The 56,778-nt window shown below is 70.4% G+C and carries 50 protein-coding genes; 27 read left to right on the top strand and 23 right to left on the bottom strand.

Annotation, left to right across the window (positions count from 1 at the left end; translation table 11 throughout):
• From DN771_RS12440 to DN771_RS12400, 9 genes are all read left to right on the top strand, one after another.
• Positions 1-1,463: cell division protein FtsQ/DivIB (locus DN771_RS12440; RefSeq protein WP_116997705.1), on the top strand; the 1,463-nt coding region annotated here is incomplete at its 5' end.
• A gap of 243 nt (positions 1,464-1,706) precedes the next feature.
• The gene (ftsZ, locus tag DN771_RS12435) at positions 1,707-2,786 is read left to right on the top strand and encodes a cell division protein FtsZ (RefSeq protein WP_116997742.1); all 1,080 of its coding nucleotides are present in this window, start codon (positions 1,707-1,709) and stop codon (positions 2,784-2,786) included.
• Positions 2,787-2,805: 19 nt separating this feature from the next.
• Positions 2,806-3,657, top strand: coding sequence for an alanine racemase (locus DN771_RS12430; RefSeq protein ID WP_162941861.1), 852 nt, complete (start codon positions 2,806-2,808; stop codon positions 3,655-3,657).
• Between the two features lie 75 nt (positions 3,658-3,732).
• Positions 3,733-4,314, top strand: a complete 582-nt coding sequence (locus DN771_RS12425; protein WP_162941860.1) for a cell division protein SepF — start codon at positions 3,733-3,735, stop codon at positions 4,312-4,314.
• A gap of 8 nt (positions 4,315-4,322) precedes the next feature.
• Positions 4,323-5,282, top strand: coding sequence for a DivIVA domain-containing protein (locus tag DN771_RS12420; RefSeq protein ID WP_116997701.1), 960 nt, complete (start codon positions 4,323-4,325; stop codon positions 5,280-5,282).
• A gap of 124 nt (positions 5,283-5,406) precedes the next feature.
• On the top strand, positions 5,407-8,562 hold the full coding sequence (gene ileS, locus DN771_RS12415; RefSeq protein ID WP_116997699.1) for an isoleucine--tRNA ligase: 3,156 nt from the start codon (positions 5,407-5,409) through the stop codon (positions 8,560-8,562).
• A gap of 275 nt (positions 8,563-8,837) precedes the next feature.
• The gene (locus tag DN771_RS12410; protein ID WP_116997697.1) at positions 8,838-9,338 is read left to right on the top strand and encodes a TraR/DksA family transcriptional regulator; all 501 of its coding nucleotides are present in this window, start codon (positions 8,838-8,840) and stop codon (positions 9,336-9,338) included.
• Positions 9,339-9,362: 24 nt separating this feature from the next.
• A complete protein-coding gene (gene lspA, locus DN771_RS12405) occupies positions 9,363-9,890 on the top strand; it encodes a signal peptidase II (RefSeq protein ID WP_116997696.1) in 528 nt (175 codons plus the stop codon).
• Positions 9,891-10,005: 115 nt separating this feature from the next.
• A complete protein-coding gene (locus DN771_RS12400; RefSeq protein ID WP_116997693.1) occupies positions 10,006-10,941 on the top strand; it encodes an RluA family pseudouridine synthase in 936 nt (311 codons plus the stop codon).
• A gap of 79 nt (positions 10,942-11,020) precedes the next feature.
• Here DN771_RS12400 and DN771_RS12395 read toward each other — a convergent pair whose 3' ends face one another.
• Positions 11,021-11,491 (bottom strand): RrF2 family transcriptional regulator, encoded by a 471-nt coding sequence (locus DN771_RS12395; RefSeq protein ID WP_116997692.1) that lies wholly within the window; start codon positions 11,489-11,491, stop codon positions 11,021-11,023.
• Positions 11,492-11,713: 222 nt separating this feature from the next.
• Between DN771_RS12395 and DN771_RS12390 the strand changes: the two genes are divergently transcribed.
• From DN771_RS12390 to DN771_RS12345, 10 genes are all read left to right on the top strand, one after another.
• On the top strand, positions 11,714-12,820 hold the full coding sequence (locus tag DN771_RS12390; RefSeq protein ID WP_227462324.1) for an alkaline phosphatase family protein: 1,107 nt from the start codon (positions 11,714-11,716) through the stop codon (positions 12,818-12,820).
• Between the two features lie 85 nt (positions 12,821-12,905).
• Complete coding sequence (locus DN771_RS12385; RefSeq protein ID WP_116997688.1) at positions 12,906-13,457, top strand: bacterial proteasome activator family protein; 552 nt, start codon at positions 12,906-12,908, stop codon at positions 13,455-13,457.
• A 155-nt stretch (positions 13,458-13,612) separates the two neighbouring features.
• The gene (gene dnaE, locus DN771_RS30400) at positions 13,613-17,734 is read left to right on the top strand and encodes a DNA polymerase III subunit alpha (RefSeq protein WP_227462323.1); all 4,122 of its coding nucleotides are present in this window, start codon (positions 13,613-13,615) and stop codon (positions 17,732-17,734) included.
• Positions 17,735-18,146: 412 nt separating this feature from the next.
• Positions 18,147-18,809, top strand: coding sequence for a hypothetical protein (locus DN771_RS12375; RefSeq protein ID WP_116997686.1), 663 nt, complete (start codon positions 18,147-18,149; stop codon positions 18,807-18,809).
• 62 nt (positions 18,810-18,871) lie between these two features.
• Complete coding sequence (locus DN771_RS12370; RefSeq protein WP_116997685.1) at positions 18,872-19,453, top strand: nitroreductase family protein; 582 nt, start codon at positions 18,872-18,874, stop codon at positions 19,451-19,453.
• Positions 19,454-19,643: 190 nt separating this feature from the next.
• Positions 19,644-20,936, top strand: a complete 1,293-nt coding sequence (locus DN771_RS12365) for an ABC transporter substrate-binding protein (protein WP_116997684.1) — start codon at positions 19,644-19,646, stop codon at positions 20,934-20,936.
• Between the two features lie 18 nt (positions 20,937-20,954).
• Positions 20,955-21,833 (top strand): branched-chain amino acid ABC transporter permease, encoded by an 879-nt coding sequence (locus tag DN771_RS12360; protein WP_116997683.1) that lies wholly within the window; start codon positions 20,955-20,957, stop codon positions 21,831-21,833.
• Between the two features lies 1 nt (position 21,834).
• Positions 21,835-22,680, top strand: a complete 846-nt coding sequence (locus DN771_RS12355) for a branched-chain amino acid ABC transporter permease (RefSeq protein ID WP_116997682.1) — start codon at positions 21,835-21,837, stop codon at positions 22,678-22,680.
• Positions 22,673-23,434: an ABC transporter ATP-binding protein gene (locus DN771_RS12350; protein WP_162941859.1), complete on the top strand. Its 762-nt coding sequence runs from the start codon at positions 22,673-22,675 to the stop codon at positions 23,432-23,434. Before DN771_RS12355 ends, DN771_RS12350 begins: the two co-directional genes overlap by 8 nt.
• A gap of 49 nt (positions 23,435-23,483) precedes the next feature.
• The gene (locus DN771_RS12345) at positions 23,484-24,182 is read left to right on the top strand and encodes an ABC transporter ATP-binding protein (protein ID WP_420810925.1); all 699 of its coding nucleotides are present in this window, start codon (positions 23,484-23,486) and stop codon (positions 24,180-24,182) included.
• A gap of 77 nt (positions 24,183-24,259) precedes the next feature.
• Here DN771_RS12345 and DN771_RS12340 read toward each other — a convergent pair whose 3' ends face one another.
• Positions 24,260-24,676 carry a DUF3237 domain-containing protein gene (locus DN771_RS12340; protein WP_116997679.1) on the bottom strand — a complete coding sequence of 139 codons (417 nt, stop codon included), beginning with the start codon at positions 24,674-24,676 and terminating at the stop codon, positions 24,260-24,262.
• Positions 24,677-24,732: 56 nt separating this feature from the next.
• On the opposite strand from DN771_RS12340, the gene DN771_RS12335 reads away from it, so the two are divergent.
• Complete coding sequence (locus DN771_RS12335; protein WP_116997678.1) at positions 24,733-25,260, top strand: VOC family protein; 528 nt, start codon at positions 24,733-24,735, stop codon at positions 25,258-25,260.
• Between the two features lie 44 nt (positions 25,261-25,304).
• Positions 25,305-26,381: an alpha/beta hydrolase gene (locus DN771_RS12330; RefSeq protein WP_205528555.1), complete on the top strand. Its 1,077-nt coding sequence runs from the start codon at positions 25,305-25,307 to the stop codon at positions 26,379-26,381.
• 667 nt (positions 26,382-27,048) lie between these two features.
• Here the strand turns inward: DN771_RS12330 and DN771_RS12325 are convergent.
• From DN771_RS12325 to DN771_RS12295, 7 genes are all read right to left on the bottom strand, one after another.
• A complete protein-coding gene (locus DN771_RS12325; protein ID WP_116997676.1) occupies positions 27,049-28,044 on the bottom strand; it encodes a hypothetical protein in 996 nt (331 codons plus the stop codon).
• Positions 28,045-28,265: 221 nt separating this feature from the next.
• Positions 28,266-29,033: an HpcH/HpaI aldolase family protein gene (locus DN771_RS12320; protein WP_116997675.1), complete on the bottom strand. Its 768-nt coding sequence runs from the start codon at positions 29,031-29,033 to the stop codon at positions 28,266-28,268.
• Positions 29,034-29,076: 43 nt separating this feature from the next.
• Positions 29,077-29,448 (bottom strand): nuclear transport factor 2 family protein, encoded by a 372-nt coding sequence (locus DN771_RS12315; protein WP_116997674.1) that lies wholly within the window; start codon positions 29,446-29,448, stop codon positions 29,077-29,079.
• Between the two features lie 30 nt (positions 29,449-29,478).
• Positions 29,479-30,054: an NADPH-dependent FMN reductase gene (locus DN771_RS12310; RefSeq protein WP_116997673.1), complete on the bottom strand. Its 576-nt coding sequence runs from the start codon at positions 30,052-30,054 to the stop codon at positions 29,479-29,481.
• On the bottom strand, positions 30,051-31,343 hold the full coding sequence (eno, locus tag DN771_RS12305; protein ID WP_116997672.1) for a phosphopyruvate hydratase: 1,293 nt from the start codon (positions 31,341-31,343) through the stop codon (positions 30,051-30,053). Before eno ends, DN771_RS12310 begins: the two co-directional genes overlap by 4 nt.
• Positions 31,340-32,443 carry a phosphotransferase gene (locus tag DN771_RS12300; protein WP_116997671.1) on the bottom strand — a complete coding sequence of 368 codons (1,104 nt, stop codon included), beginning with the start codon at positions 32,441-32,443 and terminating at the stop codon, positions 31,340-31,342. Before DN771_RS12300 ends, eno begins: the two co-directional genes overlap by 4 nt.
• Before the next feature lie 5 nt (positions 32,444-32,448).
• Positions 32,449-33,096 (bottom strand): TetR/AcrR family transcriptional regulator, encoded by a 648-nt coding sequence (locus DN771_RS12295; protein WP_116997670.1) that lies wholly within the window; start codon positions 33,094-33,096, stop codon positions 32,449-32,451.
• Positions 33,097-33,150: 54 nt separating this feature from the next.
• Here DN771_RS12295 and DN771_RS12290 point away from each other — a divergent pair, with 54 nt between their 5' ends.
• From DN771_RS12290 to DN771_RS12280, 3 genes are all read left to right on the top strand, one after another.
• Positions 33,151-34,719, top strand: a complete 1,569-nt coding sequence (locus DN771_RS12290) for a class I adenylate-forming enzyme family protein (protein WP_116997669.1) — start codon at positions 33,151-33,153, stop codon at positions 34,717-34,719.
• A gap of 76 nt (positions 34,720-34,795) precedes the next feature.
• Positions 34,796-35,836: a hypothetical protein gene (locus tag DN771_RS12285; RefSeq protein WP_205528554.1), complete on the top strand. Its 1,041-nt coding sequence runs from the start codon at positions 34,796-34,798 to the stop codon at positions 35,834-35,836.
• A 45-nt stretch (positions 35,837-35,881) separates the two neighbouring features.
• The gene (locus DN771_RS12280) at positions 35,882-36,334 is read left to right on the top strand and encodes a DUF3237 domain-containing protein (protein WP_116997667.1); all 453 of its coding nucleotides are present in this window, start codon (positions 35,882-35,884) and stop codon (positions 36,332-36,334) included.
• Between the two features lie 69 nt (positions 36,335-36,403).
• Here the strand turns inward: DN771_RS12280 and DN771_RS12275 are convergent, their stop codons facing one another.
• The 5 genes from DN771_RS12275 to DN771_RS12255 all read right to left on the bottom strand — a co-directional run bounded on the left by DN771_RS12275 (position 36,404) and on the right by DN771_RS12255 (position 39,876).
• On the bottom strand, positions 36,404-36,937 hold the full coding sequence (locus DN771_RS12275; protein WP_116997666.1) for a carboxymuconolactone decarboxylase family protein: 534 nt from the start codon (positions 36,935-36,937) through the stop codon (positions 36,404-36,406).
• A gap of 12 nt (positions 36,938-36,949) precedes the next feature.
• Positions 36,950-37,714: a hypothetical protein gene (locus DN771_RS12270; protein ID WP_116997665.1), complete on the bottom strand. Its 765-nt coding sequence runs from the start codon at positions 37,712-37,714 to the stop codon at positions 36,950-36,952.
• The gene (locus tag DN771_RS12265; RefSeq protein ID WP_116997664.1) at positions 37,711-38,475 is read right to left on the bottom strand and encodes an SDR family NAD(P)-dependent oxidoreductase; all 765 of its coding nucleotides are present in this window, start codon (positions 38,473-38,475) and stop codon (positions 37,711-37,713) included. Before DN771_RS12265 ends, DN771_RS12270 begins: the two co-directional genes overlap by 4 nt.
• Positions 38,472-39,203: an SDR family NAD(P)-dependent oxidoreductase gene (locus DN771_RS12260; RefSeq protein WP_162941857.1), complete on the bottom strand. Its 732-nt coding sequence runs from the start codon at positions 39,201-39,203 to the stop codon at positions 38,472-38,474. The genes DN771_RS12265 and DN771_RS12260 overlap by 4 nt, the downstream gene beginning before the upstream one ends.
• A gap of 91 nt (positions 39,204-39,294) precedes the next feature.
• On the bottom strand, positions 39,295-39,876 hold the full coding sequence (locus DN771_RS12255) for a DUF2231 domain-containing protein (RefSeq protein ID WP_162941856.1): 582 nt from the start codon (positions 39,874-39,876) through the stop codon (positions 39,295-39,297).
• A 115-nt stretch (positions 39,877-39,991) separates the two neighbouring features.
• Between DN771_RS12255 and DN771_RS12250 the strand changes: the two genes are divergently transcribed.
• Positions 39,992-40,615, top strand: a complete 624-nt coding sequence (locus DN771_RS12250) for a hypothetical protein (RefSeq protein ID WP_116997662.1) — start codon at positions 39,992-39,994, stop codon at positions 40,613-40,615.
• A 78-nt stretch (positions 40,616-40,693) separates the two neighbouring features.
• Positions 40,694-40,954 (top strand): hypothetical protein, encoded by a 261-nt coding sequence (locus DN771_RS12245; protein ID WP_162941855.1) that lies wholly within the window; start codon positions 40,694-40,696, stop codon positions 40,952-40,954.
• 97 nt (positions 40,955-41,051) lie between these two features.
• Here DN771_RS12245 and DN771_RS12240 read toward each other — a convergent pair whose 3' ends face one another.
• The 7 genes from DN771_RS12240 to DN771_RS12210 all read right to left on the bottom strand — a co-directional run bounded on the left by DN771_RS12240 (position 41,052) and on the right by DN771_RS12210 (position 54,547).
• Complete coding sequence (locus DN771_RS12240; RefSeq protein ID WP_116997660.1) at positions 41,052-46,667, bottom strand: VWA domain-containing protein; 5,616 nt, start codon at positions 46,665-46,667, stop codon at positions 41,052-41,054.
• Positions 46,655-48,823, bottom strand: a complete 2,169-nt coding sequence (locus tag DN771_RS12235; protein WP_116997659.1) for a transglutaminase domain-containing protein — start codon at positions 48,821-48,823, stop codon at positions 46,655-46,657. The genes DN771_RS12240 and DN771_RS12235 overlap by 13 nt, the downstream gene beginning before the upstream one ends.
• 129 nt (positions 48,824-48,952) lie before the next feature.
• Positions 48,953-50,983, bottom strand: a complete 2,031-nt coding sequence (locus DN771_RS12230; RefSeq protein WP_116997658.1) for an ATP-binding protein — start codon at positions 50,981-50,983, stop codon at positions 48,953-48,955.
• Positions 50,980-52,467: a glycosyltransferase family 2 protein gene (locus DN771_RS12225; protein ID WP_205528553.1), complete on the bottom strand. Its 1,488-nt coding sequence runs from the start codon at positions 52,465-52,467 to the stop codon at positions 50,980-50,982. Before DN771_RS12225 ends, DN771_RS12230 begins: the two co-directional genes overlap by 4 nt.
• Positions 52,464-53,558, bottom strand: coding sequence for a HEAT repeat domain-containing protein (locus DN771_RS12220; protein ID WP_116997657.1), 1,095 nt, complete (start codon positions 53,556-53,558; stop codon positions 52,464-52,466). The genes DN771_RS12225 and DN771_RS12220 overlap by 4 nt, the downstream gene beginning before the upstream one ends.
• Positions 53,555-53,941: a response regulator transcription factor gene (locus DN771_RS12215; RefSeq protein ID WP_116997656.1), complete on the bottom strand. Its 387-nt coding sequence runs from the start codon at positions 53,939-53,941 to the stop codon at positions 53,555-53,557. The genes DN771_RS12220 and DN771_RS12215 overlap by 4 nt, the downstream gene beginning before the upstream one ends.
• A gap of 174 nt (positions 53,942-54,115) precedes the next feature.
• A complete protein-coding gene (locus tag DN771_RS12210) occupies positions 54,116-54,547 on the bottom strand; it encodes an ATP-binding protein (RefSeq protein ID WP_116997655.1) in 432 nt (143 codons plus the stop codon).
• 38 nt (positions 54,548-54,585) lie between these two features.
• Here DN771_RS12210 and DN771_RS12205 point away from each other — a divergent pair, with 38 nt between their 5' ends.
• A complete protein-coding gene (locus DN771_RS12205) occupies positions 54,586-54,900 on the top strand; it encodes an STAS domain-containing protein (protein WP_116997654.1) in 315 nt (104 codons plus the stop codon).
• Positions 54,901-54,986: 86 nt separating this feature from the next.
• Here DN771_RS12205 and DN771_RS12200 read toward each other — a convergent pair whose 3' ends face one another.
• Together DN771_RS12200 and DN771_RS12195 are read right to left on the bottom strand one after the other, a co-directional pair.
• Positions 54,987-56,102: an alpha/beta hydrolase gene (locus tag DN771_RS12200; RefSeq protein WP_116997653.1), complete on the bottom strand. Its 1,116-nt coding sequence runs from the start codon at positions 56,100-56,102 to the stop codon at positions 54,987-54,989.
• A complete protein-coding gene (locus DN771_RS12195; protein ID WP_116997652.1) occupies positions 56,099-56,626 on the bottom strand; it encodes a VOC family protein in 528 nt (175 codons plus the stop codon). The genes DN771_RS12200 and DN771_RS12195 overlap by 4 nt, the downstream gene beginning before the upstream one ends.
• Positions 56,627-56,778 lie beyond the last annotated feature (152 nt).

Raw genomic sequence — 56,778 nt, 5'->3', positions numbered from 1 at the left:
CCGGCGAGGCACCGCCCACACCCGACGCCGCGGCCGGGCCCGAACCGCCGACCGCCCATCCCGCCCTCCCGGTCGCCGTGCCGGCCGAGCCGGCCGTGCCGGCCGAGCCGGTCGAGCCGGCCGAGCCGGTCGAGCCGCCGGCACCGGGCGTGGCCGCGTCGCCCACCGAGTTCGGCCTCGTCCGCGCGCCCACCAAACGGCAGACGCGGCGGTCGGCGCGCGAGGCCAAGCGCGAGCAGAAGGCGCAGGAGAAGCGTCTCGCAGAGTTGGCCAAGCAGCGCAAGAAAGCGGCCAGGAAGGCCGGCAAGAAGGCGGGGAAGAAGGCCGGGAAGAAGGCCGGAACGGGCGACACTCCCGCCGTCGATGGCCTCGCCGGCGTCGACGCCGGCGAGGGTGTCCGCATCATCTCTGGCCCCGCCTCGGCGTCGCCGGCACCCGTCGACGCCGGATCCGCCGACGTCCCGCCGACGTCGCTCACCCCGGGTGAGCCCGCCACCGACGGCGCCGGGCCGCCCCTCGTCGGGGCGAGCGCCGAGCGCGCCACCGTCAGCCTCGGTGGCGACGACGACCTTCCCGACGCGGTGTACCTCGAGGGCAGCCTCGACGGCGACGCGGCGGTTGACCGCGGCACCATCTTCATCGACGACAAGGACCCGGCCACCGGCGCGATGGTGTCGATGGAGGTGGCCACCTCGGTCAACCGCATCGAGCCCAGGCTTCGTGACCGGCGGATCGCCGTCAAACGAGCGGTCGGCCGCAAGCGGCTGAAGTGGATCGCCCTCGCCACGGCGGTGGTCGGTGTCCTCGTCGCCGGGCTCGCCGTGCTCGGCTCGGGTCTGTTCGCCATCGACACCGTCCGCGTCGAGGGCGCCGTCTACAGCGTCGGCCCCGAGCTCGATGCGATCGTGGCCGACCTCGACGGCCAGAACGTGCTGCGCGTCGACACCGACGCCATCGAGGCCGAACTCCGCCGGATCCCCTGGGTCGAGGACGCGCGCGTGTCCACCGACTTCCCCCACGGCGCCACGATCGAGCTACGCGAGCGAGTGCCCGTGGTCGCCTACCTCGGCCCCGACCAGAAGTACCGGGTGCTCGACGACTCCGGCCGAGTCATCACCGTCCTCGACGGTCGCCCGACCGACTACCTGGAGCTGATGGTCGACACCTCCCAGGCCCCCAACCTGGCCGCCGGCGCCCTCGCCCCGGAGGGCTATCGCGCGGCCGCCACCCTGGTGACGGCGCTCGTCGATCCGCTGCGTCCCCTGGTGGAGTCGCTCACCGTCGACGTCGACGGAACCGACCTGCGGATGCACCTCTCGAACGGGATCGAAGTCCGCTTTGGGGCTGCCGAGGCGCTGCAGGATAAACTCGTGCGCCTCGCTGTGGCACTCATCGAAACCGACCCTGAAATGGCACCCACGACCATGATCGACGTCTCCACTCCGGACATCGTCACCGAATGATCGGTCGCGGTTGCCCACCGATGGTCGCCGGCAGCACGACCACCGGGCCAGAGCCCTCGCTCGAGCGAGCAAGGGATACGCCATTCGTACGCCGCGACGTGCGAGGATGTTGACCACCACCGGGGTCTCGTGGCCCGGCCCCACCCGACTGGGTAACCAGATGACTGAACACGCACGAACGAACGGCCTCGACCGTCGCCCCCAACTCGCCGAACGCGGCTCGAACGCATGGAGGTCATGCTGATGGTTGGCGCGCCCCAGAACTACCTGGCCGTCATCAAGGTGATCGGCGTCGGCGGTGGTGGCGTCAACGCCGTCAACCGCATGATCGATGCCGGTCTCAAGGGCGTCGAGTTCATCGCCGTCAACACCGATGCGCAGGCGCTGCTGATGAGCGACGCCGACCTCAAGCTCGACATCGGTCGTGACCTCACCCGCGGCCTCGGCGCCGGCAGCGACCCCGAGGTCGGGCGCAGCGCGGCCGAGGCGCACCACGAAGAGATCGAAGAGATGGTGAAGGGCGCCGACATGGTGTTCATCACCGCCGGCGAGGGCGGCGGCACCGGTACCGGCGCGGCCCCGGTCATCGCCGAGATCGCCCGCGGCATCGGCGCGCTCACCATCGGTGTCGTCACGCGGCCGTTCGCGTTCGAGGGGCGCCGCCGGGCGGTGCAAGCCGACAGCGGTGTGCAGCGCCTGAAGGAGAAGGTCGACACGCTCATCGTCATCCCCAACGACCGGCTGCTCACGGTCGCCAACGAGAAGACCAGCGTGCTGAACGCCTTCAAGATGGCCGACGAGGTGCTGCTCCAGGGTGTGTCGGGCATCACCAACCTCATCACGACGCCCGGCCTCATCAACACCGACTTCGCCGACGTCAAGATGGTCCTGTCCAACGCCGGCTCGGCGTTGATGGGCATCGGTCAGGCGTCTGGCGACGAGCGCGCCGTCTCGGCGGCCAAGGCGGCGATCTCCAGCCCGCTGCTCGAGGCCGCCATCGACGGCGCCCGCGGCGTGCTGCTCAACATCACCGGCCCGTCCAGCATGGGCCTGTTCGAGATGAACGCCGCCGCCGAGATCATCCACGGTGTCGCCCACCAGGACGCCAACATCATCTTCGGCACGGTCGTCGACGACGAGATCGGCGACGAGATCCGCGTGACGGTCATCGCCGCCGGATTCGATCGGCTCGACGGCCCCGTCACGGGCAGCCAGCCGAAGACCGCCCCGTCGATCACCGATCTGTTCGCCGAAGGAGCCGACAGGGTCGGCGACGACGACGAACCCGACGACGACTTCGACGTCCCGTCGTTCCTCCGGTGACGTCCGGGCGGCGCTCGCGGTGAGCGTCGATCCCGCCCTCGTGAAGGAGCGGGTCGAAGCGATCAGGCGCCGTCTGGCGGCGTCGGGTCGCGACATCGAGCTGGTGGCCGTCACCAAGGGGTTCCCGGTCGACGCCATCCGTGCCGCGGTCGCCGCCGGCTGCCCGATGGTGGGCGAGAACTACGCCCAGGAGGTCGTGGCCAAGTTCTCCGAGCTGCGGCGAGCAGCCGAAGCCGGCGATGGTTCATCGGAGCCCCCCGTGTGTCATGGGGCGGAGCCCCCCCTCTTGTCTTCGGGGGGTCCACGGGCGGCGGAGCCCCCCCTCTTGTCTTCGGGGGGTCCACGGGGGGCGGAGCCCCCCCTCTTGTCTTCGGGGGGTCCACGGGGGGCGGAGCCCCCCCTCTTGTCTTCGGGGGGTCCACGGGGGGCGGAGCCCCCCGTGTGTCATTTCATCGGGCGCTTGCAGTCGAACAAGGTGCGGCAGCTCGCCCCGTACGTCGCCGTGTGGGAGTCGGTCGACCGCTCCTCGCTGCTCGCCGAGATCGCCAAGCGGGCGCCTGGTGCCACGGTGCTGATCCAGGTCAACGCGACGGGGGAGGACGGCAAGGGTGGCTGCACGCCCGACGAGGCGCCCAGGCTCGCCGACGAGGCGCGACGTCTCGACCTCGACCTCGACGGGATGATGACGGTCGGGCCCACGAGCGGCGACCCGGCCGAGACGGCCGCCGCCTTCACGGTGGTCCGCCGACTCGTCGACTCGATGCATCTGAGGACATGCTCCATGGGCATGAGTGGTGACATCGACCAGGCGTTCGAACTCGGAACGACCCGGGTTCGCATCGGCTCGGCAATCTTTGGATCGAGGACGTGAATGGCCTGGTGAGCTGGGGTGTCCCCTGGGTACGGCTCGGATTGCGATAGCCTCGCCGCGCAGGAGGAAGTGACGATGTCATTCTGGAAAAAGTCCATGGAGTACCTTGGTCTTGGTCCTGACGACGCCTACGACGACTACGACGACGGGGCCGAGCCAGAGCCACAGGGACGCCATTCGCGTGCCGCGCGCGACGACGGTCGGGGCCGTTCCAGCTCGAATCGCGCCTGGCCCGCCGAGCCCGACTCGGGTTCGGTGCGCGCCGTCCCCGCCCGTCCGAGCTTCCCCTCCCGTGACTTCGACGCCAGCCGGCGGACGGCGCCGCCGGGCGCCGACGAGTCCGGCATGGTGTCGCGCCCCCGCTCGTCCTCCTCCCAGCGCCAGGCGCCCCCGCCCCCTCCTCCCAACGCCGAGCCGGCCACCGTGCGCCCGCGCCGGTTCGACCAGGCCCAGGAGCTCGCCGACCGCTTCAAGGAAGGCAACTCGGTGATCCTCAACCTCGAGTCGGCCGACCGCGATGTCGCCCGGCGACTGATCGACTTTGCCAGCGGGGTGTGCTACTCGCTCGACGGCACGATGGAGAAGGTGGCCACAGGGGTGTATCTCCTGAAGCCGGCCCCGGCTCGCGTCCACCGTTTCGACGACTACGAAAGCTGATCGTTCCCATGGCCCTCAGCCCGCAAGACATCCGCGACGCGACCTTCAAGTCGGTCAAACGAGGCGGGCTCGACCCCGACGAGGTGTCCGAGTTCAAGCTTGCGGCCGCCGACGCCCTGCAACAGGCCATCCAGGACGCCACGGCGATGGAGGCCCGGGCCCGTGCCGCCGTGGCCCGCCTGCAGGAGCTCTCGCAGCAGCAGGCCGCCGCCGAGGAGACCAGCCAGGAGACGGCGAGCGCCGTCGCCGAGACGCCGGCGGGGGCCCCACCGGAGCCGGTGCGGCGTGAGCCCACCGTCGACGAGGCCGAGACCATCAGCCGCACCCTCTTGCTGGCCCAGCGCACGGCCGACACCACCGTGGCCGAGGCCAAGGCGGAGGCCGAGGCCACCATCGGCTCGGCCCAGGCCGAGGCGGCCCGCCTGCTCGAGTCGGCCCGTGAGGAAGCCGCCGCCGTCATCGAGGCCGCCCGGGCCGAATCCCGCAAAGCCGGTGAGGCCGAGCGGGTGCGGGTCGAGGGCGAGGTGCAGGCACTCCTCGCCCGGCGCGACTTCCTCGAGTCCGACGTCGACCAGCTCGAGCAGCACCTCGGCGCTCAGCGTGAGCGCATCACCGAGGTGGTCGCCGAGCTCGAGTCGCTCACCGACCGCACGGCCAACGGCCTCGCCCCGATGCGGCGCCCGCAGCTGTCGGCGTCCGACCAGGCGTCGTCGCCGGCGGCCGCCGTCCCAGGAGTCGACGAGGGAGTCGACGAGGGAGTCGACGACCTGAGCGACGATGTCGTCGACGACGGATCTGACATCGACGACGAGGACGAGCCCGACGTCGCCGAGCTGATCGACGAGGTCGTCGAGACGGCCGATTCCGGCGGCGAGGAGCTCGGCGAGATCGCCCGGGTCGCCGGCGTCGATCCCGACCGCAACACACCGGCCGACGGGCGCCACTCCCTCTTCGACCACGAGGCCTGACCCGGGCGCTCCGGACGACGGGGCGCAGGGCCCCGTTACGGATGGTGCCTGGCACCATCCGTAACGCGAGCGAGGGCAACGCACGGGGCTGCGTCGAGGGCGCGCCGGTACGATCAATGTCTCCATGGCGTACCCAGATGTCGACTCGCAGCCGAACTTCCCCGCCCTCGAGACCGGTGTGCTCGAGCGGTGGGAACGTGACAAGACGTTCCTCGAGTCGATCATTCGCCGCGAGGACGAGGGGGCGGAGGAGTTCGTCGTCTACGACGGCCCGCCGTTCGCCAACGGCCTGCCGCACTACGGCCACCTGCTGACTGGCTTCGTCAAAGACGCGGTCCCGCGCTACCAGACGATGCGCGGCAAGCTCGTCCACCGCCGCTTCGGCTGGGACTGCCACGGCCTGCCGGCCGAGGTCGAGGCCGAGAAGGAACTGGGCATCGCCGGGCATCCCGAGATCACCAAGTTCGGCATCGCCGAGTTCAACGACGCCTGCCGCACCAGCGTGCTGCGCTACACGGCCGAGTGGGAGCGCTACGTCACCCGCCAGGCCCGGTGGGTCGACTTCGAGAACGACTACAAGACGCTCGACGACACCTACATGGAGAGCGTCATGTGGGCGTTCAAGACGCTGTGGGACAAGGGCCTCGTGTACGAGGGCTTCAAGGTGCTGGCGTACTGCTGGCGCTGCGAGACGCCGCTCAGCAACACCGAGACCCGCATGGACGACGTGTACTTCGACCGTCAGGACCCGGCGCTCACCGTCGGGTTCGACCTGCTCGACGACGCCGGCGCACCAACGGGTGAGGCGCTGCTCGCCTGGACGACCACGCCGTGGACGCTGCCCGCCAACCTCGGGCTCGCCGTCGCTCCCGACGTCGACTACGTGGCCGTCGAGCACCCGGCATCGGGCAAGCGCGTGATCCTCGCCGAGGATCGTCTCGCCCACTACGCCGCCGAGCTGGGACCCGACGAGACCCGGCCGGCGCCGGAGATCGTCGCCCGGTACACCGGCGCCGAGCTCGCCGGCCGGCGCTACCGGCCGTTGTTTCCCTACTTCGCCGACACCGAGCGCTCTGGCACCGGCCAGGCGTTCCAGGTGCTCGCCGCCGACTTCGTCACCACCGACGACGGCACCGGCATCGTGCACCTCGCCCCGGGCTTCGGCGAGGACGACCAGAACGTCTGCAACGCCGCCGGCATCCCCACCGTCGTCCCGATGGACGAGCACGGCCAGTACACGGCCGAGGTGCCCGACTGGACCGGTGTCCAGGTCTTCGAGGCCAACCCGCACGTCATCCGCCATCTCAAGGAGCACGCCCTCGTGCTCCGCCACGAGACGTACAACCACTCGTACCCGCACTGCTGGCGGTGCTCCAAGCCGCTCGTGTACCGGGCGATCTCGTCGTGGTTCGTCGCCGTCACCAAGTTCCGCGACCGCATGGTCGAGCTCAACGACCAGATCAACTGGGTGCCCTCTCACGTCAAGCACGGCAGCTTCGGCAAGTGGCTGCAGAACGCCCGCGACTGGTCGATCAGCCGCAACCGCTTCTGGGGCTCGCCGATCCCCGTCTGGCGCTCCGACAATCCCGAGTACCCACGCACCGACGTGTACGGCAGCTTCGAGCAGCTCGAGGCCGACTTCGGGGTGAAGGTCGCCGACCTCCACCGGCCGATGATCGACGAGCTCGTGCGCCCCAACCCCGACGACCCGACGGGTCAGTCGATGATGCGGCGCGTCCCCGAGGTGCTCGACTGCTGGTTCGAGTCGGGGTCGATGCCGTTCGCCCAGGTGCACTACCCGTTCGAGAACACCGAGTGGTTCGAGTCGCACTACCCGGGCGATTTCATCGTCGAGTACATCGGCCAGACCCGTGGTTGGTTCTACACGTTGCACGTGCTGGCCACGGCGCTGTTCGACCGGCCGGCGTTCCGCACGTGCATCAGCCACGGCATCATCCAGGGCGACGACGGCCTCAAGATGTCGAAGAGCCTGCGCAACTACGCCGATCCGATGGAGGTGTTCGACACCACCGGGGCCGACGCGATGCGCTGGTACCTGCTCTCGTCGCCGATCCTGCGCGGCGGCGATTTCGCCGTCACCCAGGCCGGCCTGCGCGAGACCACCCGCCAGGTCCTCCTGCCGTTGTGGAACGCGTGGTACTTCCTCACCCTCTACGCCAACGCCGCCGGGGTGCAGGGCGTGGTCCGCGACGGGGTCGAGCGGCCGTTCTCGATGAACGTCCTCGACCGCTACATCATCGCCAAGACCCGCGATCTCGTCGACGACGTGACCCGCGAGCTCGACGGCTACGACCTGTTCGAGGCCTGCGCGTTCGTCCGCTCGTTCGTCGATTCGCTCACCAACTGGTACATCCGCCGCAGCCGTCAGCGTTTCTGGGACGGCGACCGCGACGCCATCGACACCTTGCACACGGTGATGGACGTCCTCTCGCGCGTGGTGGCGCCGTTGCTGCCGTTCGTCGCCGACGAGATCTACGGCGGCCTGCACGGCGGTGACACCACCGACAGCGTGCACCTGCAGGGCTGGCCCAAGGTCGAGGACCTGCCGGGCGACGAGAACCTCGTCCGCACGATGGACGAGGTGCGCGACGTCTGCTCGGTCACCCTGTCGGTCCGCAAGGCCAACGCGCGGCGCGTGCGCCAGCCGCTGTCGTCGCTCACCGTCGCCGCCCCCGATGCCGAGGCCCTGCGCCCGTTCCTCGACGTGATCGCCGACGAGGTGAACGTCCGGGAGATCCACCTCGTCGACGACGTGTCCGCGGTGGCCAAGGAGGTGCTCCAGGTGGTCCCGGCCGCCCTCGGACCCCGTCTCGGTCCCGCCACCCAGCAGGTCATCCGCGCCGTACGCGAGGGTCAGTGGACCCGCGAGGGCGACGCGGTTGTCGCCGGCGGGCACCGCCTCGAGCCCGGCGAATTCGTGCTCACCATGCAGGCCGACGACGGCGGTGACGGCTCCACTGGCAGCGCCGCCCTCGGCAGCGGCTCGGGCGTCGTCGTGCTCAACGTCGAGGTCACACCGGAGCTCGAGATCGAGGGCCAGGCCCGCGATCTCGTGCGCATGATCCAGCAGGAGCGGCGCGATCGTGATCTCGCCGTCACCGACCGCATCGACCTGCGCATCGTCGCCGACGCCCCGTGGGCCAACGTCGTGCGCACCCATCAGGAGCTGATCGCCACCGAGACGCTCGCCGTGTCGATCGACGTCGACGACTCCGGCACCGACACGCCTGCCATCGACCTGACGGTCGCCTCCACCTGACACCTGACGGGATGGGCGAGGCACATCCCGTCCGACTCGCCCGCCGGTCGGGGTACCGGTGACGGCCGTGACACGCCTTGGGGTTCGCGCCCGTTATAGTGCGCCGTCGATCACGGCCCAACTTGGAGGTTCCAGTCATGGCTGCGACGAAGAAGACGACCTCGGCGACACCTGCCAAACGGCAAGCGGCGTCGAAACCCGCGGTCAAGAAGGCCGCCCCCAAGCGGGCCAGTGCATCCCGCTCTTCCAGTTCGCCCCCTGCACGAAAGGCTGCCGTGTCCAAGACTCCCTCTCCCGCCAAGAAGAGCGCCGCCAAAGCCGCCCCCGCCGCCAACGGTGAGACCCACCCCGACGTCCCGGCGTCGCGTGGGGTGAACAAGGACGGCATCGCCTACACCAAGGACTTCGACGTCAAGTTCCTCAAGAGCCAGAAGGACCTCCTGCTCCGAGAGCGGGCCGAACTGGTCGGCCAGGCCGATCGGCTCGAGGACGAGGCCAACTCGCTGATCGAGGACGGCGAGATGGGCGACGTGCAGTTCGACGACGAGAGCGGCGAGGGCGACACGATGGTCGTCGAGCGTGAGCGTGACCTGGCGATCTCCGCCCAGGCTCGTCAGACGGTCGCCGACATCGACGCCGCCCTCGAGCGCCTCGCCAACGGCACGTACGGCTACTCCGTCGTGTCGGGCGCGCCGATTCCCCGCGAGCGCCTCGAGGCCATTCCGTGGGCCACCGAGCTCGTCGAGGAGAAGGTCGGCGGGATCGGCCGTAGGTAGGGGCCCGGCGTCGGCGCGTCCCGCGTGGGCCGATTCGTCGTCACGATGCGATCGTGGCGGGTACCGCTGCTCGTCGCGGCGATCGTCATCGCCGTCGATCAACTGACGAAGCACTGGGCGCTGAACGCGCTCGCCGACGACCGCACCATCGACCTGTTCTGGACGTTGAGGTTCAACCTTGCGTTCAATACGGGCATGGCGTTCTCGTCGGGCGACGGCTTCGGGCCGTTCGTGCCGATCCTGGCGATCGCCGTGGTCGTCGTGCTGCTGATCTCCGTCGGGCGATCGTCCAGCCCGTGGTACTCGCTGGCGGTGGGTCTCGTGATCGGCGGCGCCCTCGGCAACGTCAGCGACCGGTTGTTCCGGGGCGAGGGGGGCCTGCACGGCGCCGTCGTCGACTTCATCGATCCGCAGTGGTTCCCGATCTTCAACGTCGCCGACATCGGCGTCACCGTCGGTGGGGCGCTGCTGCTGATCACCTCGTTGCGCGAGCCGGCCCCCGCCGACTCGAGCCAGCCAGGAGACCAGCCAGCAGAAGGGACTCCCGAGTGACCACGCCAGGATCTGGGGCCCGATCGTGCCACCCGCCGCTCTGGGGCCCGATCGTGACGATTTCCGTCACGATCCCGCCCCCGAACCAGGCGACCGCAACGTCCGGAGGCACGGCGTGATCCGCGAGGAGCTCCCTGCCGCGCTCGACGGCGAGCGGCTCGACCGGGTCGTCGCCTTCCTCGCCGACGTCAGCCGGTCGGTGGCCGCCGGGCTCGTCGCCAAGGGTGCCGTCACCGTCGACGACGTGGTGGCCGAGTCGGGCAAGGTGCGCCTCGCCGCCGGCGCCATCGTCGGCGTGGACACGGACGCGATCGAGGTCACGCCGCCGCCGACGGGCGACCCGAACGTCGAGTTCGGCGTCGTGTACGCCGACGACGACGTCATCGTGGTGGACAAGCCGGCCGGGCTCGTGGTGCATCCCGGTGCCGGCAACCCCGACGGCACGCTCGTGAACGGACTGCTCCACCGGTTCCCCGAGCTGGCCGAGCTCGGCCAGGGCGTGACCGAGAAGCGCCCGGGCATCGTGCACCGTCTCGACGCCGGCAGCTCGGGGTTGCTGGTGGTGGCCCGCAACGAGGACGCCGTCGCGGCGCTCATCGCCCAGTTCGCCGACCACTCGGCCGGCCGGCGCTACGACGCCTTGGTCTGGGGGCACCCCGAGGCCGTGCGCGGCATCATCGACGCGCCGATCGGCCGCGACCCCGGAGACCCGCTGAAGATGGCGCTGGTAGCCGACGGGCGCCACGCCCGCACCGAGTACGAGCTGGTCCGCAAGCTGCTCGCGCCGGCGCCCGTGTCGCTGCTGTCGTGCCGGCTCGAGACGGGCCGGACCCACCAGATCCGCGTGCACCTCGCGGGCGTCGGTCACCCCCTCGTCGGCGACACCACCTACGGCGACCGGCGCCCCGTGCTCGGCCTCACCCGGCCGTTCCTGCACGCTGCCGAGCTGTCGTTCGATCACCCGGCGACGGGGGAGCGACTGACGTTCACCAGCGAGCTGCCCGCCGACCTCGCCGCCCTGCTCGACACCCTCGAGCCCGTCGCCGACTAGCGCCGCCGGGCGCGCCGGACGCGATCGGTGAGCGGAGAACGCGGAACCCTGCGTCGTGGGCTCACACCTCGCTGCGTGATCAGGCGGGGGTGACGATGGCGTCGAAATCGAGCGCCTCGGGCCACTGGGCCTTGCCCCGGGCCATGTCGGCGATGCTGGCCAGCGTGTAGCTGGCGAGGTGCGCCCGCATGTAGTCGCCGGCGAGGTTCCACAGGTGCGTCAGCACGCACTGGCCCTCGTGGTCGCACGCCCCGTTCTGGTGCGGCTCGCCGAAGTCGCCGAGTGAGATGGGACCGTCGACGGCCGACACGATCTCGGAGAGACGGATGTCCTCGGGGGAGCGGGCGAGCACGTAGCCACCACCGACGCCGCGCTTGGAGCGCACCAGACCGGCGCCCTTGAGGGCCAGCAGGATCTGCTCGAGGTAGGGCTGGGGCAGACCCGTCCGCTCGGCGATGTCGCGCACCGACGTCGGCCCGATCTCGTCGGCATGGAGTGCCAACGACAGCAGGGCACGGCAGGCATAGTCACCACGGGTCGAGACGCGCATTACCGAAAGTCTACTGGCCCGGTCGACATGCCCGGGCCGTGGCGCCGTCGCCGACCCCTCGAGGCGACGGGCCGGATGTCACACGCCGTCGCGAGTGGGTCGGGGGCCGGTGTGGTCGAGCACCCGGGCGACGACCACCCGGGGCTACGTTGGCACCTGTGACGACGAAGAGGTTCGGGGGCGCCCTTTACACCCCCGATGGCGGAGTGGTGGACTGAGCCCGTGACCGAGGCGCCCATCCTCCCCGACTACGCGGGGCCCAACGTCCGAGGGATCATCCCGGCCCTGCTCGGGCGCGCCGACTGGTCACGATCCCTGCCCCCGTGGTTTCCCGAACCGGTGCGCCACGCCCGCCAGGTGGTCGTCCTCGTCCTCGACGGCCTCGGCTGGGATCAGCTGAGCGAGCACAGCGCCGACATGCCGCTCCTGTCGGGATTCACCGGCGGACCGATCACCACGGTCGCGCCCACCACCACGGCGACGGCGCTGAGCTCGATCGCCACCGGCCTCACGCCGGCCGAGCACGGGCTCGTCGGCTACCGCATGCTGATGAAGGGTGAGGTGATCAACGTCCTGCGCTGGCTGGCGCCGGGCGGCGACCGTCGTCGCTCGCTGCCGCCGATCGACGTCCAGCCCTTCACGCCGTTCATGGGGATCACCGTGCCGGTCGTGTCCCCGGCGGAGCTGGAGAGCTCAGCGTTCACCGAGGCCCACCTGCGCGGCTCGCGGCCGGTCGGCTACCGCGCCTCGTCGGCGATCGCCGTCGAGGTCCGCCACCAGCTGGCCGCCGGCGAACGGTTCGTCTACGCCTACTACGGCAGCGTCGACAAGACCGCCCACGAACGCGGCTTCGGCGACTTCTACGACGCCGAACTCCGGGCGGCCGACCGGCTCGTCGGCGACATCGTCGACGCCCTGCCGACCGGGGCGGCCCTGCTCGTCACCGCCGACCACGGTCAGGTGCAGGTCGGCGACCGCATCATCACGCCCGACCCGGCGCTGCTCAGCTCGGTCGCGCTGCAGTCCGGCGAGGGACGATTCCGCTGGTGGCACACGCCGGGTTCGCCCGACACGCTCGCCAAGGAGGCCGACGACGCCTACGGCGATCTCGCGTGGGTGGTCACCAAGGAGCAGATGATCGACGAGGGTTGGTTCGGCCCAGTGATGTCCCCGCCGGTCGCCGCTCGCCTCGGCGACGTCGCCCTCGTGGCGCACGAACCGGTCAGCTTCTACGAGCCCGCCGACTCCGGCCCGTTCGAACTCATCTGCCGCCACGGCTCGCTCACCAGCGCCGAGGTGATGGTGCCCCTGCTCGCCCACCTCGCCTGACCACCGCTCGCGTCGTCGCCCCGAGCAGCGGTCGCCCGGCTCGGTCACCTTGACGACCGGGGTAGGCGGCGGCTAGACGGAGGTGATGAGCGACCCCGGCGCCCCTTCCTCCCAGCCCGATCCCGAGACGCCCGCTGAGGCGACCACGGGCGGGGCGGTGGAACACGGCGAGATCGTGCAGCGCGGCGACGAGGGTGGTGAGCACGGCGAGGCCGTCACGTCGCCGGCCAAGGTGATGCGCATCGGCTCGATGGTCAAGGCACTCCTCGAAGAGGTCCGGGCCGCGCCGCTCGACGCCGCCAGCCGAGAGCGTCTGGCGGAGATCTACGAGCGCTCGATCGTCGAGCTGGCCGAAGCTCTGTCCCCCGACCTGCAAGAAGAGCTGCGTTCGTTGGCCCTGCCGTTCAACCACGACGGGGAGGCACCGAGCGAGGGCGAGATCCGCATCGCCAAGGCGCAGCTCGTCGGCTGGCTCGAGGGCCTGTTCCACGGCATCCAAGCCACGTTGTTCGCCCAGCAGCTCGCCGCCCGCCAGCAGCTCGAGCAGATGCGCCAGCTGCCGCCCGGCGCCCCGGTGCCCGGCCTGCAGCAGATGCCCCAACCGCCGACCGACGAGCGCAGCGGCACCTACCTCTGAGCCGCTCGGGACGACGCGCCGGTGCCGTCGCCCGCCCTGGCCGGCACGGCCGTCGATCGGTCCCGATCGGGTCGCGACTGGGGTAGGGTCGGGGTCCCCGAATCACACCGCTGTAAGCCGACCGACCGACCGCAACCAGAGGAGCAGGAGCGCCCGTGGGAGACAGCTTCACCCACCTCCATGTCCACACCGAGTTCTCGATGCTGGACGGCGCCGCCCGCCTCGACGACCTGGTCGCCAAGGCGGTGGCCGACGGGCAACCGGCGCTCGGCATCACCGACCACGGCAACATGTACGGCACCTTGGAGTTCTACAAGGAGTGCCAGAAGCAGGGCGTGAAGCCGGTCATCGGCACCGAGGCCTACATGGCCCACGATCACCGCAGCGAGCGGCCCACCCGGCGGGGCCGCCAGGACGACTCCGGCGGCGACACCGAGGGCGGCAACAAGCTCTACTACCACCTCACCCTGCTCGCCGAGAACAACACCGGCTACTCCAACCTCATCCAGCTGTCGTCGCGGGCGTTCCTCGAGGGCTACTACTACAAGCCGCGCCTCGACTGGGAGCTGCTCGAGCGCTACTCCGAGGGCGTCATCGCCACCACGGGGTGTCTCGGCGGCCACGTGCTCCAGTCGCTGCTGCGCGGCGACACCGAGGGCGCCGTGCAGAAGGCGGCCCGCCTGCAGGACATCTTCGGCAAGGACAACCTCTTCGTCGAGCTGCAGGATCACGGCATCCCGGCCCAGCGCCAGACGAACCCGCAGCTCATCGACGTCGCCCGCCGCATCGGCGCGCCGCTCATCGCCACCAACGACAGCCACTACACGCATCGTGAGGACCACGAGTCCCACGACGCCCTGCTCTGCGTGCAGACCGGCTCGCTCATCTCCGACCCCAAGCGCTTCAAGTTCGAGGGCCACGAGCACTACCTGAAGACCGCCGACGAGATGCGGTACCTGTTCCGGGACTATCCCGAGGCATGCGACAGCACGCTGTGGATCGCCGAGCGGGCCGACGTCACCATCGAGTTCGGCCGCGTCGAGCTGCCCACGTTCGAACTGCCCGAGGGCTTCGCCACCACCGACGAGTACCTGGCCCACATCACGTGGGAGGGCGCCCGCAAGCGCTGGGGCACGCTCACCCCCGAGATCGAACAACGCATCCAGTTCGAGCTCAACACGATCTCGTCGATGGGGTTCTCGGCGTACTTCCTCATCGTGTGGGACCTCATCGCCCACGCCCGCAACTCGGGCATCCGGGTGGGTCCGGGCCGCGGCTCGGCGGCGGGCTGCGCCGTCGCCTACTGCTTGTGGATCACCGACCTCGACCCCATCAAGTACGACTTGATCTTCGAGCGCTTCCTCAATCCCAGCCGCATCTCGATGCCCGACATCGACATGGACTTCGACTCTCGCTACCGGGACGAGATGATCCGCTACGCCGCCGAGAAGTACGGCCGCGAGCACGTCGCCCAGATCATCACGTTCGGCACCATCAAGGCCCGCAACGCGGTGCGTGACGCCGCCCGCGTGCTCGGCTACCCGTACTCGGTCGGCGACAAGGTCGCCAAGGCGATGCCGCCGCTCGTGATGGGCCGCGACACGCCGCTCAAGTACTGCTTCGAGCAGAGCCCGAAGTACGCCGACGGCTACAAGGCGGCCGCCGACCTGCGGGCGATGTACGACGCCGACCCCGACGTGAAGAAGGTCGTCGACGTCGCCAAGGGTCTCGAGGGCCTGAAGCGCTCCGACGGCATCCATGCCGCCGCCGTCGTCATCACCAAGGACCCGCTCACCAATTACTTGCCCATCCAGCGCAAGCCGGAGTCCGGCCAGGACCCCGAGCAGGCGCCCGTCGTCACGCAGTTCGAGATGCACGGCGTCGAGGAACTCGGTCTGTTGAAGATGGACTTCCTCGGCCTGCGCAACCTCGACGTGATCACCGACGCCGTCGAGATGATCCGGGCCCGGACCAACCCGGGCTTCGACATCGACACGATCCCGCTCGACGACGCCCGGACGCTCCAACTGCTGCAGCGGGGGAGCGGCATCGGCGTGTTCCAGATGGAGGGTGGGCCGCTGCGGGCGCTGATGCGTTCGCTGGCTCCCACCACCTTCGAGGACGTCTCGGCGCTCATCGCCCTCTATCGGCCGGGGCCGATGGCGGCGAACATGCACAACGACTTCGCCGACCGCAAGAACGGCCGCAAGCCGGTCGAGTACCTGCACGTGGACCTCGAGGAGGTGCTCGGCGACACGTACGGCCTGATGATCTATCAGGAGTCGATGATGCGCGTCGCCCAGAAGGTCGCCGGCTACTCGCTCGCCGACGCCGACAACCTCCGGAAGGCCTGCCTGCCGGCGGGCAGCCGGATGCGGACGGCCGATGGGGACGAGGTGGCGATCGAGGCGCTGCTCGGTCGGACCGATCGACGCGTGCTCACGGTCGACATCGAGACCGGGCAGTCGCTGTTCGAGGCGGTCGACGATGTGTGGTCGGTGGGTGTGAAGCCCGTCCTGCGTCTCGTCACCGCCAACGGCATGGCCGTCGAGGCGACCGCCGAGCACCCGTTCTGGATCGACAACACGTGGAAGCGTCTGGGCGCGGTCGAGCCGGGCGATCGCGTGGCCGTGCTCGGCTCCGACCCGAGAAGTGTGAGCGTAGATCGCGGACATCCGCACCGTCAGCTCACAGATCCCGGCGGCCGTGGCGATCTCCTCGGAAGTGTGAGCGCAGGACGCGGAGAACTGCCGTCGGGGCTCACAGTTCTCGATCGCGAGCGGACCGGGGACCTCCTCTGGGACACCGTCGTGTCGGTCGAGTACGTCCGAGACGCCGAGTGTTTCGACTTCCGCATGGAGAACGACGAGCGTCCATACGCCGTCGTCGAGGACTTCCTGGTCCACAACTGCGGCAAGAAGAATCGCGAGATCATCGCCAAGGAACGGGTGAAGTTCGTCGAGGGTTGCGAGAAGACGGGCTACGGCCGCGACCTCGGCACCGCCCTGTTCGACATCATCGAGCCGTTCGCCGACTACGCGTTCAACAAGAGCCACGCCTTCGGGTACGGGCTCGTCGCCTTCCAGACGGCGTACCTCAAGGCCCACCATCCCGTCGAGTACCTCGCCTGCCTGCTCACGTCGGTGAAGAACTCGCTGGAGAAGGCGGCCGTGTACATCTCCGAGTGCCGGGCCCTCGGCATCAAGGTGCTGCCGCCCGACATCAACCGGTCGGTCACCAACTTCGCCGCCCTGTCGCCGGCCGAGGTGCCGTCGGGCGTCTCGCTGCCGCCGGGCTCGCCGGGTGCGATCACGTTCGGTCTGTCGGCGGTGCGCAACGTGGGTGAGGGCATCGTCGCCCAGCTGCTCGCCGAGCGCGACGCCAACGGTCCCTACGGCAGCTTTCACGAGTTCGCCGACCGGGTGCCCGAGGCGGTGCTCAACAAGCGAGCGGTCGAGTCGTTGATCAAGGGCGGGGCGTTCGACACGCTCGGTCATCCCCGCCAGGGCCTGCTCGGCGTGTTCGAGCAGATCACGGCCACCACGCTCAGCCGGCGCCGCGAGCGGGAGGCCGGTGTGATGAGCCTGTTCGGCGAGATGGAGGAGTCCGGCGACGACGGCGGCTTCGACGAGCGTCTGCCGATCCCGGCCGTCGAGTTCGACAAGTCCGACCTGCTGCGCAACGAGAAGGAGATGCTCGGGCTGTACGTGTCCGACCATCCGCTGTTCGGCAAGGAGGCGGCGCTGCGCCGCAAGACCGACCAGACGATCAACGACCTCGAGGAGCTGCCCGACGGCGCCTCGGTGCACATCGGCGGTGTCGTCCAGGGCCTCAGCCGGCGCTTCACCAAACGCGGCGACCAGATGGCCACGTTCCGGCTCGAGGACCTCGAGGCCGAGATCGAGGTCACGCTGTTCCCGCGGACCCTGGCCGAGCAGGGCTACAAGCTCGCCGACGACATCATCGTCGCCGTCAAGGGACGGCTGGACAAGCGCGACGAGTCGCGAGTCGGCGTGATCTGCCAGGACCTCGAGGTGCTCACCGAGCTCGAGGAGGGCACCTCGCCCACGCTGTACATCAAGATCCCCGCCGTCCGCCTCGGCCCGGCCGAGATCCAGCAGCTCAAGCGCATCCTGCCCAGCCATCCCGGGCCGTCGCCCGTCGTGCTCGACCTCGGCGCCGAACGGATCCGGCTCACCGACGAGTTCCGGGTCGACATGGATCGCGTGGTGCCCGAGATCCGCATGGCGTTCGGCCACGAAGCCGTGGTGTTCTGAACTGCTGCGTTCCCCGGCCACGCAGGCCGCTCGAACGGCTCAGTCGGAGCAAGCTCCTCCATCGCCTTGGCCGCTCGGACTCCGGGACGCTCGCTGCGCTCGCTGAACCCCTCCATGTCGGCGTTCCCCGGCCACGCCTTGATCTGCCTGCGCAGCGCGAACGGCTCAGTCGGAGCAAGCTCCTCCATCGCCTTGGCCGCTCGGATTTCGGGACGCTCGCTGCGCTCGTTGAACGCGCCGCTGACTCGGTTGCGTCTCGGGAAGGCGCAGGGAGGACGATCGAAACGTTCCGTTAGACTGGGTGCTCGAAACGCAACTCGCCGGGGGCTGCGCCCGGGGTGGGGCAGCGATTCGCTTCGATACGTGGCGCACTCCGCGCCGCCACCGAATCCAGTGTGACCGGGAGAGGGACATGCCAGTCCAGGTGCAAACGAACGACGCTTCAGCGCTCACCGACAGCGATCTCGACGATCTGGCCTCGATGGGTGGCTCGTTCGGTATCGGAGAGTTGTCGAAGGCGAAGGAGGACTGGGTTCTCGTCACCACCGCCCGGATCGACGGCAAGCTGAACGGTTTCAGCTTCTCCACGCTCGAGCGCATCGGCGGGACGCCGTGCGTGCTGCTGGGCCTGCTCAGCGTCAAGCGCTCCACCAAGCGTGATCAGGTGCTCCGCGCCCTGATGAAGGAGGCGTACCACCGGGCGCTGATGGCCTTCCCCGACGAGGACGTCGTGGTCGGTTCGCGGTTCGTGTCGGCCGACGCCCTCGACGCGTTCAAGGATCTCGACGACGTCACGCCGCGCCCCGGTGTGCGCGCCGTCGGTGAGGAGCGCGCCTGGGGCCGCCGCCTCGCCAAGCGCTTCGACTGCGACAGCGGCTACGACGAGCAGCGCTTCGTCGTCAAGACGAACGGCCAGAAGGGCTTCATGGACCACGAGTGCCTGAAGCCCGAGAACCTCGATCCCGAGCATGTCGCCCTGTTCAAAGGCGTGCCCAAGAACGGCGGGGCGCTCGTGGTGTATGGCTGGACGATGGCGGAGAACCTCGTCAAGCTCGGCGCCCGCCCGATGGCCTGAGCAGGCCGCTGACCACCACCTCGCATCTGGCCGCCTTTCGCCGTGTCGTCGCGGCGCGGCGGATGACCCGGGCGTTCCTGCCTGACCCCCTACCCGACGGCCTGCTCGACGAGCTCGTCGACCTGGCCGCCCGCGCCCCGAGCGCAGGCAAGACACAGGGTTGGCACCTCGTCGTGCTCGAGGGCGCCGACACAGCAAGATTCTGGAACGTCACCCTGCCCGCCGAGCGGCGGGACGGGTTCGGCTGGCCGCATCTCCTCGACGCGCCGGTGATCGCTCTGCCGTTCGCCGACCCGCAGGCCTACGTCAATCGCTATTCCGAGCCCGACAAGGCCCGCACCGGGCTCGGCGGCGCGGTCGAGGCATGGCCGGCGCCGTACTGGACGATCGACGCGTCGATGTCGCTGATGACGCTGCTGCTCGGCGCCGAGGCGGCCGGGCTCGGCGCGTTGTTCTTCGGCGTGTTCCGTGGCGAGGAGGAACTGCGGGCCGATCTCGGCGTGCCGCCGCACCTCGAACTGCTCGGTGCCGTGGCGCTCGGCTATCCCCGGCCCGGGGCGGACGATGGCGAGGCCGGCCGCGGCCGGAGCGCCACCCGGCGCCGCCGCCCTGCCGGCGAGATCGTCCACCGCGGCGGCTGGTAGGAGCAGACCCTCACCCGACGCCGTCGAGCTCGGTCGCCTCCTCGGGGGCGAGCTCGGAGCCCGCTTGGCTCGAGCCGCACCGGGGCGGACGGCGCGGATTTCCCACCACGCCTCCGCCGCCGACTAGGTTTCCTGAGGCCAGAACGTTCTTCTGGCCAGCGGTTGCGACACACGAAGGGGGACTCGCTTCATGCGACGTACGACAACATCGACCAGGGTGGGGATCCGGCGCATCGCGGCGGTCGCCGGCGTCTTCGCCGCCGCCGCCATCGGCCAAGCGGCGGGTGCCGCCGGCCCGAGGCCGGCGGCAGCCGACGGAGATCCGTTGAAGCTCGGCCTGCTCCTGACGTCGGAGGGGCCGTTCGCCAACAACTCCGAGACGGCCCAGGCCGGCGCCGAGTACGCCGTGGAGAAGCTCAACGCCGAGGGAGGAGTGAACGGCCAGCCGATCGAGCTCGTCACGGCCGACTCTCACGGCGCGCCCGACCAGCTGGCCACGATCATGCCCCGCCTCGCCACGGAGGACGACGTCCTCGCCATCGTCGGCCCGGTGGAGAGCTCGAGCTGCGATGTGGCGTGCCCGCTCGCGCTGCAGTTCGAGGTGCCCCTCGTCAGCCCCGGCGCCGCTCGCCCAGGGGTGCTCGAGCCGGGTCGCCCGTACTCGTTCAGCCTCGCCCAGCCCGACGGGCCCAACGCCACACCGGCGCTCATCAACATCGTCGAGACCCACGACATCCAGACGGCGGCGATCATCTACGACGAGGCCAACGCCACCACGGTGGCCCAGGCCGACCTGTTCCGTGGCGTGTTCGAGGCGACCGGCGTCGAGATCGTCGACGAGGTCACCTACACGTCGGGCGACTCCAGTTTCGCCGCCCAGGTGACCCAGATCGCCTCGTCCGAGCCCGACGCCATCGCCCTCGCCGCGGGTTCGGCCGACGGCGGGCGCATCGCGGTCGAGGTGGATGCCCAGGGTCTGGAGACCCAGCTCCTCGGCACGGGCAGCCTGCAGAGCGACATCCACGGATACATCGAGGCAGCCGGCGATGCCGCCAACGGCACCTTGACCGCCGCCCAGTACAACCCGCGAGCCACCGATCCCGTCGCGGCCGAACTTCTCGCCGAAGCGCAGGAGTACCTCGGTGTGGACGAGGTGCCGCTGAACTTCGCCTACGCCCACGACGCCGTGTACATCATCGCCGGCATCATCGGCGATGGCGGGCTGACCGGCTCGAGCGACACGCTGGCGGCCGACCGTGTGGCCATCCAGGAGGGCCTCAACGCCCTCGACGACTTCGTCGGGATGGCCGACGGCACCACGTTCGGCGACGACGGGTTCTCGTTGCGCCCCGTGCTCGTGGCCGAGATCGTCGACGGCGTCGTGGAGATCACGGAAGTGGACGGTGGCGGTGGCGAGGACAGTGCGGCCACCGCCGACAGCGCCTCGGCCGACAGCGCGGCCGCTCCGGCGACCACGGGCTGAGCGCTCCAGCGCCTCGACATGTTCTGGCAGCAGCTCGTCAACGGGGCGATGCTGGGCATCACGTATGCCCTGGTGGCGTTGTCGTTCAACCTGGTTGTCGGGGCGCTGGACAAGCTCAACTTCGCCCTCGGCGAGACATCGATGGTGGGCGCGATGGCGGCCGTGGTGCTCACCGACGCCCACAGCCTGCCGTTCTTCGTCGGCTTGCTCGTGGCGATGGCGGTCGGCTCAGCGGTGTCGTTGCTCAGCTACGTACTGTGCTTCCATCTCGTCGACCACCGCTATTTCACGGCGCCGATCCTGTCCAGTCTGGGCTTGGGTCTGGTCCTGTCGTCGTCGATCACTCGGATCTGGGGGAGTGATCACCGGCGTGTTCCGCCGGTGGCCAAAGGCGTGCGGATCGAGCTCGGTCCCGTCGACATCACCGGCGCCCAGCTGGTGATCGTCGGGATCGCCGGTGTGCTCGCCCTCGGCATGTACCTCTTCCTCGAGCGCACGGTGTGGGGCACGGCGATCCGTGGGGTGTCCGACGACGCGACCACCGCGGCGCTGCTGGGAGTGCCGGTGCAGAAGATCATCATCTTGACCTTCGCCCTCGCCGGCGTCCTGGCCGGTTGTGCCGGTCTGCTGAGCGGGTTGTCGTTCCACACGGTCAGCCCGTTCGACGGATTCCTGACCACGCTGATCGCGCTCATGATCATCGTCGTCGGCGGCGTGGGCAGCATCAGCGGTGGCGTCCTCGCCGCCCTCCTGATCGGTGTCGTGCAGATCCTCAGTGTCGCCTACCTGTCGGCGACGCAGCGTGACCTCATCGTCTACGTGATGGTCGGTGTCGTCGTGCTCGTTCGACCCCAGGGTCTGCTCGGCCGCAACGCCGGCGTCATGGAACGCGTGTGAGATGAGCGCGTTTCACGAAGCGGTGGTGATGCAGGTCGGCATCGCCGTCCTGCTCGCCCTCGGCTATTGGGTCGCCGCGTCGACGGGACGGTTCGCCTTCGGCCACGCCGGGTTCATGTCGATCGGCGCCTATGCCGGTTCGATCGCCACGGTGAAGCACGACCTCGCGCTCCCGCTGGCCGTGCTCCTCGCCGCCGGGGTCGCGGCGGTGGCGGGCGCGGCTGTCGGACTGATCGCCCTGCGCCTCAACCTGCTCTATCTGGCGATCATCACGTTCGTCTTCGCCCAGCTGGTGGCCACGCTGTTCAACCAGTGGGACTACGTCGGCGGGGCCACCGGCTTCGTCGGCATGTCGGGCACGACGGTGCCACTCGTGCTCGTGGTCGTGCTGATCGTCATCGCCTACCTCACGCTGCACACCCGGTCGCGCCTCGGCCTCGCCTGCGCGGCGATCCGCGAGGACGAGTTGGCGGCGCGTGCGTCGGGACTGTCGACCACCAAGATCGCCGTGCAGATGTTCGCCGTGTCGGCGGCCATCACCGGTGCGGCCGGTGCCCTCGCCGCCCACTTCCTGCTCTTCATCCGGCCGACCGACTTCGATGCCGGGCAGTCGATGGTCATCGTCTTGTACGTCGTCTTCGGCGGGTTGCAGTTCTACTGGGGCGCAGCAGCGGGAGCGATCGTGCTGGCTGCGCTCCCGATCTACTTCAACTTCCTCGAGCGTTGGTACCAGATCGTGTACGGGGCCCTGTTCGTGGTGCTGATGATCGTGCGACCGCAGGGTGTGGTCGGCCGTCGTGGTGAGGGCGGTCTGCTCCGCCGGTTGCGGAGGGATGCCCATGCGTGACCCGTCCGGCGCCGCCCTGTTCATCGACGGCGTCGGCAAGCGGTTCCAGGGTGTCGAGGCCCTCGCCGACGTCACCATCGCCGTCGCCGACGGCGCGGTGCACGGCATCGTCGGGCCGAACGGCGCCGGCAAGACGACGCTGCTCAACGTCGTCACCGGGTACGTGCGCGCCGACGCGGGCCGCGTCCTGGTCCACAGCGTCGACGTCACCGGATGGTCGCCGAATCGCCGGGTGCCGCTGGGCCTCGTCCGCACCTTCCAGAACATCCGCCTCTTCGGTGGGCTCACCGTGCACCAGAACGTGCTGATCGGCCAGCATTCTCGGGCGACGAGCGGGTTTGCGTCGATGTGGCCGTTCCCCACGGCCAAGGAACGGGCCTTGCGTGCCGAGGCCGACGACTGCATCGAACGCCTCGGACTCGGTGACTACCGGGACCGCCTGGCCGGCGAGATGCCCTACGGACTGCAGAAGCAACTCGAGCTCGCCCGGGCGCTCATGGCCCATCCGCGGGTGCTGCTGCTCGACGAACCTGCCGCCGGCATGACCGAAGCGGATCGGGAGGAGTTCGTCCCGCGCATCCTCGCCCTGCGCGACACCGGCGTGACGATCGTGATCGTCGAGCACGACATGAACGTGATCACCAAGAGCTGCGACGTCGTCACGGTGCTCAACTTCGGCAGGCTGCTGGCCGAGGGACCGCCTGCCGAGACGTTGGCGTCCGACGACGTGAGGACCGCTTATGTCGGCGTCTGATGTGGTCGGCGCAGCGCCTCTGAGTCCGGCGCGGGGCGTCGACGACGTGGTGCTGGGGATCGCGGGGTTGCGGGCCGGCTACGGCCGCATCGTGGGGGTGGACGGCGTCGACATCGTGGTCGGACGTGGCGAGCTCGTCGTCTTGCTCGGATCGAACGGAGCGGGGAAGTCCACACTGCTGCGCGCGATCTCCGGTGTCATCTCACCGTGGAGCGGGCACGTCACGTTGGAAGGCGCCGACGTGACGGGAATGCGGAGCGATCGCCTCGTGCAGCGCGGCATGGCGCACGTCCCCGAGGGGCGTCGCGTCCTGCCCCGGTTGACGGTCGACGAGAACCTCCGGCTCGGCGCCTTCGCCCGGCGCGACCGGGGAGCAGTGACCACGGCCTTGGCCACCGTGTACGACCGCTTCCCGGCGCTCGCTCCGCGACGTGGTCAGAAGGCCGGCACGCTGTCGGGCGGCGAGCAGCAGATGCTGGCGATCGGCCGGGCGCTGATGGCCGACCCACGTGTGCTGCTCCTCGACGAGCCGTCGCTGGGACTTTCGCCGCTGCTCGTGAAGCAGGTGTTCGAGATGGTGCTCCGGCTCCGCGAGGACGGCCTGACCGTCCTCCTCGTGGAGCAGAACGCCACCCAGAGCCTGGCCATCGCCGACCGCGGGTACGTGCTGACGCGTGGTCACGTCACCGCCGAGGGGTTGCCGTCCGAGCTGCGCGAGCGAACGCTGAGCGACGGGTTCGTGGCATGACCGCTCGCCGCCAACGTCGAGGAGCGGATGGGGCGTTCCCTCCGTGGCTTCGACCGCCAGATCGCGTGCCGCGGTCGTCAGCGAACGGCGTACATCTCGTACACGAGGTCGCGGCCTTCTCGCCGGCCCTTGGCCACGCCCTGCACGTGGTTGAGCCATCGGTACCGGGGGTCGTTGGTCTCGAACGTAGGGGCCGTCACCATCGTCGCCCCGTCGGGCGTGTAGGTGATGCGGCCGCCGTAGCGCACGATGATCACGGCGTCGTCGTGGGTGCGCATCACCCAACGGGCGTCGATGTGGCCGAAGCCGTCGGCGTCGATCGTCAACATGTCGTTGGCCGGCGGGTCGATCTGCGATGCCGTCACTGGCCCGCCGCTCCACTCGCAGGACTCGGCGGTGCCGATCACACGCGTACCGAAGGCGCTGTCCTCGAGTCGCGTGTGCTCCTTGATGGTGACTCGTACGTCGCCCAGCGGTTCCAATTCGATCGGCATGTGCAGACAGTAGTTCCGTCCAGCAGAAACACCCGACACAGAGCAAGGACCACAGCATGAGCTTTTCTCGCCCCCGCGGCCTCAACCACGCGGCCTACCTCACGAGGGACACCGCGAAGACGGTGGCCTTCTACACCGACGTGCTCGGCATGCGCCTCGTCGGCCACGCCCTCGACGACAAGGTGGGCAGCACCGGCGAGGCCCAGCGTTTCCTGCACACCTTCTTCGAGATGGCCGACGGTTCGTGCATCGCCTTCTTCGACCTCGAGGGCCTCGGTGACGACGCCGATCAGACGATCGTGCCGAAGTGGGTGCGCCACATCGCCCTCAGCGTCGACAGCGTGGAGGAGCTCGAAGAGGCCCGCCAGCGGCTCGTGGCGGCCGGGATCGACGTCATCGGTCCGGTGGATCACGAGGGCATCTGGCAGTCGATCTACTTCTTCGACCACAACGACATCCGCTTGGAGCTGACCTACCAGACCCGCCCCCTCGACGAGCGTGACGCGGCTGCGGCCGCCGACGCCGTCGCTGCCTGGACCGCAAGCCGTTCCGGCGGGCGCGCGGCCACGTCCGTCGCATCGTGACGTCCGCCGAGCTCTTGGGCATCCCGATGCCCAAAAGTGACCGGGTGGAGATCTACTCGGGCGTCGCCCGGCTCGCCGGCAAGCTGTGGGCGTCACGCCACCGGGCAGCATCGCCCTCGAAGACCGCAGTCGCCATCGTGCATCCGAGCTCGAACTTCCTCGGCCACTACCTGCTCGCCCCCTTGGCCGAGGCGGGTGTGGACGCCATCGGGCTCAACACGCGCTACATCGCCAACGACTCGGCGCTGATCATGGAGAACTGCGTCCTCGACATCGGCGCGGCGATCGCCTACCTCCGCGACGACGGGTACGACCACGTGGTGCTCCTCGGCAACTCCGGCGGTGGCGGCCTCGTCGCGATGTACCAGAGTCAGGCCGAGTCGCCCACGATCACCGCCACACCCGCCGGCGATCCGCCCGATCTCACCGCAGCGATGCTCCCGCCGGTCGACGGGCTGATCGCGTCGATGGCCCACCCGGGGCGGGCGATCGTGTCCACCGAGTGGCTCGATCCGGCGATCGGCGACGAGTCCGATCCGTCACAGCGCGACCCCGCCCTCGACATGTTCGATCCCGCCAATGGTCCGCCCTACAGCGCCGAGTTCGTCGCCCGCTATCGCGCGGGCCAGCTCGCCCGCAGCCGGCGGATCCGCGACTGGGTGCGCTCGACCCTCGACACGCTCGGTCCGGGCGGCGACCTGCCCTTCACCGTGCACAGCACCGTTGCCGATCCGCGCTTCCTCGATCTGTCGCTCGACGCGTCCGACCGGCGGACCGGCACACCGTGGGGGAGTGGGCTGGCCGCCAGCCTGTCGCCAGCGTCCCTCGGTCATGCGACCAGCCTGCGTTCCTGGCTCAGCCAATGGAGCGTCGATGAGTCCAACTGCGACGGCCCGTGGCACCTCGCCCGCACGTCGGTCCCCGTGCTCGTGATGTATGGGACGGCCGATCAAGTGTCCTTCCCCAGCCACGCGGCGGCGCTCTTCGAGGCCGTTCCGCACGGTCGGGGAACGCTGATCGAGCTCCCGGGTGCCGAGCATTATCCGACGTCGGACCCAGCCCACATCCCGCTGATCGTGAACCACATCGTCACGTGGTTGGAGGAGCAGGGACTGCGGTGACACGGCGCTCCCGAACGAGGTGAAACCGCTCTCATGAATGACTTGAGTGTCGTAACCGTTTTCGCTACAGTCTGACCAGCTTCGATTCCCCCGGCGGGGTGGGCTCCAAAGATCCAGTCGGCGGATTTTCGAAGCGAGTAGTTCGACGGTGGGTCAACGCCATCGGGGGCGTGCGCGTCGTGACGCGGATGACCCCCCGGCCTCGACCCGCCCCAGATCGTCGCAGTGGACCGGCAGGGCGCGCCGTGGCCGCTGACGACACGTCCGCAGTGGCGCTCTCATCTCGGCGGAATGGGAGCGCTGCTGCGGATCTATTTTTCGTCTCGGCCGCGTCGTCGCTTCGCTCCTCGCTTGCCTGCGGCGAGTTGACCGGCGGCCCCCGACGCCCGGCAAAGCCCGGGCGCCGGGGGCGCTGAAGAATTGCTACGGCGTCAGCTCCACTCTCGGCCCTCTCGGGGCCTTCCATCCCCACTGCCCCTCCTCGCCGCGCGCTCGATCGGCCTGCCACGGGCTCCACAGGTCGCTCCTCGCTCCGCGCGTTGGGCATCTCGCGACGGGCTCCACCCTCGCGTGGGTCGGGTGGACCCATGCGAGTGTTGAAGCGCACCGGAGTGTGGAATGCCCGGCAGGTGGGCGCTCGACACTCGGATAGTGGGAGACGCCGGGGTCAGGAGGTGGCGAGGAAGGTGTAGGGGAGGTCGAAGGCGCGGTAGCTCTTGGCGAAGATGATCAGCGACTCGGCGGCGTCGACCGGGACGAGGAAGACCTTGTGGCCGGTGACGGTCTCGCCGGGCGCTGGGACGTCGTCGAACGTCATCACGCCTTCGTAGAACACGTAGCCAGTCTCCGAGTAGAGGACGTCGTTGCCGATGGCGAACACCTCGACGCCGCTCTGCACCTCCGGCGCAGGGTCACCCTCGTAGCCCATCGTCACGTCGAGCAGCACGTACTGCCAGCCGTCGGGGGCCGCGAGCGCCTCCGGGTCGTTGGCGGCGACGTCGGCGTCGGCGTTGGTCTGCACGCTGTTGATCGTCATCGTCCAGCCGGCGCCGAGATCAGCCGTCTCGCCGAGCGGTGTCGGTGAGGCGAAGTTCGTGTCCGGGCCGGTGTCGGGGACCGGCACGTCGAGCACCTCGCCGGGTGGGAACGGGTCGACACCCTGTTCGAACGCCGGACCCGAGTCGGCCGGAACCGGACCGGCCGCGGGCTCGGAGCCCGGTGCCGGCTGGGGTGCGGTCGGCCCGACGGTCGTGGTCTCGGTGCCGGGGTAGCCGGCCGGTGGCTGCACGCCACCACTGGTCGGCGCCACGGCGGGGATCGTCGTCGCATCGGGCGGGGCCATCGTCGACGCCGGGACACCGGTGGTCGAGCCGGTGGACGTTCCGGTCGTCGGCGCCGGACGGGGTGCGAACTCGAACGCAGCGCCCTCGGGCGGGATCTGCGTGACGAACGCCTGCACCGTGCCGTCACCAGACGTGGCGTAGCAGGTGATCGCCTCGCCGACCGCAGCCGAGTTCGGCTGGGTGCACGCTGGTGTGCTGAGCGTGAGGCCCTGGGTCGCACCCCACTCGACCACCCCCATGGCCGCCAGCTCCTGCCAGCCGTCGGCATCGCCGTCGGGCGGCGCGGCGCCGGCGCCGGTCGAGAAGGCCAGGCCGGCCATCACGAGGGGTGGTACGAAAGCTGTACGGGCGCGAAGTGTCACACCTCGAACCTAGGCAGGGTCTCCCGCCCGGGTTCTTGAACCGGATTGCCGGCTGTGGCCCATTCCGTTCACGGCCCGCCGATCTCGCCACGGCCGCCGACGGGTTCACCCGAGTGTGTGGCGCCCAGCGTCGGGACGTTCGGCACTCGGGAGCGGTTCGACACTCGGGTGGGTCGGGGTCAGGGGGTGGCGGCGTCGATGGCGGCGCGATAGGAGGCGGCGCCGGCGCGGATCCACTCGTCGAGCGACACGTAGAGGAGACGGGCACCGAGGCCGACGAAGCGGTCGACGTGCTCGGGCTTGCAGAGCGTGCCGGCGACCTTGCCGTGGTTGGCGATGGCGGCGATGCCACGGTCGATGGCGCCGACGACGTCGGGGTGGTCGAGCTGTCCCTGGAGGCCCATCGCCTGGGCGAGGTCGTTGGGGGCGATGAACACCACGTCCACGCCGTCGACGGCGCAGATCGACTCGAGATTGGCGAGCGCCTCGGGGTCTTCGAGCTGCACGACGAGCACGGCGCCGTCGTTCTCACGTTGGAAGAAGTCGGCTCCGGTGCCGTACGAGCGCCGCCCCCGCGTGACACCACGCGTGCCCCGCGGGGCGAAGCGCGTGGCGGCTGCCGCGGTCGCCGCCTCCGACGCGGTGCGTACCTGGGGGATGACGATGCCGTGGGCGCCCAGCGACAGCCCGCGAACGATCAGCGTGGGATCGAGGGTGCGGACGCGCAGCAGCGCCGCCATGTCCCACAGTTCGGCGGCGCGGCTGAGGTCACCGATGCGGTCCCATGTGACGTTGCCGTGCTCGCCCTCGAGCCAGACGGCCTCGAAGCCCAGCGAGCCGATGAGGTCGACGGTGTCGGGCGTCATCGAGTGCGACGCGACGACGACCGCCACCCCGCCGGCGTCGATCGTCTGGCGCAGGGCCGTCGTGGCGATCGGTCCGGTCATCGCGCCCTCGGCACCGGACGGCGGGATCGGAACGGCGTGCGCATCACTTGGCGATCAGGCGGGCGACGGCGGCCGAGTCGAGGTACTCGTCGAGCCGGGTGATCACGCCATCGGCGATCTTCACCACGAGGCAGGCGGGGACCCCGACCTCCTCGCCGGCGCGGCTGGTCGCTCGCAGCACGTGCTGCTGGACGAATCCGTCGGCTGTCTCGGACCGGCGGACGTCGGTGTAGCGGAGACCGGGGATGTTGGCGGCGAGCCAGCCGAGGGTGGCGAGGTTGGCGTCACGGCCCTGCACCTCGTCGTCCGTGTTGTGCCAGATCTCGACGTCGGGGGAGTACAGCGAACGCACCGTGTCGGCGTCGCCGGCCTCGATGGCGGCGAACAGGCGGTCGGCGATCTCGTCAGCGGTCATGGCTGCTCCTCGAAGGGCGATGTCGTCGGGTCATGGCGTGGGCGTGAGGGTGTCGATCAGGCCGAGGAACGCGGTGAGGGCGATGCCGGTCACCTTCCTGGTCATCTCGTCGGTCACGTTGCCGTCGGCGTCGAACTTGCCGGGCGCCTCGGCCACGAGGACCGGAGGCGACGGCAACACGTGGGCGCCGAGCACGGCCAACGACACCCGTAGCTGTCCTTGGCACTGCACGGTGCCGCCGGTCCGGCCGGTCGACGCGCCCATGAGGGCGATCGGCTTGCCGCGCAGCGGGCTGCGGCCGGGCGGGCGCGAGGCCCAGTCGAGGAAGTTCTTCACGGGTCCGGGCACGCCGAAGTTGTACTCCGGCGTGGCGAGGACGATCCCATCGGCGGCACGGATCCGCTCGTGCATGGCGACGACGGACTCGGGCAGGCCGTCGGTCTCGAGATCCTCGTTGAACAGCGGCAGGTCGATCAGGTCGGGCACGACCTCGATGCGCAGTCGCTCGGGTGCGGCCGACGCCGCGTGGCGCAGCAGCAGGTGGTTGTACGAGCCGCGGCGCAGGCTGCCCACGACACCGAGCACGTGGCGGTCGGGGGCGCTCACGACGGCCCTCCCACGCTCGTCGTCGCCGGTCGATGGAGCGGCTGCCAGCCGGCGAATCGGGCCCGCCGGCCGAGCGATTCCTCGACGCGGAGCATCTCGTTCCACTTCGCCGTGCGCTCGCCGCGGGTGATCGAGCCGACCTTGAACTGCGCGGCGCCCCAGCCGACGGCGAGGTGCACGATCGACACGTCTTCGCTCTCGCCGGATCGGGCTGACACCACGGCGCCGAGGCCGTTTGCCCGGGCGGCGTCGAGCGCGGCACGGGTGCGGGTCACGGTGCCGGCTTGGTTGACCTTCACCAGCACCGCCGTCGCGGCGTCGGCCAGGTCGGCGACACGGGCTGCGTTGGTGACGTACAGGTCGTCGCCGATCACCTGGACCCGGTCGCCCATCGCCGCCGTGAACGCTCGCATGCCGTCGACATCGTGCTCGCCGAGCGGATCCTCGACCGAGGCGATCGAGTAGTCGCGGCACCACCTCGAGACGAGCTCGATCATCTCGTCGGTCGAGATGTCGCGGTCCTCGAGCGCCAGGCGGTAGCGGCCGTCGTGCCAGAACTCGGAGGCGGCGATGTCGAGCGACAGCACCACGTCGCGGCCGAGGACGAACCCGGCGGCGCCGACGGCGGCGGCGAGCGTCTCGATCGCGTCCTCGTTGGCGGCGAAGTCCGGCCACCAGCCGCCCTCGTCGGCCACGCCGGCCGACCCCGTCCGCCCGGCGCCGGCCGCGCGGTAGATCTCGGCGGTCCAGTCGAGGGCTTCGGCGAAGCTGGCGGCGCCGGGCGCCATCACCATCAGGTCCTGGATGTCGATGCGGCGGCCGGCGTGGGCGCCGCCGCCGAAGATCTGGATCTCGGGCAGGGGGATCACCACGTCACCGTCGTCGGACCCACGAAGCGACTGCCACAGCGGCTCGCCCCGGGTGGCTGCGGCCGCGTGCAGGCAGGCGAGCGAGGCGGCGACCGCGGCGTTGGCCCCGACCGTGGCGAGGGACGGCGATGGATCGAGCGCCTCGATCGCCGCGTCGATCGCTTGCTGATCGTCGACGCAGAGACCGACCAACGCCGGGGCGATGAGACGGTCGACATTGGCGACGGCCTGGCGGACGTCGCGACCCCCGAAGGCCGATCCGCCGTCTCGTCGTTCGACGGCCTCGGCGCTGCCGGTGGACGCCCCGGCGGGGGCGATCGCCCGTCCGGTGTGGGGTCCGCTGTGCACCTCGACCTCGACGGTCGGGCGGCCGCGCGAGTCCCAGACCCGACGCCCGGTCAAGGACGTGATGGCGTTCATCGTGAGCTCCTGGTGGTTGTGGTGGTTGCCGGGCGCGGGCCGATGGCCGAACGCCAGCGGGCGACGAGGCTGGTGACGTCCACGGGCGGGTCGCCGAGCAGGGCGCGTGCTGCGTCGCGTACGGCGGCGCGCTGGTCGTCGTCGAGGTATTCGACGGGGGAGAGGCCGTCGACGCGGGCGAGCAACATGCCGGACGTACCGGCCACCCAGCGCTGTTCGAACGGGCCGGCGGGCTCCCACGTCAGCGAGGAGAGGTACCGCCCCCGGAGGGCGTGGATCGACTCGGCGAGCGCGTCCGTGGCGGCGGGGACGACCACCATCTTCAGCAGCAGATGGGTGGTGACGAAGGCGACGTCGAAGGCGCCGTCACCCCACGTCGCGCACTCGGCGTCGAGGAACACCGGGCCGTGCGGCCCGATGAGGAGGTTCTTCGGGCTGACGTCGCCGTGGACCAGCGTGCGGCGATTGGCGCGGTACGCGTCGGCGAGGCCGTCGAGATCCGGGGCGAGGTCTGCGTGGGCGGTTGCCGTGGCGGCGAAGTAGGGATGCAAGCGCAGCGCGGTGAACACGTCGAGGTTGTCGAACTCGGCGGCGATGTCGTCTCGACCGGCGCACGCGGCGTGGATGGCGCCGAGCCGCTCGCCGACGGCGGCGGCGACGCTGGGGTCGGCGTGGCCGGCGAGCAGTTCGGTCTTCCACAGCCGGTGCTGATGGGGGTCGAGGTACTCCATCACCACCACGTCGGGGGTGGCGGCGACGAGGTGAGGCGTTCCGGTCGGAGCGGCCGCGGCGGCGTGGCGCATCCATGCTGCTTCGTACGCGGTGCGCTCGAGTGGGGCCCGCCAGTCGCCGGCGACGCGCAGCTTGGCCAGCGCCTGCTTGGCCACGACCGGCCCGCCGGGGAGGTCGATGCGCCAGATCTCCGATGACACCCCGCCGGTGAGCGGCGTCATCGGTGGGATCGTGCCGGCGTCGATGATGCCGGCGTCGGCGAGCGCGTCGAGCAGCCGCTCGGGCGCTGCTGCCGGCGCGTTACGGGTGGTGCCAGGCACCACCCGTAACGGCGGGTGCGTCACGCTGTCGTCGCTGTCGGCCGCCACGGCGATCAGCCCGGGGTCGCCGTGCCCACGGTCGGCTGCGGACCGTCGGCCGTCCAGAAGACGGAGTGGAACAGGATCGACGTCATCGTGTCGACGGCGCCGTCGTCGGTGACGGGGTGATCGGCGAAGGCTCCGCCTTGGGCGAGCGAGACGTAGCAGAAGTGTTCGAACATCGACCCGAGGGCGGTCGCCGTGAGCCACGGGTCGATCCCGGGGCAGTAGCCGTGCCGCTGGGCGTGGTCGATGCTCTCGCGGATCGTCTGGATGCCGACGACCCGGATTCGCCGCCACTCCTCGGCGAAGCGGTCGTCGAGCATCGCCGTCTGGAACACCCCGACCAGCTCGGCGAGGTGCCGCTTGTACGCAGTCCAGTACGCCTCGGCGGCGCGGTGCATCAGCTCGTACAGCGGGGTGCCGGGTGTGACCGGCTCGGTGTCGCGGTTCTCCTCGGTCTCGCGGCGGAACTCGTCGGCGAGCTCGGCGAGGAGGTCTTCCTTCGATTCGTAGTAGTTGTAGAAGGAGGCGGGGGAGCGCCCCGCTTCTTCGGCGATCTCGCTGATCGTCGTGCGGAGGAAACCCTTGCGGGCGATCACCGTGCGGGCGGCGTCCCGGAAGGCGTTGCGGGTGCGCTCGCCGCGTGCGGTCGTGGCCATTGCCGCTGATCCTAGATCGTGGCCAAACTGAACCTGGCGTTAGGATCAGGACTGATGGGGGAGATCATCGACACTCTGACCTGGCGTTCGTCGTTTGCCGGCTACGTCCGGCACTGGGCGGCCACCCAGCCAGACGCACCGGCCGTCACCGTCGGGGCTCCCGACGACGCGCCGGACGACACGCTGGCCTACGGCGAGCTCGACGCGCTGTCGAGCCGGGTCGCCAACGCCCTCGGCTCACTGGGCGTCGGCCCGGGCGGGCGCGTCGGCCATCTCGGACGCAACCGCATCGGGTACCCGGCCCTGCTGTACGGGGCGTCGAAGCAACGGGCCACGATCGTGGGCCTCAACTGGCGGTTCACGGCCCGCGAGTTGATGCCGCTGCTGGCCGACTCGGCCCCAGCAGTGATCGTCGTCGACGACGAGTTCCGCGCCACGGCGGAGGAAGCGGTCGCCGGATCGGGGATCGCCACCACGCTGCTGTCGGGCGACGACGTGGCGGCGTGGGCGGCTGACGACGACACCGATCCGGGCACGGAGTCCCAGCCCGACGACGTCGCGCTGATCTTCTACACGTCGGGCACCACCGGCGTCCCCAAGGGCGCGATGTTGACGGCGGGGTCGATCGCCAATCACCTGACGCGACCGACGCCCTGGACGATGACGCCGTCGTCCACCGTGCTCGTCGCCTCGCCGATGTTCCACACGGCTGGCACCGGCTGGCTGTACCTCCCCGGCTCGTGCGGCTCGCACTGCGTGGTGCTGCGCGATCCGGCGCCGGCGCAGATCCTCGAACGACTCAGCCGCCACCGGGTCACGCACACGCTGCTCGTGCCCACGGTGATCCGCATGATCCTCGGCGCCGCCGACCCTGCGTCCTTCGATCTGTCGGCGCTGCAGACGATGGCGTACGGCGCGTCGCCGATCCCGCCGGCGTTGCTCGCCCGGGCGATCGAGGCCTTCGGTTGCGAGTTCGTCCAGGCGTACGGCATGACCGAGACCGGTGGGCCGATCTGCTACCTGTGGCCCGCCGATCACGACCCGTCGGTGCCGGGCCGGCTGCGTTCGGCGGGTCGGCCGCTGGACGGCGTCGAGGTTCGTATCACCGACCCCGAGACCGACGAGCCGTGTCCCGTCGGCGAGTTCGGTGAGGTGTGGACGCGCAGCGATCAGCAGATGATCGGCTACCTCAATCGGCCCGAGGCGACGGCGGCGACCGTCACGCCCGAGGGCTGGCTGCGCACCGGCGACGGTGGCTACGCCGACGCCGACGGCTACGTGTACCTCACCGACCGGCTGTCCGACGTCATCGTCACCGGCGCCGAGAACGTCTATCCGCTCGAGGTGGAGAACGTCCTCGCCGCCCACGCCGACGTCGCCGAGGTGTCGGTCATCGGCGTCGCCGACGAGCGGTGGGGCGAGACGGTGATCGCCGTCGTCGTGCCCCGGCCCGGCGTGGCCGCCGACGACGACACGGCCGCCGCGCTCATCGCCCACGCCCGCGAGCACCTTGCCCACTACAAGGCGCCGACCCGGGTCGAGTTCGTCGCCGAGCTCCCGAAGAACCCCGCCGGCAAGGTCCTGCGCCGCCTCCTCCGCCAAGAACGCGCCCCCAAGACATGATTCTCAGCCGTCTGCAGTTGCGAATCTGCAACCTGAGCAGTACAGGAGTTTCGGAGCACGATCGAGAGAGCCCGCGATGCCCATGAGTGATCTGCCATTGCTGCCCACCACCCTCGTCGGCAGTTGGAGCCAGCCCGCCTGGCTCATCGACCGCGCCCGCCTCGACGGCCACGTGCCCGTGCGTGTGGAGGACCACTCGCTGTGGCGGGTGGACGACGAGTGGCTCGCCGAAGCGCAGGCCGACGCCACGGCGCTGGCCGTCGTCGAGCAGGATCGCGTCGGCCTCGACATCGTCACCGACGGCGAGGCCCGCCGCGAGAGCTATTCGAACCGCTTCGCCAACGCCCTCGGCGGCATCGACCACGATCGACCGGGCACGATGCGCGACCGCACCGGCAAGGACGTCCCCGCCCCTCGCGTGGCCGGCCCGATCGAGCGGCTGCGGCCCGTCGAGGCCGACGTCGTCGCCCTGATGAAGCGCTACACCGACAAGCCGGTGAAGGTCACCCTGCCCGGACCGTTCACGATGACCCAGCAGGCGCAGAACGACTACTACGCCGACGACGTCGAGCTGGCGATGGCCTTCGCCGCCGCTGTGGCGGCCGAGATGACCGACCTCTACGCCGCCGGCGCCGACATCGTGCAGATCGACGAGCCGTACCTGCAGGCTCGTCCCGACCCGGCCAAGGACTACGGCGTGGCGGCCATCGACGCCGCTGTCGCCCGCGCCGCCGGCCACACCGTGCTCCACATCTGCTTCGGCTATGGCCGGCACGTCGAGAACAAGCCGGCCCGGTACGACTTCCTCACCGAGCTCGACGCCTGCGCCGTCGACGAGATCTCGATCGAGGCGGCCCAGCCACGTCTCGACCTGTCGGTGCTCGACGAGCTCCCGAGCAAGCGGGTGCAGTTCGGCGTGCTCGACCTCCGTGACCCGCACATCGAGACGGTCGACACCGTGGCCGGCCGGATCCGCGCCGCCCTCGACCACCTGCCGCCCGAGCGGCTGGTCGTCGCGCCCGACTGCGGCTGCAAGTACCTCGGCAGGGACGTGGCGTGGGGCAAGGCGGCGGCGATGGTGGCGGCCGCCGCAACCGTCCGGCAAGAGTTGGGCTGAACGAACGGACAGTCAGACGCCAGGTGGGCGACGACAGGAGAACCGATGGAGCTGCAGTACGAGTTCACGATCCACCCGACGCTCGGGGATCGCCACGTCATCGGCGCCGGGCCCTACGGCGGGCGGGTCGTCGCCGGCGTGTCCGGCGGGTGGGTGCGCGGCGAGCGGCTCAACGGCAGCGTCGTCGGACCGGGCGCCGACTGGGCGCTCGCCAACGGTGACGGGTTCGCACGCGTCGACGTGCGGCTGCAGATCGTCACCGACGATCGCTCCACGATCTTCGTCTCCTACACCGGACTCCTCGAGGTGAACGATGCCGTCTCGGCGGCGCTGGCCAGCCCCGACAAGGAGACGACGTGGGACGACCAGTACTTCCGCGTCGAGCCACGCTTCGAGTGCGGCGCCGAGCAGTACGCGTGGCTGCACCGCTCGCTGTTCGTCGCCCGCGGCCGCATCGCCACCGACGGCGTCGAGTACGAGGTCTCGCGCGTCCTCTGACGCGGTGCGAACTGGCACCTGGTGCCTCGCACCGGACGTCAGAACCCACCCGGGAGATCGCGGGCGTCGTCAGGCGATCTCGTACAGGTGTGACTCCGCGTCGTTCACCACGTCGAAGCCGAACGTGAGGCGGCCCCAGCCGGTCAGCATGGCGGCGACGAAGCCCATCTCGGTGATCTCGGCCTCGCCGAAGTGGCGCCGCACGTCGGCGAACGCCGTGGCGTCGACCGAGTCGGGACCGGTGAATACCTTGCGCGTGAACGCCAGCATCGCCCGCTCGCGTTCGGAGTAGCGCTCGTCCGGTTCGAGGACGCAGGCGGCCTTGTCGTCGTCGAAGCCCTGGTCGGCCGCCGTGGTGTTGACGAAGCTCTGGCACAGTCCGCACTCGTACAGCGAGGCGATCTGGCGGCGGATCAGTTCCTTGTCCTCGGCTCGAAGCGCTCCGTCGCGGCGGATCAACCGGTCGTACAACTCGAGCCAGGCGGCGAGGACCTCCGGGCAGCGCCCCAGACCGTGGATCACCATGTTCGTCGACGTGGCGATCGAGCCGTAGCGGCGGAGGGACTCCGGAACGTCGTCGTGGGCCAGGGGTTCGATCAACATGGGGCGCTCCGATCAGTCGCTGCCGAGGTCGGCGAGGAGGCGGAGGAACAGGGCCTGCACGTCGGCAGGAGGGAACGACTCGGCGTGGTCGCCGAGGCGTAGCCACACGGTGTCGTCGCCGTCGTCACGCACGACGAAGCCGCCCTCGAACTCGTTGTGGCCGAGGTGCAGCTCCCACGCCACCAGCGCCCGCAGCCCGCGGACGAAGAAGCCGCGCGGCTCCTCGGTGGTGCGCTCGCCGGCCGTGACGCGCACGACGTCGCCGTCGGCTTCGAACCTGAACCCGCCCAGGGTCGTCGTCGCCGCGGGCTGCACGTGAGCGAGCGCACCGATCGTGTCCCACGCCGGATCGCGCTCGAGGATCTCCATCGTGATGCGGCGCTTGCCGTCGAGCGAGTACGTCCGGTGGGCGACGTCCTTGGGCAACCGGAACAGGTCGCCGGTCCGGGCGACGTACTCGCCGTACACCTCGTCGCTGTCGACGGCCTTGAGCACGACCCGAGCGCCGCCGTGGACGATGTAGAGGTAGATGTCGGTGAACAGGTTGGTGTTCCAGAACGGCAGCGCATCAGCGGCACCGGTGGATTCCCAGAACACCACGGGGCCGATCCGGCCGATCTCCTTGGGCACGTGGGTCTTCTGATCAGCGGCCCCGCCGAACGCGACGAGGTTGACGATGTCGAACAGCTCGGGTCGCGTGGCGCCGACGATCTCGCCGGGATCGACGTGCAGGTCGCCGAAGTCGGCGTGCAGTTCGCCTCTCGATCGGTTCGTCAATTGATGCTCCTTCCGCCGTCGACGACGAGAGTCTGGCCGGTCATGAACGACGACTCGTCCGAGGCGAGGTACAACACGGCGGCGGCGATGTCGGCGGGCTGTCCGGGCCGGGCCACGAGCAGCTTGCCGAGGAGGAACTCGACCCGCTCGGCGTCGGCCATCAACGGCGCGGTCGCCGGTGTCTCGATGAAGCCGGGGCAGACCGCGTTGCAGCGAATCCCTCGGCGCCCGTAGTCCATGGCCACGGACCTGGTGAGTTGCACGACGCCGCCCTTGGCGGCCATGTAGGCCGCGAACTTCGGCGATCCGACCATGTGACCGGCCACCGATGCCGTGTTGACGATCACGCCGCCGCCGGCCTCGAGCATCACCGGAATGGCGTACTTGCAGCCGAAGAACACACTGGTGAGCGTGACGGCGATCGTGCGGTTCCACTCGTCGGTGGACGTCTCGGTGACCGGGCGGTACAGCGGGGCCCAATAGGCGTTGTTGTGGAGGACGTCGAGTGAGCGGTACCGGTCGACGCACGTCTCGACCATGGCGGCCACGCCGTGCTCGTCGGACACGTCGACGGTGAACGCCGAGGCCGTGCCGCCGGTTCGCTCGATCTCGGCCACCGTCTCGGCGGAGCCATCGGCGTCCAGATCGGCGATGAGCACGTTCGCGCCCTCGAGGGCGAAGGCCACGGCGGTCTGTCGGCCGATTCCCGACGCCGCGCCGGTGACGATGACCGCCTTGCCGGCGAAGCGGTCGGCGGTCACGCCATCACCCAGCCGCCGTCGACGTTGAGCACCTGGCCCGTCATGAAGTCGGACGCCGGCGACACGAGGAACTCGACCACGCCGCAGAGGTCGTCGGGAGTCTCGGTGCGCTTGAGGCACTGCTCGGCGACCATCCGTTCGGTGAGCTCCCGAACCTGGTCGGTGGCGTGCACCGTCTTCGGTGTGGCCACGGGCGTGAAGCCGGGGGCGATCGCGTTGACGGTGATGCCGTAGGGCCCGAGCTCGTAGGCGAGCGCTCGGGTCAGACCGATCACGCCTCCTTTGGCGGCGACGTAGGGCACCATGCCGGCCGGCGCGCCGCGGCCGACCACGGTGGATGTCACGTTGATGATCTTGCCTCGTCCCGCGACCTTCATCGCCGGCACGACCGCCGCGGCGCAGATCCATTGCGACGTGAGGTTGACGTCGAGCACGCGGCGCCAGTCGCCGAGGGGCATCGTCTCGAAGTCGCGCCGGGGGACGAGCGCTCCACCGGCGTTGTTGATGAGGACGTCGATCTGGCCGATGCCGTCGGTGACGCGGGCGATTAGGCGATCGACGTCGGACGGATCGGTGACATCGGCGCACCACGCGCTGATGCCGGGAGCGCCGGCAAGGGCCTCGACCGCGTCACCGTTGATGTCGGCGACGGCGACCGACGCACCGGCCGACGCCAGTCGCTCGGCGTAGGCCAAGCCGAGCCCCTGGGCGCCCCCGGTGACCACCACGACTCGCCCCTCGCATGAGTTCGGCCGGTTCTGTACCACGGAAACTCCTTCCGCGGACGACCGTAACGCATCGCGTGGGCCTCGAGCGAGGTCAGACGGCGGCGGCGATGGCGTCGACGAGCGGATCGGCGGGGGCGGCCGACCGCGGCTCACGACGACCACCGCCAACACCGTCCACCAACGCGAGGTGACCGCCCACCCAACCAGTCACGATCGCCGTCGCGCCGGCGGCCAGGCTCCAGCCCGTGGCCTTCAACGGGTGGCGCCCGCGCTTCCACCATGACATCGCGTACATCGCCGTGGTCAGGCTCGCTCCGGTGGCGTGAACGGAGGCCAGCCGGCGCGTCTTCGTGTCCACGATGCGCCGCCACTCGGCGAGGCCGCTGGCGATCGTCGGCACGGCGGCCACCACACCAGCGAGGATGAGGCGGCGAGCGCCACGCCGGTCACCAGTGAGGTCCAGCACGGTGGACCCGATCCAGCAGCCGAGCGGGATGTCGGTCAGCGACGGGTGCAGCGCGTGGCCCATCCAGTCGCCGCGAAGCGGACCGCGCAGTGCGGGCGTGACCACACGTTCGGATGCCTCGTCGACCACCCTTGCGAGCTTGTCGACGGCGGTGCTGCTCTCGATGCGTTCGACCGCCTCGTCCCGGAAGTTCCGCGTCGTCTCCACGGTGGATTCGTACCCGCACCAGGCGTGTCTAGACGCGCGACCGGCGGGGTAGTGGTCGGCTGCGCTCATCGCGCTGATGCGTCGGCCCCGTGGCCGACCGGACGAAAGGATCTGTATGCGTCGACATCATCTCGCCGCCGTCACCGCACTCGCTGCGCTCGTACCCGCCGGAGCGGCGGTGGCCTCGGTGCCACCGGACACCGAACCGGTCATGGGCACCGCCGACTCGGCCCCGGCAGACACAGGAATGGCGACCGCCCCGGCTCCCTCGATGCCCGCGGACACGAGCGTGGGTAGCGCTCCCGTCGGCGAGGCCGCCCCGGCGCCCGCCGGCGCCGTGACGGTGTTCGACGACGAAGGCAACGAGGTCGCCTCGATCGCCGTCGGCGCCATCGAGCCCGGCTGGGTGGACTACGACCCCGACAACGCTCCTGACGAAGGACGCGAGTATCTCCGCGTGACCGTCACGGTCACGTCGATGGTCACCGAGGACACCTTCGGCGTGGCTATGGACGACTTCGTGTTGCAGGACGCCCACGGGTTCCTCGACACGGCCGACAACGTCGCCACCGCGGCCCAGGCCGAGAACGACGAGGAGATCGTCGAGGAGGCCGATCTCGCCAACGGTGAGTCGGTCGAGCTGGCCCTGACGTTCGAGGTCGACCCCGCCGTGGGCGGGCAGTCGGTCTTCTACCAGCCCGACGAGGATCGTCTCGTCGACGTGACCGAGGTCGCCTGATCGACCAGCACCGCCGCCCGCTCCCGTCACGGGGGCGGGCGGCATGGTCGTTGAGGTCGGTGGGCCGCTGGATCGGTCGTGGAGAGAGGCGTGGAGGCCCAGATGCCCGACGAGATGGATGAGCTGGAACAACGCTGGTGGGAGTCGCTGAACGACGAGCAGCGTGCTGCGGTGCTCGAGGTCGACTTCAGCGAGGACGTGCCGGGCTGGATCGTGGCCAGTTTCGTGGCCGCCCATTCGACGGTGGGTGGCGGCGACGACGACCAGCAGGGCGCCGACATCCGGCCGCGCGCCGTTCAGCGCCTCGAGGAGTTCGTCAAGCGCCAGCGCGGCGACTGACCGTCCGCCAGCCTGACCTCACGGTTGGTGCCAGGCGCCAACAGTGAGGTCAGGCGGCGTCACGGCTCGCCGCGCGTGAGTCCGCGTCGACGCCGCGCTAGCCGGCGACGACGTCGGTCCGCTGACCGGAGACCACGGTCACGGTGAGGCGTCGCTCCGGGGCGGTGTGGACGACGACGGTGTACGAGCCGGCCGGGACCGACACCGGCAGGCCGCCGGCCTGCCCGGACGCCACGATGGTGCCGGCGGCGTCGATGACGTCGTAGGTCGGTTGCACGGCGATCGTCATCGCCGCGGTCAGCGACGCCTGGTCGGCGGCGTCGATGTACTGGCCGTTGCCGAGCCGCGCCCACTCCTGGAACTGGGCTTTGAGCGCCGGGTCGTCGAGGGCGAAGCCGACGATGTTGACGCGTACGTCGATCCCGCTGGCCACCAGGGCGTCGATAGCCGCCGCGGGGTCACCCCCGCAGGTCTCCTCACCGTCGGTGACGAGCACGACGATCTTCGGACCGGGACCGGTCCCCAGATCACCGGCCACCTGCTGCAATGACGCACCGATCGGCGTGCGGACGCCGTCGACGACGGACACGTCACGCACCACCGCGGCCATCGCCACCGGGTCGAGGGGCGACTGCGGGACGAGCAGGCTGGTCTCGCACGAGTCCGGCGCGGCACCGAACACGCGCAACGACACGTTGGTGCCGGGGGGCACGGTCTGGGTCACGAACGTCTCGAGCGCGCCGCGAGCGGCGTCGATGCGGCGGCCGCCGGTGTCGAGCTGCTGCAGCATGCTCCCCGACGTGTCGAGGATGATCGCGACCGACGCCGAACCGGCGGTCGCCATGCCCGGACCGCCCGCCGCAACGGCGAGTGCCGGCACGGCGATCAGACCAGGCCCAGCGGCGAGCGTCGTCGTGGTGCTCGACGTGGTCGTGCTGGTCGTCGTGCTGGTCGTCGTGGTGGCAGGGATCGTCGACGTGCTGGTGGTCGTCGTGGGCGCGGCAATCGTCGTCGTCGTCGTGGGCGCGGCAATCGTCGTGGTCGTGGTCGTCGGGGGAGTGGGCGGTTCGACGGGCACCACGGTCAATGAGTACGGCGACGGCCGCCGCAGCGCCGTCGCCGCCCGGTCGAAGGCGACGTCGATGCCTCCCTGGTCGGTGACGTACGTGTACAGCCCGTTGTTGACGGCCGCCCAGTCCTCCATCAGGTCCTGATCGACGGGCGTGCCGCCGGCCACGTGGACGGCGTAGACGCGAGGCTGCGTGGCGCCGAACGACGACCACAGCTGGTCGAGTTGGCCGGCGTCGGCGTTCGTCTGGGCGTCGGTGACGAGCACGATCGCCCGCGCGCCCGGCTGGTTCCCGAGCTCGTCCATCGAACGCACCAGCGAACCCTCGGCGTCGCTCGACGTCTCCGAGCGCGGGTAGTCGTTCACGGCCGCCTGGATCAGGTACGGCTCGTCCACCCAGCCGTCGAGCAGCATGTCGGCGCCGAACGGCAGCACGTTCACCGTCTCCTGCCCCGGTTCCACGTCGCCGGCGTAGTTGGCCACGCCGCGGTACACGGCCGACGCATATGGCCCCATGCTCATGCTGGTGTCGAAGGCGAAGACGACCGACGTCGGCGGCTCCACCACCTGGACGTCGTACTCGCCACCGGGCTCGACGACGGCGGTGAAGACGGTGGCGGTGCCCGATGCCGACGGCTCGGCCTCCACCGGCACGGGACGCCCGGCGTCGTCGAAGACGACGACGTCGACGTCGACCGACGGCGTACCACCGACGGTGAGCTCCAGCGCCGACTCATCGGCCGGTACCTGGACGTGGTACCAGTCGTCGTCCCGGCCGACCTGAGCGCTGTCGTGGACGGTGGCGCCGAGTTCGAGTGACGTCGCCTCCTCCTGGGTGTCGCCGGCGTCGGGCCCCAGCTCGTCAACCGTCACCGCGACCGTTCGCTCGTAGGCCGACGCCCTCGACTCGAATCCCCATTGCCCGAGGATCGACCGGTAGTCGTCGGCGACCGGCGCCTCGAGGACGCGCACGACGTCGGGGGCCTCCCACGTGACCGGATCTGCCGCTGCGGCGGCGGAGTCGTCTGCCGCCATCGACCCGCCCGGGGTCGTCCCGTCCACCGACGGTGTGGACGGCGCCGTGCCGGTGAGACGGACGAAGCGCGCCCACGTGCCGGCCGGGAGCACGAACGGCGGGATCGGACCGTTGCCGCGCTCGAGCGTCCAGCGCCCGAGCTCGGTCCAGGGCCCGGCACCGCCGACCACGCTCACCGCCACGTCGACGGCGGCGAACTGCGTCGCGGGGTCCGTGTCGGGAGGATCGGTCCAGGCCAGGGCGGCCAGCTGGGCGGCGCGGTCGTGCTCGAATCCGACGACGATCTCGACGTTGGAACCGGGCTGCGCGGTGCCCGTCGCCCGCGTGCCGTCCTCGACGGCGATCGTCTGGAGGTCGGCGGTCGCGCCGAACGCCGGTTGGACGGCGACGACGTGACCGCCCAGCTCGGGGGCGGCGAGGTTGAACCACGCGCCGGTGCCGTTCGGCGTCCACCCGGTCTCGGCGATGACGCCCCATTCGGCCAGGTACACGCTGTTGGCGGCCGGGCTCTGCGTCGATCGAAGCCGGAGGCGGGCGTAGCGGGCGTCGGTCGGCTCCGCCAGGACGAAGGCCTGTTCGTCGGTCACCGCCTCCATCGCGTCGGACAGCGCCGGCGTGAACGTCTCGCCGTCGAGCGAGAGCTCGATGTCGAAGTCGCGCAGCTGGTCGCCGATGAGACCGCCGCGGGCGTTGAGCGTGAAGCCGACGACCGGCACCGGCTCGTCGCTGGCGAGGTCGACCGTCAACTCGGCGGGGAGTTCCATGGCCGATCCCGTCCAGCCCTGGCCGACCGCGGCGAGCCCGTCGTGGAGGAGCAGCTCCTCGGTCGCCGCCGTCTCGTCCACCGCCACGGGCACCGCGCCGAACCCCGACGACGCGGCGTCGAGGCCGCCGAGCAACTCCGACGGCAGCGGCTCGTACGGCACGGGGTCGAGCGGCAGTGCGTCGCGAGATGGCACGATCGTCGTCGTCGCCGACTGCCAGCCGTCATCGGTCTGGGCCCGCGCCGCCACGAGCACGGCGTCGTCCGCCCAGGCGTCGGGGGCGACGGTGACGGTGACGCCGATCTCGGCCGTCTCACCGGCGGCGACCGTCGGTGCCTCGTCGTCGAACGCTACGTTCCATCGGTAGTCACCCGTCACGGCATCGAGGGCCACGTCGACGGTGACGTCGCCGTCGTTGGTGACCTCCAGCTGGCACGACAGCCGCTGGCTCTCGTGCCAGTAGGCGGCGACGTCGTCGTCGCAGCCGACCCACGCGACGGCGAGCGTGTCGGCGACCTCGTTCGGACCGGTGCCGGCCGACGGCGTGATGGCGAGGTCGTAGTCACCGGTGCCCCGCACGCCGACGGCGAACGGCGTGGCGGCCGGCACCTCGATCGTGTACTCGTCGAGCTCGGCGGTGGGAGTGACGGCGAGCGGCGTCGCCGGCGCATCTGCGGTGCCGGCGCTGCTGGCCTCGACGGTCATCGCCTCGCCCTCCACGCGGACGGTCACCGTGGTGGGCGCGTCGTAGGCAGCGATGGCGTACCAGTCCATGTCGCCGAACGGGTTGCCGGCGTCGATGGTGCCCGACGCCGTGCCGTCGAGCGGGAACGGCGACGCCAGTTCGGCACGGTCGTTGGGCTCGGCGTCGTCGGGCGCGCGGAAGGGGTCGAGGGGCGTCACCGTGACGTGATACGGCTCGTCGCTCGTCGTGATCGCGCTGAGCTGGAGGGAGTAGTCGCCGGGTGGCAGGACGGCGTCGTAGCCGATCGGCTCGCCGGGCACGCCGTTGCTCGTGGTGCCCATGGTGTCGGCGCCGCGGGAGAGCTGCAGCTCCACCTGCCCGTCGGGTGGCGTCTCCACCTCGATCTCGACGTAGCTGTCGTTGCGCAGCGCGAAGCGGTAGGAGTCCACGTCGTCGGTCAGCACCAGCCGGCCCACGTGGCGTTCGGCGAGACGAAGGGCCTCGGACCGGTCGGCGGTGTCGTTCGGTTCGCGCTCGCCCAAGGGGTCGGGCGGGCCGAGCGGCACGGCTGTGATCGTGTAGTCGCCGCTCGCCCCGGCGACGGCGACCGCATGTTCGCCAGGGAGCAGGAACAGGTCGGTGATGATCGCCGCGCCGTCGCCGAGCGATCCGCCGAGCTCCGACGATCCGGTGGCGTCGAGGGCGTCGATTCCCTCGACGCCCTCGCCCGTCGCCGTGATCTCCCACAGCTGGGGTTCGCCGTCGACGGTGAAGCGGAACGTGTCGGTGTCGGCGCCGACGCCCGCCGACAAGCGCCCGCTGGCGGCGAAGCCCTCGTCGTCGACGGCCATCGGGGATGCTTGGTCCATGCGGTCGTTGGGCTCGGCCTCGAACCCCGACGTGGCCTGTTCGGTCACGTCGAAGCGCAGCACGTACGGGCCGTCGGGATCGGCCACGCCCGACACGGTGACGCCGTAGTCGCCGGCGTCGAGGACGACGTCGTTGAACGCCACCGTGCGGTCACCGGTGTCGCACTGCAGCTCCGTCCCGGCGTCGTCGACGAGGCACAGTTCGCGGCTCGATCCGTCGCGCCAGAAGAGCTTGACGTCGAGCAGGCGTCCGGCCGTGTCGGCGCCGATGGCGAACCGGTACATGTCGATGTCGGTGCCGTCGCCCACGGTGGCCAGGCGGCCACCGACGCTCGTCGACCCCGGGCCGATGGCGACGGGTGTGGCGCCGGCGATGGTGTCGTTGGGTTCGGCTTCCACGGTGGCGTCGGTGCCGGCGCCCGCGTCGACAGGTGGTGCCGCGGCGGACGCCTCCAGCACGTAGGGAGCGAGCGCATCGGCGGACGACGTGACTTCGACCAAGTACTGCCCGGCAGGCAGGGCGATGTCGGGAACCCGCAACACGCCCTCGGGGTTCACGGCCCCACGGATGAGCTCTGCGCCCGAGGCGTCGCTCAGTCGCAGCTCACCGGTCGTCGCCGCCGGCACCTGGAGCGAGAGCTGCCACGGGCCGGCGGTGTCGTCGACGGTCCACGCGTACCAGTCCGCCGTGCTGGAACGATCGCCGGACACTCCGAACGCGCCGGTGACGACGGCGGCCTGGTCGGCGCTGTCGTTGGGCTCGGTGTCGGCCGGGGCGGGGATCGGCGCGCCCGGTGCGATGTGCAGGTCGTAAGCGCCGGGTCCGCTGGCGACGGTGCCGACGACATACCGCCCCGGTGGGAACAGGGTGTCGGTGATCGCTGCTCCCTCTCCGGGGCCGCCCTCGGCGCTGGCGAGCGTCACGTCGCTCAGCGTGAGGCCGGAGGCGTCGACCTCGACGCGATGCACCTGCAGCGTCACCGCCTGGCCTGGGACCGCGGACATCTCGAGCGTCCAGCGTTGGGCGGCGGCGGTTTCGTCGAGCGTCCACCAGTACACGCTCTGGCGGCCCTCGGCGTTGGTGGCGGAGACACACACCTCCGCTGTCGGCAGCGTCTGGGCGTGGGCGATGTCGCTGTTCGGCTCGGCGGCAGGGATGCAGCTCTCGTCGCCCGGCGTCGTGGGGGCCGACGCCGTCACCTGGAGCGGCCCGGCGAGCGCCGCCGCCGTCATCGCGGCCGCGACGGCTCGGAGCCGATGGGCGGGGCGCGCCCGGGTCAGGCCACGCACGCGGCACCGGCGCCGACGATCAGCGTCGAGTTGGCCATGTCGTGGGCGAGTGACGAGGGCCCGATGCCCTGGGCGGCGTTGAGGAGCACGAGGGCGGCGAGGGCACCGGCGACGAAGCAGGCGGCTGCGGAGGCCACGCGGAGGAGCAACGCGTACTCGCCGGCCGATGCGCCGCCGCCATCGTCCATGCGGTCGACGGCGGCACCGGTGAGCGGGTCGTACTCCCACCATCCGATGCGCTGGGCGCCCGCCAGCTCGACCGTTCGCTCGGGGACGACGACGTAACGGCCGGCCGCCAGGGCGGCGTCGATCAACGTCCGCGGTTCAGGGCCGAGACCGTCGATCGCCACATCGGAACCGGGGGCCAGGGTCGTGACGCCGATGCCGGCCTCGCGGGCGAGCTCGAACACCCGGCCGGGGCTGGCATCGGTGAACCGACCCGACGTCAGCAGCGGACCGACACCATCGACGACGAACCGTTCACCAGCGTGGTCGAGCGCGCCGGCGACGATTCCCGCCACGCCCGCCGACGGGGCTCCGTCGAGCGTGACCGCGCGGCGGTGGACGTGGACGAGATCGACCGTGAGGGTGATGGTCTCGTCGCCCGACGTGTCGTCCGGTGCCATGTGAATCGACGCGACGACTGGTTCGTCGGCAAAGCTGGTCACACCGGTGCTCGTCAGCTGGTCGAGGGCGACGAGGTTGCGGGCGTGGCCGGTGGTGAACACGCTCCTGGCGACCACTTCGTCCACCGTCGACGGGAAGGCCGGGCCATCGGCGCCGATCCGGCCGAACGCCGCCGATGGCAGTGGGTGCGCGGTGATCGCCACGACGTGTGGTGCGGCGAACGGCTTGAACACGTCGCCGATCTCGTCGTCGATGTGCGTCGTCACGATCGGCGGTAGGTCGTCGAGCTGGAGCTCGCCTGCGGCTCGGCGGTCGCCGGGCACGCGGTCGTAGAGGAGGCGGCTGGCGGTCCGCGTGCCGGCGCCAGGCACGGTGACGTCGACCTCGAACCACTCGGCGATCGTCTGGCCCTCGGCCGGCGAGCTGCCGTCGCCGAGAACGTCGACGATGCCCTCGCCCGTGCCGAGCACGACGGGCGTGACGCCTTCCACCGCGAGGTCGCCCACGATGATGGTCGCGACGTACTGCTGATCGCCGGTGAGCCCGGTCGTGATGTCGAGCCAGCTCGTCGGGGCGTGCACGACGTAGATCGGCGTGTCGGCGACGTCGGCGCTGCGCACCGTGTGGGTGACGAGCTCGGTGCGGGTCGGCGCACCACCGGCGACCACCTCGCCGACGACGCGCAGCGTGACGGTGTGGTAGCGATCGTCGGGCAGCGTCTCCATCGTCTCGGCACTGGTGCCGTAGGCGGTCCCGGCGACGGCATCCGGGCCCAGCGGATCGAGGTCGATCCAGTCGGGACCGTCGGCGTACTGCACCCAGACGTGCTGGTCGAGCTCGTCGGCGGGGATCGCCACGGGCACATCGGCGGGCGCCGCGCCCGCTGCCGTGAGGGCGTCGGTGACCACCTCGACGGTGTCTTCCACGCGCTGGCGGGCGGTCGCGAACAGCTCGTCGATCTCGGGTGTGCGCGTCCACGATCCCTGGCCGTCCCACGCAGCGGCGACGTCGGGTGGCAGCAAGACCTCGGCGGCCCGGCGCCGGGCGTCGTCGACGGTCGGCGGTTGGCGATCGGCGAGCTGCTCGGCCGCCTCGGCGTCGAGGGGACCGACGGCGAGCCGCCACGGCACGGCAGCTTCGTCGAGCAGGGCGCCGAGCAGCAGCGCCCGGTCGGCCGAGTTGCCGGCCCGGCTCCACAGCGTGCCCGTCGCCCCGCGCAGGACGCCGCTGTAGGGGTGGTAGTCCACCTCGTCGGCGACGAACCGGAACATCGCCTCGACGTCCCACCCGAGGTCGGCGGCCAGGTCGGCCACGGTGTCGGGTTGGATCGGAGCGAGCAGCTGCGGCGGCAACGTCGGCACCGGAACGGTCGGGCCGTCGGGCGGCGTGCTGGCGTGCAGCAACCGTGCCGGCCCGACGGCGGCGGCTGCTCCGAGGCCGGCAGCGCCCGCCCCGAGCAGGGCCAGCAGGTCCCGGCGGCTGAGGCGGCGGGTCCGAGTCGGCGGCTGGCTGGGCTCGAGCGTCGTCACCGCGGCGGAGGGTAACGACGCCCCCGCGACCGATCACGTGAATTATCCCGCCGGCCGATGCGTCCACCAGACGGTTGGTGTCAGCCGGGCACCAACCGTGAGGTCCGGCTCAGACCCGTCTGCTGATCGTCACGCGGGCGTGGCGGGGCGGCGGGGCAGGGTGATCGTCACCGTGGTGCCGACGCCCTCTTCGGAGTCGATGGCCAGCGTGCCGGCGTGCAGCTCGACGATGCTGCGCACGATTGACAGGCCGAGGCCCGTGCCGGGGATCGCCTGGGCGGTGGCGTTCGAGGCGCGGAAAAAGCGCGTGGACAGCAGGTCCAGCTCACCCGTGGGGATGCCGACACCGGTGTCGGAGCAGACGATCTGCACGGAGCCCCCACCGGTGGCGTCGGGCTCGGCTTCGGTCGTCACGCATCGCACCGACACATGGCCGCCGGCGGGCGTGAACTTGATGGCGTTGCCGATCACGTTGGTCAGCGCCCGTCCCAGCTGATCGGCGACGCCGTCGACGGTGACGTCCTCGCTCGGCGGGTCGATCGTCAGCGCCACTCCGGCCTCGGCGCCGATGGGACGAAGTTCCTCGGCGAGGTGGGCGAGGAGCCGGGCGATGGAGACGGGGAGGAAGGTGGCCATCAGCCCTCGCTCCTCGATGCGGTTGATGACCAAGATGTCCTCGATCAGGCCACGCAGGCGCGCCGTGTTGCGGCGGATCACCGCGATCGCCCGCAGTTGCGCGTCGGTCATCTCGCCGAGGTCGCCGTCCTCGAGCACCTCGAGGTAGCCGGCGATGGACGTCAGCGGGGTGCGCAGCTCGTGGCTGGCCGTGGCGAGGAACTCGCTCTTTTGCCGATCCAGCGCTTCCAGGCTGGTGAGATACTGGCGTTGGGCGATTGCGTTGGCCGCGTGCTCGCTCGCCTGGCGAACCGCGTAGACTTCGGCGTCGGTCCACTCCCGCGGGGTCTCGTGCACGCGGACGAGCAACACGCCGGCCACCCGATCGTCGAGCCGGATCGGCGCGCTCAACATCGCGCGGTATCGGAATGCTCGGGCGATCGAGCGGCCGATGTCGCCGCCGAGCGTGTCGGGTGCCTCGGCGTCGGGGATCGACCGCACCTCGACGCCGATCGGCGCGTTGCTGCTGTGGACCCACGCCGTCGCGAACTCGCGGCTCGGTAGGTCGATCTCCTTTTCCTCGTCGAGGCCCTCGCGCTGCCACCCGTACTGGAAGCTCCAGACCTCGCCGTCGGGCCCGGAGAAGATGTCGCAGCGGTCGACGTCGAGGGCCCGTCCGAGCCGCCTGCACAGCTCGACGAGCCCTTCGGCCTCGGATTCGGCGTCGCGCAGGGCGGCGGCGATGTCGAGCGAGAGGTCGCGAGCGGCGACGCTGGCGTTGCGTTCGGCGGTGAGCGCGTTGAACGCGGCGGCGAGCTGCCGCACCTCTCGTGGACCGCGCTCCTCGTCGGCGCGGCTGTCGACGTCGCCTTCGCGGATCTGGCCGGCGATCACGGCGAGATCGAGCACGGGCCGGCTGACGGAGCGGGCGATGAGCCGGGCGAGGAGTGCGGTCAGCCCGGCGGCGGTCAGCGTGCCGGCGATCACGATCACGGCGCTGCGTTCGAGGTCGTGCGAGGAGGCCTGCCAGTGAGAGTCGAGCCGCGCCTTCAGGGCGATCCCCAGCTCGCCGCTCGTCTGCCGAACGTCGGCGAACCGGCTGACCAGCTCGCCGAACGACTCGGACGCGGCGTCACCGTCGAGCACGACCTCGGCGGCCTGGGCCCACCACTGGTCGATCGACTCCTCGGCCCGTTCGGCGAACGCGAGCGTCTCCTCGTCTTCGATGAGATCGGCCAGCTCGGCAGTCATCGCCGCCGATCGGCGTCGGGCGTCGTCGAACGCTTCGGTCTCGATCGCCGTCGCCGAGCGGCCGCTGGCGACGAGGACGAAGATCAGCGCGTTGGTGTCTGACACGAGGCGCAGGCGGTCGAGGCTCTCGAGATACGCTGGCGCCAGCACGTTGACCCGATGGCTCATGTCGCTATGGGCCCGGCGGAGCGAGACCAGTGACAGGAACGCCACGATCACGGCCAGCATGAGCATCGCCAGCGTCAACAATCGCAGCGTGTTGAGGACCGAGCGTCCCGCGCTCGTTGCGGTCACGAGACGCCCGGTCCCGATTCGCCCGACGGGCCGAACCCCTGCCGAGTCATCGTGCCCCACACCTGCTTGCGGCCCGTCAGGCTCGCCCACCACCCCTTCAGCCGCCACCAGGCGGTGGCCTGGCGGTAGCCCACGTTCTCGAGCACGGAGGCGAGGGCCGACGTGCCGAGATCACGCCATCGGGGGTAGCGGTGGAACGTGAACTCCTCGATGGCCAGGGCGGACAAGGTGACCAGCATCGCGTAGCCGTAGGCGACGAGCACGAACAGCAGGGCGGCCGGAACGTTCACCACCCCGAGGATCAGTCCGGCGACGACCAGGATGAGCCCGACGAGCTCGAGCAGTGGGGCGATCAGCTCGAACAACCAGTAGTACGGCACGGCGACCATCCCGACGCGCCCGTAGCGCGGGTTGAACGTCATGTGACGGTACGCCCACAGCGTCTCCCACAGGCCCCGGTGCCAGCGAGCCCGTTGGCTGCGCAGCACGCGGCGCGTGCTCGGCACCTCGGTCCAGCACACCGGCTCGGCGACGAACCGGACGGCGTAGGGCCGCTTCGCCCGGCGCATGTTGCGGTGGATGCGCAGCACGAGCTCGAAGTCCTCGCCGATCGTGGTCGGGTCGAGCCCGCCGGCCTCGACGACGACGTCGCGGCGGAACACGCCGAACGCGCCGCTGATCAGGATGAGCGACTGCAGCCGCGACCAGCCGGCGCGGCCGAGGTAGAACGCCCGCAGGTACTCGACGACCTGGATGCGTGGCAGCCAGGTCGGCGGGTTGCGCACCTCGATGACGCGCCCCGCCCGGGTCCGGCAGCCGTTGACGGCGCGGATCACGCCACCCGTTGCGACCATGCGGGTCGGTTCGTCGGCGAACGGCTTGCACACGGTCAACAGGGCGTCCGGTTCGAGGATCGAGTCGGCGTCGACGAACACGACGAGGTCTTCGACGGCGGCGTTGATCCCGACGTTGAGCGAGTCGGAGCGGCCGGAGTTCGCCTTGCGGATCACCGTGAGGCGGGTGCGGCCATCGCGAGGGATGTGCACGCTCTCGGGAGAGAGCCGACTCCGGATGTCGGTGGGCAGCGAGCGCGAGACGGGCACGAGGTCGAACGCCGCGCGCAGCGCTTCGAAGCCGGCGTCGGTGCTGCCGTCGTCGACGACCACCACCTCGTGGCGGGGGTAGCGCAGTGACAGCAGCGACGTGATCGACGTGACGATGCCGGCCTCTTCGTTGAACATCGACACGATGACCGAGATCCCCGGGGCGAGGCGTGACGACACGGCCTGCTCGCGTCCGGCGAACTCCATGCGCCGCTTGTGTCGGCGGAAGTCGAGCGCGGCGAGCACGATCAGCGCCAGGAGCGACGTGTTGATCAGCAGGAAGTAGACGATGACCGGGATCGCCGCGGCGTTCATGATCGTCTCCACCACGTCCGCGGCCCGGTCGGCGATCGACGCCGCGATGACGGTGGTGCCGGTCATCGTTGGCGACCGGCGGTCTGCAGGCGGTGGACGTCGAGGATGAACGCCGCAGCGGCGTTGCCCGGACCGTCGTCGCCCGCGGCTGCGCTGACGAGGACGTTGCGACCGGGTTGGCCGAGGTCGAGCAGGCTGAGCGCGGCGATCTCGGCAAGCCGGCGGTCGTCGTCGTCGAGCAGGGCGCAGAGCGTGGCCACTCCCTCGCGCTGGCCGAGCTCGCCGAGCGCGGCGGCGGCGGCGTGGCGGACGGCCGGGGGGTTGCCGGCGGCGGTCGCCCGGGCCAGTACCTCGACGGCGGCGTGACCGCCGATCGCGCCGACGGCGCGCGCTGCGCTGGCCCTGACGGTGCGTGACAGGTCGTCGTCGACCCGGTCGAGGAGCCGAGGCGTGAGCTGGCCGAAGAGGCCGTGGCCGGCGACCGTGGCGGCGACTTCGCGCACCGACTCTCGCGGGTCGTCGAGCGCCCGCCGCAGCGGCTCGGCGATGCCGGGGCCCATCGCCATCAGCGCTTCGGCCACTGAGGCGGCCGGCACGCCGGGCTGGCCCCGTCCGTCGGTGAGGGTGTCGAGCACGGCGGTGGCCGAGTCGGCGTCGCCGATGCGCCCGAGCGCCTCGACGGCGAGCAGGCGCACCTCCGCCTCGTGATCGCCCAACCGGGGCCGGATCGCCGGGGCGACGGCCGGGTCCCTCGTCATGCCGAGCAGCCACGTGGCCCGTGACCGCCGGACGACCGATCGTGAGTCGAGATCGTCGAGGGCCCGGCGGATCGAGCCGAAGTCGCCGAGGATGCGGACGAGGCTGGTCGCCGGTTCGCCGCGGATCTTCGACAGCATGCCGAGGATCACCGCCTCGGCGTCGGCGCGAGCCGGCGGGGGCAGGGCGGTGAGCGCCGCCTCGGCGGTGCCGTCGTCGTCCTCGCCGGCGGCCACCGCCACGACGAGCGGTCGCACGAGGTGGTGGCGCAGCTCGGTCTGCCGTTCGGCTCGGTGCCGGCGCACCTTGGTGATGATCGTGGCGACGACGAGGGCGACGCACACCGCTGCGACCACCACGTTGGTGACGATCAGCAGCCGGGCGTCGACGAGGTCGCTCACGAAGTGCGCTGCAGCAGCGCCGTGACTCGGTGCACGAGCTCGCGCGGGCTGAACGGCTTGATCACGTAGTCGTCGGCCCCGGAGGCGAAGCCGGCGTCCACGTCGAGATCGCGCGAGCGGGCGGTGAGGAGGATCACGCACATGCCGCCGAGGTTCTCGTCGGCGCGGATCTCGCGCAGCACGTCGATCCCCGAGAGGCCCGGCATCATCACGTCGAGGATGGCGATGCGAGGGGGCGAAGCGCGTACGGCGTCGAGAGCGGCGGCTCCGTCGCCGACCGACGTCACGGCGAATCCGGCTTGTTCGAGCTTGAAGGCCACGAGCTCGCGGATGTCGGCGTCGTCGTCGGCGACGAGGACCGGGACAGGCGGTTGATCGGTCATCGGAGTCCTTTGGGCGGCATTCGGGACATCGCGGATGGTAGTTGGCCGCGCGGTCGGCGTCGGGGACGCGTGGTCGCATCGGGCCCGGTGCCGAACGCTGTGAGGGTCAACCGGCCAAGGCGTTGTCGATCCACACGAGGAACGAGGAGACGAGGTCGACGTGCTCGGGTCGGTTCAGCCGTCGATCTCGAACCAGACGATCTTCGATGCCGGATGGGTCGTCACTCCCCAGCGCGTGCTGAAGGCCTCGACGATCCGGAGTCCGTGTCCACCGACTCGCGGGCTGTCGAGCGGCTGGACGACCGGAAGGTGCTCCGATGTGTCGGTGACCTCGACTCGGAGGCAGTTGGCTTCAGGTGAGAACCAAGCAGCCAGCTCACACGTCCCGGCGGCGACGATTGCATTGGTGACGAGTTCGCTGACCGCCACTGCGGCGTCGGCGTGCCAGTCAGCCGGATCGACTGCCGAGAGCAACCCGGCGACCGCCTGACGCGCCTCGCGCACCGAAGCGACACCGGTGAGAGTCCTGGTCACGTGAGGCGGAGGCAGGAACGTCGTCGCCATCGGTTCGCCCGTACCCACGTTGCGCTTCCGTGAACCCGCCACTTGTGCAACGTACGCCATTCACCGGCAATACTTGGCGCGTGTCGAGCGACGATACGTTCCACGTCGAGATGGACTCTCATCCCGACGACACCCTGACAGTGACGTTGGCAGGCGAACTCGACGTCAACGAGGCCGACTGGGTCGAGGACACCCTCTCCGCCGCTGCCGCGCACCACTCGAAGCTGGCGATCGACCTCAGCGGACTGGAGTTCCTCGACTCGACCGGACTGCGCTCACTCGTCACCCTCAAACAACGTGCAGCGATCCTGCAGATCGAGGTTCGCTTCGAGAGGCCTTCCTCGGCAGTGTCCCGGGTGATCGCCGCGGCCGGACTCCAGTCAACGTTGGACTAGTTCCACCGCCCTCATGGGTCGGGAGGGGTCGGTGAGGTGGAGATCGTGCCGGACATATCGCGACGATCAGCACCGTTGGTTTCGGCTCAGATGCGGGCGTTCACCCAGTCGGCCACGACGTCGGCGACGCGGTCGCGTGCACCCGCCGGCTCGACGAAGTAGTGATCGCCGGGCAGCGTGACGTAGTCCTTGTCCGTCGCGCCGAGCCCTTCGAAGATGGCGTCGGCCTGGCTCGGGAACACGCCGCAGTCGGCGTCGGGCTGCACGAGCAGCGTGGGCAGGTCGATGCGCGGCAGGTGCTTGGTGGCGCTGCAGTCGGAGTCGGTGAGGCTCCACATGTTGAGCCACGTACGGCACGTGTTGGTGGTGCCGATGCCGAACACGCCGGAGTTGGCACGCTTGGGTACGCCCCCGTAGCACCAGTTGGGCTTGCGGTTGGACGGGTCGAGCGTGGGGTCGATCATGCGCAGGTCGGCCCACGTGCGGCTCATCGTGAACACCCGGTCGGAGATGCCGAGGGCGGCGAGGCGGTCGAGCTCGCTGTGGCACCACGCCGTGATGCGGGCGTTGCGGTCGCGTTGGCCGGCCCGGTAGTGCACGACGAACTCGGGCGAGTACGGCGGGCCGTGTTCCGGCGCGAACGGGTCGAGCGTGGGGTCGACGGACGTGATGTCGGACTCGTCGACGACCGAGGCATCCATCCAGTCGGTGAGCACCTCGGGCCGGCCGGGGTGGGCGGCCAGGAACACGAACAGGTCGCAGGGCGGCAGGTCGAGCGCCGCTTCGATGACGTCGCGGTCACGGGCGCCGCGGATGATCGGGCCGCGACTCTGGGAGTGGTATGCGCCCATCAGCGATCCACCACCGGAGTTGCCGAGCAGGACGACCTTCTCGACGCCATGCTCTCGCAGCCAGCGGACGCCGACGGCGATCTCGGCGAGGGCGTGGTCGAGCAGGAAGTAGGCCTCGTTGCCGCGGAAGCGGGTGTTCCAGCCGAGGAACCCGAAGCCGCGGGCGGCCATGAAGTCGGCCAGGTAGTGCTCGGAGAAGTCGACGTTGTAGTGCGTGGCGATGAACGCCGTGGTCGGAGCGGGCTGGCCGGCGGGCGTGTGGTAGAGGCCCTGACACGGGTAGCCGCCGGCGCCGGCGCGGCCGACGACGGGGGAGGGGAGCCCGACGAACTCCCGGTTCACCGGGGTCATACGGTGATCGTCTTGTCCTCGTCGTAGGAGCGTTCGGTGGCGTCGAGCAGCGACAGGGCGCGTTCGGGCTCGGGGGTGAACCCGGGCGTGTCACGGCACATCTCGACCATGATCCCGTTGGGATCGAGGTAGTACAGCGAGTGGCACCAGCCGTGGTCGACCTCCATCAGCGGCTTGATGCCGGCGGCGGTCATCCGCTCGCGGACGGCTTCTTGCTGGTCGACGTCGGCCTTGAAGGCGATGTGGTTCACCCACACCGGCAGGCCGTTGCCCTTGGAGATCTCGCTGCTCCAGCCCTCCTTCTCGCCGACGCCGTGGACGTCGAAGAAGGCGATGCAGTTGCCGTCGCCGAGATCGTAGAACGTGTGGCGGAAGAAGCCGCCGTTCTCGAAGTTCTCCACCTCGGTGTGGACGAGCTTGAACCCCATCAGGTCCTCGTAGAAGCGATGCGTCTCGTGGATGTCCTTGCACGCGTAGGCAACGTGGTGGAGTCCCTGCGACGCCGGCTTGGCGCTGCTCGTCATGGCTACCCCCTGGTTCGATCGGTGCACCGGCGCGCCGGGTGCTGTCGGGCTCGTTCGCGTGCCATGTTACCGCGAACTGAACCTGATGTTAGGTTCTGGTTGCGCCGGCGGTCGAATCGCGGGGCGGCAACGTCGGCGTCGCCGCGATGATG

It is taken from the genome of Desertimonas flava (assembly GCF_003426815.1).
Lineage (GTDB): Bacteria > Actinomycetota > Acidimicrobiia > Acidimicrobiales > Ilumatobacteraceae > Desertimonas > Desertimonas flava.
The sequence above is the reverse complement of the archived record's forward strand: the minus strand, read 5'-3'. Positions and strand labels throughout refer to the sequence as shown.

What these genes read in the sequence shown, in the direction of transcription:
- ftsZ (WP_116997742.1), top strand. Translation starts at nt 1,707, where the DNA reads ATGGTTGGCGCGCCCCAGAACTACCTGGCCGTCATCAAGGTGATCGGC.
- DN771_RS12425 (WP_162941860.1), top strand. Translation starts at nt 3,733, where the DNA reads ATGTCATTCTGGAAAAAGTCCATGGAGTACCTTGGTCTTGGTCCTGAC.
- DN771_RS12420 (WP_116997701.1), top strand. Translation starts at nt 4,323, where the DNA reads ATGGCCCTCAGCCCGCAAGACATCCGCGACGCGACCTTCAAGTCGGTC.
- ileS (WP_116997699.1), top strand. Translation starts at nt 5,407, where the DNA reads ATGGCGTACCCAGATGTCGACTCGCAGCCGAACTTCCCCGCCCTCGAG.
- DN771_RS12395 (WP_116997692.1), bottom strand. Translation starts at nt 11,491, where the DNA reads ATGCGCGTCTCGACCCGTGGTGACTATGCCTGCCGTGCCCTGCTGTCG.
- DN771_RS12385 (WP_116997688.1), top strand. Translation starts at nt 12,906, where the DNA reads ATGAGCGACCCCGGCGCCCCTTCCTCCCAGCCCGATCCCGAGACGCCC.
- DN771_RS12375 (WP_116997686.1), top strand. Translation starts at nt 18,147, where the DNA reads ATGCCAGTCCAGGTGCAAACGAACGACGCTTCAGCGCTCACCGACAGC.
- DN771_RS12370 (WP_116997685.1), top strand. Translation starts at nt 18,872, where the DNA reads ATGACCCGGGCGTTCCTGCCTGACCCCCTACCCGACGGCCTGCTCGAC.
- DN771_RS12365 (WP_116997684.1), top strand. Translation starts at nt 19,644, where the DNA reads ATGCGACGTACGACAACATCGACCAGGGTGGGGATCCGGCGCATCGCG.
- DN771_RS12360 (WP_116997683.1), top strand. Translation starts at nt 20,955, where the DNA reads ATGTTCTGGCAGCAGCTCGTCAACGGGGCGATGCTGGGCATCACGTAT.
- DN771_RS12355 (WP_116997682.1), top strand. Translation starts at nt 21,835, where the DNA reads ATGAGCGCGTTTCACGAAGCGGTGGTGATGCAGGTCGGCATCGCCGTC.
- DN771_RS12350 (WP_162941859.1), top strand. Translation starts at nt 22,673, where the DNA reads ATGCGTGACCCGTCCGGCGCCGCCCTGTTCATCGACGGCGTCGGCAAG.
- DN771_RS12340 (WP_116997679.1), bottom strand. Translation starts at nt 24,676, where the DNA reads ATGCCGATCGAATTGGAACCGCTGGGCGACGTACGAGTCACCATCAAG.
- DN771_RS12335 (WP_116997678.1), top strand. Translation starts at nt 24,733, where the DNA reads ATGAGCTTTTCTCGCCCCCGCGGCCTCAACCACGCGGCCTACCTCACG.
- DN771_RS12325 (WP_116997676.1), bottom strand. Translation starts at nt 28,044, where the DNA reads ATGGCCGGCCTGGCCTTCTCGACCGGCGCCGGCGCCGCGCCGCCCGAC.
- DN771_RS12320 (WP_116997675.1), bottom strand. Translation starts at nt 29,033, where the DNA reads ATGACCGGACCGATCGCCACGACGGCCCTGCGCCAGACGATCGACGCC.
- DN771_RS12315 (WP_116997674.1), bottom strand. Translation starts at nt 29,448, where the DNA reads ATGACCGCTGACGAGATCGCCGACCGCCTGTTCGCCGCCATCGAGGCC.
- eno (WP_116997672.1), bottom strand. Translation starts at nt 31,343, where the DNA reads ATGAACGCCATCACGTCCTTGACCGGGCGTCGGGTCTGGGACTCGCGC.
- DN771_RS12295 (WP_116997670.1), bottom strand. Translation starts at nt 33,096, where the DNA reads ATGGCCACGACCGCACGCGGCGAGCGCACCCGCAACGCCTTCCGGGAC.
- DN771_RS12290 (WP_116997669.1), top strand. Translation starts at nt 33,151, where the DNA reads ATGGGGGAGATCATCGACACTCTGACCTGGCGTTCGTCGTTTGCCGGC.
- DN771_RS12285 (WP_205528554.1), top strand. Translation starts at nt 34,796, where the DNA reads ATGCCCATGAGTGATCTGCCATTGCTGCCCACCACCCTCGTCGGCAGT.
- DN771_RS12280 (WP_116997667.1), top strand. Translation starts at nt 35,882, where the DNA reads ATGGAGCTGCAGTACGAGTTCACGATCCACCCGACGCTCGGGGATCGC.
- DN771_RS12275 (WP_116997666.1), bottom strand. Translation starts at nt 36,937, where the DNA reads ATGTTGATCGAACCCCTGGCCCACGACGACGTTCCGGAGTCCCTCCGC.
- DN771_RS12250 (WP_116997662.1), top strand. Translation starts at nt 39,992, where the DNA reads ATGCGTCGACATCATCTCGCCGCCGTCACCGCACTCGCTGCGCTCGTA.
- DN771_RS12225 (WP_205528553.1), bottom strand. Translation starts at nt 52,467, where the DNA reads ATGACCGGCACCACCGTCATCGCGGCGTCGATCGCCGACCGGGCCGCG.
- DN771_RS12215 (WP_116997656.1), bottom strand. Translation starts at nt 53,941, where the DNA reads ATGACCGATCAACCGCCTGTCCCGGTCCTCGTCGCCGACGACGACGCC.
- DN771_RS12200 (WP_116997653.1), bottom strand. Translation starts at nt 56,102, where the DNA reads ATGACCCCGGTGAACCGGGAGTTCGTCGGGCTCCCCTCCCCCGTCGTC.
- DN771_RS12195 (WP_116997652.1), bottom strand. Translation starts at nt 56,626, where the DNA reads ATGACGAGCAGCGCCAAGCCGGCGTCGCAGGGACTCCACCACGTTGCC.